This window comes from Commensalibacter intestini A911 (assembly GCF_000231445.1).
In the GTDB taxonomy this organism is placed as follows: domain Bacteria; phylum Pseudomonadota; class Alphaproteobacteria; order Acetobacterales; family Acetobacteraceae; genus Commensalibacter; species Commensalibacter intestini.
This window is the reverse complement of the sequence record NZ_AGFR01000012.1, coordinates 1-57,671: the sequence shown is the minus strand read 5'-3', so window position 1 is coordinate 57,671 and position 57,671 is coordinate 1. Positions and strand designations below refer to the sequence as shown.

The window sequence follows — 57,671 nt, the reverse complement described above, 5'->3', positions numbered from 1 at the left end:
TAGAAACATATCCAGAGACAAATAATAAACCAGCTTCTTTACCATGTAAGTCTGCAAGCTCAGCTTCTAAAGCAACGTGTAAAGGATGCGTGCCTGCGATATTACGTGTTCCACCAGCCCCAGCGCCATATTCTTTGACGGCATTAATAGCAGCATTCATGACTTCAGGTTCAACACCCATGCCTAAATAGTCATTTGAAGACCATACCACAACAGGTTTTTCTTGCTGCTCTAAGTTACCTTTGTCATAAACAGGATAGCTGGCAGAGCGTCTGCTTAACGAGGTAAATCTGCGATAACGCCCTTGTTGTTCAATTTCTTGTAATGCGTTTTGGCAATATGCATAAAAAGGATGTGCAGATTCTACTTGGTCAGTCACTGAAAGTTGCTCCTAAAAAAACGATAATAAATAGAAAGAAAGCCTAAATCTATATTGACAGAATTTAGGCCTCTTTATTGTTTTTTAAATAGTATTTTATTTTATATTCACTTGAACGACATTTTTTTGAACGGAACCGTCTGCTTTTGCAGACATTAGAATTTGTTCAGGTCTGGCACCAGCCTTGATAATGGCTTGTGCAACATCTTGGCCATTTTCTTGAATTGTTTTTTGCATGGCTTCTTGTTGTGTCGCAGGTGCCTCAGAAATAGGGGTAACAATCGTTACTAAGAACATAGCATCCGGTTTTCTTTTTAATGCGTCTTTGACCAGAGTTGTTAGTGGTTTAGCCCATTGTTCCCCTGGTGTGCCTTGAACAATTTCAATTGGAGGTGCAGGAGGTGGTGGTGCAGGAGGTGCAGGAGGAACATAAGGAACAGGTCTACGTCCAGCACTAGGATTAAATGTTCTTTGATCGACCAGCTTACAGGCATTTAGTGCCAAAAGGCTGCTTACAACAATAAAAGTCTTAGAGTAACGGGTCATATTTTATACTATTTACAAACGGTCTTTATGAAAGAGCTTCTCTTAAATAAAACAAGTTTTATTTAGGGACGAATTTAGATTTTTCGTTTTTATCATATTCATAAGAATATTGTCTGTAAAATTCAATGAAAATTGAAAATTTTAAAAGGAGTAGGGGAAAATAAACACAGATTTTCCATTATAAGAAACTATAAAAATTTATACAATCTTATATCTATAAAAAATATGATGTAGATATAGAGAATATATTTAATTTTGTTGCTTAATAAAAAAAATATTGACAAGGGCTCGATAACGTTTTCACATTAGCAATATTTAGAAAATCAAACAGATTCTTTTCATAATAGGATACACAGTTTTTTAAAGATATAGTCATCAAAAAATTGTGACTGATTTTCAAAAATCGAGTATGATGTAGAAGGCTTAATAAGTTACGGAACATATTTAAGTTCTGAGTAACGTGATATATCTTAAGGAGATTTAATTATCATGGCTATTAAAGTTGCAATTAACGGTTTTGGTCGTATTGGTCGTTTAGTATTACGTAGTATCATTGAAAAAGGTCGTACAGACGTAGAAGTTGTTTTGATTAACGACCTTGGTAGTGCAGAAGCAAATGCACATCTATTAAAATACGATACCGTTCATGGTCGTCTTCCTGCAGATATTACAGTCGAAAATAACACCATGACCATTAAACATGCAGGTAAAACTTTTGGCCCAATCAAAATTACTGCAGAAAGAGATCCAAGCAAACTACCTTTACAAGGTGTGGATGTTGCTATGGAATGTACAGGTCTATTTACAACCAAAGCTGCTGCTAGTGAACTTTTAAAAGCAGGTGCTCGTAAAGTATTGATTTCTGCACCTGGTAAAGAAGTTGATGCAACTGTTGTTTATGGTGTTAACCAACAAGTTATCACAGGCGATATGACCGTTATTTCTAACGCTTCTTGTACAACAAACTGTCTTGCTCCTATTGCTAAAGTGCTTCAAGACACAGTTGGTATTGAATTCGGTAGCATGATCACCATTCACTCTTATACTGGTGACCAACGTACAGTTGATACATTACACAAAGATTTACATCGTGCACGTGCAGCTGCTCAAAATATTATCCCAACAACAACTGGTGCAGCAAAAGCTGTAGCTCTTGTTATTCCTGAATTAAAAGGAAAATTGGATGGGATTGCTATTCGCGTTCCAACCCCTAACGTTTCTTATGTTGCATTAGAATTCGTTCCAACCAAAATCCCTGGTTCAATCGAAGAATTAAATGCATATTTCAAAAAAGCTGCTGAAGGTGCATTAAAAGGTATTCTTGCTTATAATGATGAACCATTGGTAAGCTCTGATTTTAACCACACATTCGTATCTTCTACATTTGATGCAACTCAAACAGGTTTCATCGATGGTGGTAAAATGATCCGCGTTGCTGGTTGGTATGACAATGAATGGGGTTTCTCAACCCGTATGTCTGATACAGCTGTTATCCTAGGAAGCAAATAATCATGGGTGATCAAAAAGCGTTTAAAACGCTTGATGATCTTGTTGATTGTAAAGGTAAAAAAATCTTGTTACGTGGGGACTTAAATGTTCCCACTCATGATGGCAAGATTTCTGATACAACAAGATTAGAGCGTTTAGTACCAACTATCCAAGAATTAGTGAAAAAAGGTGCTAAGGTTATCGTTTGTAGTCACTTTGCCCGTCCTAAAGGGAAAGTGGTTCCAGAAATGTCTTTACGTCCAGTTGGCGAAGCATTGGCTTCTGTATTGAAGTTACCTGTTGCGTTTGCTGATAACTGCATTGGTCCAGATGCTCAAAAAGCTGTGGATGCAATGAAAGACGGCGATGTTCTTTTACTTGAAAACACCCGCTTCCATGCTGGTGAAGAAAAGAACGATCCAACATTATCTCAAGATCTAGCATCTTTGGCAGATATTTACGTTGATGATGCATTCTCTGCAGCTCACCGTGCACATGCGTCAACAGAAGGCGTTACAAGATATCTTCCTTCTTTTGCTGGTCGTTTAATGGAAAATGAACTGAATGCGCTTGGTCGTGCATTAGAAAATCCAAAACGTCCAGTGGGTGCGATTGTTGGTGGTTCAAAAATTTCTACGAAGCTTGACCTTTTATCCAATATGATTGCTAAAGTTGATGTATTGGTTATTGGTGGGGCAATGGCAAATACTTTCCTTGCGGCTCAGGGCGTTAAGGTTGGTAAGTCATTACAAGAAGCAGAAATGCACGATACAGCTCGTGAAATTATGGCAAAGGCAAAAGAAAAAGGATGTAAAATCCTTCTTCCTGTGGATGTTGTTGTTGCAGCTGAATTGAAAAACGACCCAGCAACTAAAATTGTTGATGTGAACGCAGTTCCTGATGACCAAATGATTTTGGACGTTGGGCCTAAAACTGTTGAAGTGTTAAATAAAGCATTAACCGAACTAAAAACTTTAGTTTGGAACGGTCCTTTGGGTGCATTTGAATTCACTCCGTTTGACAAAGCAACCAACGCTGTGGCTCAAGAAGCTGCTAAATTAACCAAAGCTGGTAAATTAGAAAGCGTTGCTGGTGGTGGTGATACGGTTTCTGCATTGAAACATGCAGGCGTGATCCATGATATGTCTTACGTTTCCACCGCTGGTGGAGCATTTCTAGAATGGCTAGAGGGCAAAGCCCTTCCTGGTATTATTGCTTTGACAACATTAGCGAGAGAGACCATTCCTCTATAGGATATAAAGAAAGGGCTGATTATTCAGTCCTTTTTTGTTGTAAATCATTTGATTAGATATCTTTAAATTTTTATTGAGAGAATAAAAGATTTAATAAAAGATACTCTTGGATGATACTAAAGCCGCTTTTTACTAATTCTTTTCGAAGTGTCATATTATTGAAGAAACTTCTAATCTCTGACATTGAGGTAATAAAAGTAGCTTCTGTAGGTAGTCTTAGCTGAGTTAGGCAGTACCACTCATTTGATATATTAAAAAGGTCGTTTTGCAGTTGCACAATATTATCTACTTTGCGTTGATCAGTAATTTCTTTTGTTATGATATTTTTAGCATCGTTATCAAGTTTATTCCATTTATCCTCTATATTAACTAAAAAAGTAAAATAATAGAATAAACCTACTGTAAATGCAGCGGTGTAACTATCAATGGATAATTTATTTAGCCATAATTTTATTAAATCGTTATGATTGCTCGTTTTATTTTTTTTATTTTCCATTCTACTATATGCAAAAAAATACCACATTGGTGTATCAGTTGTGCTGTCTGATAGATTTTTTACATACATTCTTTTTAATGGAAATGTAAGTAAATCATGTAGTTCTTTCCATCGTTCTGCTTTGGTTAGAGCAACGCCATAAAGAGTGAAAAGTAAATGTGCAGGATAGGATAAATTACTATTATCTTCCCAATAAGCGTTTTTATTAGATGGCATTTCCCAGTAAGCCTCTCCTGATAGCTTGTTCCTAAGCTTATCACATATTAATTGGATAAAATTACATACTAATTTGACTTCTTTATCTCCATTTTTTCCATATATTCCTAATATCCCAACCATTTTAGCTAATGTTTGTGTTTGGGCTTCGCAAATGGAGAATTTATCTTCCCAATCACGAGTTATCCACTTGTTTTTATGAAATTTTTTAAATTCTAATAACTGTGTAGTCAGTACTTCTTTAAACAAATCATCAATTCTGATTCTATTTTTCTCTGGCTCTGATAGATAGTCTTTGAGTGTAGATAAAATCAAAACCTCAGTTCTGGGACGACGTAGGCTCAGTTTTTCGATTTGTTCTACTTTTTCTTGCAGTTTAGTGAAGAATCCATCGGCACCACCTATTTTATTTTTATTTGTGGGAATAACATTGCCTTTACGTTCCTCGACTATTTGGCTCGCATCTTCACCAAGTTCACCATAACTTGCCCAAAATAATGAATAACGTCTGCTGGTCGCTGATCGTATCGTTTGTTTTAATGCGATATCCCATGCAGCAGACCAACCACAGACAACCAGCCCATAATCATTAAAAATGTGCTTTAAAAGCTCTTTATATTCACCAGGATATTCAGATAATTCACCTATTGTATTTTTAATTCGATGATCTTTATAATCGCCATGCACTTTGATGAGATAACAGAGAGAATGATCCAGAGGGTCTTGTCCTAACAAGTCATCTTCTGAATTAATAACCGTCGGCGTAATTCCTACCTGATGAAATGCTTGTTCTAATAAACGATCAAAATTAGTCGTGATAATAACTTTGATAAACCCATCTTTGACCAGTTTCGCAATTGCATGATGTGCTTTTGTTGGGGCTTTTTTGCCTTGTGTGATGTCTTCAGAAGATGGCTCTATATAGGCTTTAATAATGGATTGACGTTCAGTTTCTGTATTTCCTAACTTTTCTAAAAGATCAGAATAATCAGGTTGTTTTTTATATTTGTCTACATACCACTTTGCCCAATATTGATCACGCTCTTGGTCATTTTCAAAATCAGGCTCCTTTTCACCACATCCAACTGCATAGCGTGCAATTAAATCACAGGTAATACCCCAGCCAGTCTTAATACCAGAGGATAAAGATATTCCTGATCCTAATAATAATGCATATACGCCTTTATTTGCTTGTATCGTAAAAGCAAGTTTTGTCAGTGGGTCTTCACCAAATTGATCCATGCTTTATCCTTTCGTTGCACAATATTGTTTTTCAATAATATTCCGAAAAGAAAATAGTTCAAATTTTATACGAAATGTATTTTAACAAATGCTAAAAATTGTAGTCACACTTTAAATATTATTTTGAAAGATTATATTTTACTATTCACATTAAGAGATAGTTTGTTATCATAAACATAGATTTTTTGTAATTATAGTAAAGATAGTAAGATAAAAACGATGGAAATTGAACTGGTTCAACTGGAATGTAAGGATGGAGATAAAGCGTATAATCTAAATAAGGCAGTTGACGCAGTTATTAATTGCTCAGAGTTGACTGATATTTTGGTTTTTCCAGAAACTTATTTAAGTGGTTTTCCAACGAAGGAAAATTTAAAAACGATATCGGAGCCTTTAGATGGTCCCAGTATGACACGTCTGATCTCTTTTGCACAACAAAAGGATGTCGCGATTGCGATTGGTTTTGCAGAAGAGCATCAAGGTAAATATTACAATACGACCGTTTTTATTACGCCAGAAAATGGCGTTTTGGCTTATTATCGTAAAACGCATTTATGGCTGACAGATCAAGGGATTTTTGATGCGGGAGATCGCTATAGCTGTGTTGAATGGCGTGGGGTTAAAATTGGTTTTCTTATTTGCTTTGATATTGAATATCCAGAATCAGCTCGTGCTTTGGGAGAGCTTGGTACGGAACTACTCATCGTTACCAATGGCAATATGGATCCATATGCTCAAACGCATCGCACTGCAATTATGGCTCGTGCTCAAGAAAACCAGCTTTTTGCTGTAATGGTCAATCGTGTTGGTTTAGGAGATGGCAATTTAACCTTTCATGGTGGCAGTTGCGTGGTGAATCCTGCAGGACATTTGCTTTGCGAAGCTGGCAGAGAAGAATGTGTTATGCGCGTAAATATCGATCCCAAACAAGTTAGCCAATATCAAACAGAGTTTCATTATCTTAAAGAACGTAGAGTAAAGTTGAGCAATAAAGTCATTCAACATCAAGATCAGCATTCTCATTGGATGATTGCGTCGGACTAAATTTATTTATCAAGATGTACATGGTATAATTTATAATAGGGAAATAAGCATTGCCTCATTTATCACGAACACTTTCTTTGGCTGCGGTTGTCTTATTCGGCGTGACTTATATGGCGCCGATTATTGTTTTGGGGACTTTTGGTATGTTGGCCGAAGAAACCAAAGGAAACGTGCCAACTGCATATTGAGCAGCGTCAATTGCAATGTTATTTACTGCGCTGAGTTATAGTCATATGGCAAGAGCCTATCCCGTAGCAGGCTCAGCATATACTTACGTTCGTCGATCTATTAATAGTAAGCTAGGATTTTTAGCAGGCTGGTCTATTTTATTAGACTATTTCTTTATTCCTATGGTGATTTGGTTAATTGGTGCTTCCTTTTTGCATTCTGCTTTTCCTCATATATCTCTGAGTTTTTGGTTAATTGTATTTATTGTTTTAACGACGATTATTAATGTGATTGGGCTGGAGTTTGCTAAGAGTATCAATAGCTTATTAATGCTAATTCAATCATTAATTATCGTAGCCTTTATTGTTTTATGTATTCACTATGTAACAACGGATGGCACAACACCTTTGTTTTCTTTAAAACCACTTTGGAATCAGGGGGCTCATCTATCGTATATTTTGGCGGGTGGAGCAGTTGCTTGTTATTCATTCCTTGGGTTTGATGCAGTGACAACGCTTGCCGATGAAACCAAAGAACCGAAGAAAATTATTCCAAAAGCAATTATCTTAGTGACGTTGGTTGGCAGCGCTATTTTTATTATTACGTCTTACTTTGTTCAGTTGGCGCATCCTTCTTTTGTTTTCCATGATGTAGATTCCGCTGCAAGTGAAATTGCTATGAATATTGGTGGTGATATTTTTGCGTCATTCTTTTTGATTGGTTTAATTGTTGGACAGTTCGCCTCTGGCGTGTCAGCACAGACGAGTGCATCCAGACTATTATATGCGATGGGTCGAGATGGCGTAATTTCAAAAAGGTTTTTTGGGAAGTTAAGTCCTAGATTTTCAACGCCAGTGAATAACGTTGTTTTATGTGGCGTTGTTGCATTAATTGGAACTCAGATTGATGTCTTAACAGCAGCATCTTTTATTAATTTTGGTGCTTTTCTGGCATTTATGTTGGTGAATATTTCAGTGATTAATCACTTTTGGATTAGAGAGAAACAACGCGCTGGGTTACAAATTATTTCTTATTTACTTTTTCCAATTATTGGGTTTTTAACAACCTTTTGGTTATTTGTGAGTTTGGATAAACTTGCATTAATCTTAGGGATTATCTGGTTAGCTTTAGGGATTATTTATTTAGCCTTTTTAACGGATTTCTTTAAGAAAGATCCACCAGAAATAACGCTTGATTAAGATGTAAAAAAAAGGACGAGTAGAAGATTTCTATTCGTCCTTTTTTTATAGAAAATATAAAGCTTAATAAAAAAAATTATTTTAACTCAAACCAAGCTTCGACTTCAACACAAGCATCCATTGGTAAAGAAGCAACACCAAAAGCAGAGCGTGCGTGACGTCCTGCGTCACCGAAAACTTCCACAGCAAGGTCAGAGGCACCGTTCATCACAACTGCTTGTTGTGTGAATTCAGGAGTGCTGGCAATAAAGCCTCCTAAACGAACCAGTTTATTGATTTTGTTTAAGTCGCCTAAAGCAGCTTGAGCTTGAGCAAGAATATTAATCATGCAGAAACGTGCAGCTTGAACACCTGTTTGAACTTCGACTTGTTTACCTAATAAGCCTGTTGCGAATAATTTACCATCAACCAAAGGTAGTTGCCCTGAGATAATTAAAGAATTTCCAGTTTGCATGGTTGGTACATAATTTGCCACTGGAGCAGCAGGCGTTGGTAAAACAATGTTTAATGCTTTTAGGCGTTCTTGTATGGTGGACATGATAATTTCCTTTTAACTAACCAATTTAAATTTACGATTGCGAGGATGAGGGGAAGATGGTGGATTTTCATCATCTTCAGGTAACTCTAACGGTAACATAGGAACTGTATCCTCACCAACATGTAAATTATTTGGTGCATCAGGTAAGGATTCATTCAAATAAACATCTGATAAAACCCTGAAACTATAGTCTAAGAAAGACGTTGCATATAAGGCATTTGGATCACCTTCGACGGTCCCAGCAACCCCAAAACGACTATACGCGAAATGAGAGACATAGTCTTTTAAAGGCGCACCATATTGTAATCCAATACTCACGGCTTGGCTCAGACTATCGAGTAATCCTTTGACCATAGCGCTTTCTTTAGTTGGCGTAATAGACACTTCTCCAAGAGAGCCGTCCTCGTATTCTCCAGTTCGTAAGAATAACCCACGTCCTGCAATACTTGCTTTTTGGGTAATGCCTTTGCGACGTGGTGGTAATGGTCTTTTCGTACCACGAGTCAGCATTGCTTTTTGAGATAAAGGATAAGTAATCTGACTTGGTCTTGCAGGCATATGCGTGACAAACCCAGCCAACGCTTGGTGCATGGCATAATGTGCTTGACTGGATGGCGGTGTTAAGATTTGTTCTCCAGCAAGAGAGGCTGCCAAGGCAGATTCTAAAGTTAATCCTTTATGAGCTAATCTTGCAAGCGTGCTGAAATTTAATAGCCCATCTTCTCTTAATGGAGAGAAAATAGGTGCAAGTCCACAAGATTCTGATCCTAATAATAAGTCACTTGGGTTGCCTGGTAATGAAAAGCTGGTATCGATGCGTTCTAAACGAGATTGTGGTTCATCGGATGCTAATGCCCAGATCTCTTTTGCTGTAGAAGCCAACTCTGGTAAGGCATTCCAATCAGGAGATAAAGGTAAAAAGTCAGAGCCACAGCCCGCATTTGCAAGTAAAGTCGCAAAACAAGTGACGCAACAGGCAATATCTCTGCCATCATTGCTGCCATAATCAAACCCTAATTGTGCTAAGCAAGCATCGAGATTAGAAAGATAAATAATCCCAGCACTTGGTTGAGGTGCGAATTCGAGCTGTTTATCGTCATCTTTGCGAGAAATAGATTCGGTTGGCTCTAAAAAAGGCAACTCACCATTCATAAAATTGGCTTGTTGTCTATATAAAATCCGTAATGTTTCAGCAGCGATTTGTAAAACATGACGATAAGATTGGGCATCAAACCCCGTTTCAGCAGATGCGAACGCAGCCAAGTTAATGGTAATACTTAACTTCTGACTTGTATCATGCTTCCAAATACTTTCATTGGGACAAGCTTGCCTATGCAACAAGATGTTTTCCCAATTTTTTACTGTAAATTGATCGGTTTGCTCGCAAAGGGGCAATAACCAATTTGCTGTTAACACTTCAGCTTTAATCGGAGAGACATCCAGTTGATGCTCGGGGCATAGCTGAAGGATCGCCGTCGCTGCGTTACTTTCCCAATCTTCGGGAATTGTTACAGAGTATAAAGGTGCATCGGGGTCAATCGCAGTTTGCAGATTGCGCATCCTGATACCATTCCAGAGATGTTTTGCTTTCATAATACATAAAAGTGTAAGGGGTTTTTAATGGGATTATAAGAGGGATAATTACGTAAAAATTTATACACCCCTATGGATATAGTGGATATTGTGGATAAAATTTATTTTATAAAAATGAATGATGTTTTTGTATTTAAAGATATCATTGAAGAGGTCATATATAAAATTGCTCAAAGATTTATAAAAATAATTTAAAAGTTTTTTGCTCTTTTTTTATGAAAAGGGTATATTTTTATGCAAGAGAATTCTATATAAGAATTTCATATTACTAATTATTAATAGATAAATATACTGAACTAGGATCATGACAACATTAGGAACACGCCTTCATACGATGTTTAAAGGACGCTTGGTCGGCAAAGACGCAGACGGACGTTCTTATTACGAATCTCGTAAACAAAACCGCCTTGGTGGTGGGGAACCGCGTCATGAGCGTTGGGTTATTTATAAAAAAGGTGAGGATCCTTCTGTGGTTCCTCCTGAATGGTGGGTATGGTTGCATCATGGTGCTGATGCAGCGGTTCCTGTTTCTAAACGTCATCCGTGGCAGGTTCCATATAGCCCAAATCAAACAGGTTCTGCAAAAGCATATCACCCGCAAGGCAGCGATTATGCAGGCGGAAAACGTGCAAAGGCAACTGGAGATTATGAAAGCTGGTCTCCAGAAGAATAGGTAAAGTTTATCCATATGTTTGTTACTTCTTTAAGAAAAACACAGCAGATTTTTGAGCTAATTACAGGATTAATTGTTATTGTTGTGTTTGTCACAGCAGTTGTATTTGCAATTGTTGGGCATGGGCAAAGTAAAGATGATGGGTATCCTTTAAAAGCTTCGTTTGAACATATTGATGGGTTAGATGTTGGATCAGATGTGAAATTAGCAGGGGTTACTGTAGGTCAAGTGACGCATGAGCTCGTTAGCCCAAAAGATTTTAAAGCAACGGTTACTTTTTCTGTACGTCCTGATATTCGTTTACCTGTTGATACCGCAGCCATTATTACAAGTGATAGCTTGTTAGGCGGAAAATATATTGATCTTTCTCCTGGTGGTGATGAGGCTGTATTAAAACCAGATCAATTTATTACGCATACTCAAGGTTCTATTAGCTTACAAGAATTGCTCAGTAAGTTTATTTTCTCTGTAACAGATAATATGCCAAAATCTGATAATTCAAAGTCAGACGCTAATAAGCCAGCAAGCAGCGCTCCTTCTTCAGGTTTAGAGTAAAAGGCAGAAAAATGACTGAATATCCTGTTTGGTCTCAGTCAAATCAGCAGCCTGTTCTTTGTAAAGAGAAGATTAAAATCTTGAATGAAAATTATGCAGAATTAGTGCAAGCCATGCAAGATTATTTTGAGGATGCAATGATTATGGGGGTTGATGAACAGGCTATGCGGGATTTATTAAAACAAATAGTGGATCAGTTACGGAGTCCAGTGCTTTGAAAAAGCTTTTTCTTGTTTCTCTCTTTGCTTTATCTGGTATAGTGAGAATCTCTGCTTATGCGGTTACCCCTGATGCTTCTGATACATCCAAGCCATCAGATGCGAATAAACAGCAGGCTGCTTTACCTCCTGTAGATACATGGTATAGCCAACCTAAGGCAGTGGTAAGAGTATTAAATAAATTGGAATCTAGTGTAACGACATTAACGATTCCTGTCGGTGGAAATGCACAATATAAAACACTAACCATCGCGGTAAAAAATTGTGTTGTTCGCCCGACAACTGCTTCTCCAGATAGTGCAGCGTTTGTTACTGTTACCGATAGTCAGCTTTCAACTAATCCATTTTCAGCATGGATTTTTGTTGCAGAACCTGGAGCATCTGTATTTGAGCATCCTCTTTATAATGTTAGTCTTTCTGGATGTGCAGGCGAGATAAGTAGTAAGCCATTAGAAGTGAAACCAACAACCAGTCAGAGTGAACAAAAAGAGCCAGCAAATCAAAATGATTTAGAACAATCTCTGGAGCATTCCATTCAATCTCAACATTAAGAATAAATGATAAATAATTCTATATTTAAGTCTTGAGAAACGAGAATTCTCAGGGCTTTTTTATTAAGTATAAGATAAGCATATGATTTTATGCGTGTTTGATTCTTTATTTTATAGTAAAATATACGTCTATTTTATGTATTAATATTGTAAAGGCTTCCATTGTGTCTTATCAACATCGACAATCTATTAAAAATCTAACAGGGATTCTAATGGTTTTGGCAGGAGGATTTGCGTTAGGATTTGCGTGGATAGCTGAAAATATATGGAATATGGCTCCTTGTGGCTTGTGTTTATTAGAACGCTGGCCTTATCGTATTTTAATTGTTGCAGGCTTCTTTCTATTATTGGTTCGAGGTGCATTAGTAACTTGGGTTAAAGCAATTATTGTGTTGATTTTATTGGTAAGTCTGGGTCTGTCTTTTGTACATATCGGGGTTGAGGAAGGATGGTGGATGAGTCCTTTGCCTGAATGTTATGCAGTGGCTAGTCATACTCAAGATTTAGCAGCACGTTTTATGGAAATGCCAGATCGTCCTCATAAACCTTGTGATTTGCCTTCTTATTTATTTAATTGGTTACCGATATCTCTAACGATGATGAATGGATTTTATTCTTTGGTATTGCTGATCTGGGTAATGATTAGTAACGAACTAGAGAAAAAGTCTTCTCGTAAATTCAGTTAATTATTTTTTTATATCGTGCCTTATAGGAGAGTCTCCTTTGAAAAATTTTTATTCTCTTTATGAACATAATTTATTAAGAGGTGCTACCTGTAATTTTGTTGTTAAATTAGCAGATCCTTTTGAAAATGCTCAGCAAATGATTTCGTTGGCAGAGCAAGCTAACCAACAAGGTGTAGCTTTATGTGTTTTTCCAGAGCTTTCATTGACAGGGTATTCCATTGAAGATCTGAGGTTACAACAGATTTTGTTAGAAACAACGGTGCAAGCGATTGGCAATATTTGCCAAGCTACAAAACACTTAACTTCTATTTTGGTGATAGGTGCGCCGCTTGTTTTTAAGGGAGCCTTATATAATTGTGCAATTGTGCTTCATAAAGGGCAGATTTTAGGTATTGTTCCTAAATCTTTTCTACCGAATTATCGTGAATTTTATGAGGCTCGTCAATTCATTAGCGGACAGCATACCTTACAAGAGGAAATAACACTATTAGGTCAAAAGGTACCTTTTGGTGTTGATTTGCTTTTTGCAGCGATTGATTACCCTGATTTTGTCATGGGTATAGAAATTTGTGAAGATCTATGGGTTCCGATTCCTCCGAGTAGCTATGCTTGTATTGCGGGTGCCACGGTCATTGCGAATTTGTCTGCGAGTAATATTACCATTGGTAAAGCAGAAAAGCGCATTTTGTTATGTCAGTCCCAATCTGCTAGAGGGATTTGTGCGTATTTATATGCTGCTGCGGGGCAAGGGGAATCCTCCACAGATGTTGCATGGGATGGACAATTATCGATTATCGAAAACGGACAAGTTTTAGCACAAAGTGATCGTTTTCCAGAAGGACAGCTTTGTTTGGTAGCAGATATTGATTTAGATATTTTACGTCAAGAGCGCTTGCAAATGGGTAGTTTTCATCAAAATGAATCCGCTCGTTATCAGTATAGAACGGTAGAATTTACGTTAAATCCAACATTAGAAACAATTGGATTAAAAAGACCTCTAGAACGTTTTCCTTTTGTGCCGTCAGATACTCAACGTTTGGAACAAGATTGTTTTGAAGCTTATATGATCCAAGTGTCTGCGTTAAAACAACGGATTCAAGCAATCGGTGCAAAAAAACTAGTAATTGGAATTTCTGGTGGTCTTGATTCAACACAAGCGTTGTTGGTTGCGGTTCAGGTTGTAGATGAGTTGAAGATGGGTAGGGATGCCATTTTAGGCTATACTATGCCAGGCTTTGGAACGAGTTCTGAAACCAAACGAAATGCTGAGGCATTGATGGAGACATTGGGAATCCAATGGGAGTGTTTGGATATCCGTCCTGCGGCAGAGCAAATGTTAATAGATATGAAGCATCCTTATTCCGAAGGGCAAGCTGTTTATGATGTAACCTTTGAAAATGTGCAAGCTGGATTAAGAACGGATTATCTCTTTAGGTTAGCCAATCATCATCATGGGATTGTTATTGGAACTGGAGATTTGTCTGAACTGGCTTTAGGATGGTGTACTTACGGGGTTGGTGATCAAATGTCACATTATAATGTGAATGGTGGTTTGCCTAAAACGTTAATTCAGCATCTTATTCGTTGGGTGATTCACTCTAAACGCTTTTCTGATGAGGCAGGAGAGATCTTACAACGCATTTTAGATACAGAGATTTCACCAGAGTTAATTCCATCACAAGATAATAAAACATTGCAAAGCACAGAGGAAAAAATAGGCCCATATGCATTGCAAGATTTTAACTTATATTATAGTTTGCGTTATGGATTAAAGCCTTCAAAAATTGCCTTTTTATCTTATTCAATTTGGTCGGATACTCAAAAAGGTACTTGGTTAGAAGGGTTTCCAGAAGATAAAAAGAAAGCTTATTCATTATCAGAAATTCGTCATTGGCTAGAAGTATTTATGAAACGTTTTTTCGCTTTTAGTCAGTTTAAACGTTCTGCGATGCCGAACTCACCGAAAGTTTCTGCAGGAGGCGGATTATCTCCTCGTGGAGACTGGCGTGCACCTTCAGATGGCAATGCGACGATTTGGATGAATGAGTTGTTGGAGAATGTGCCAGAGAAGTAAAATTCTGGCTTCTATACAGTAAGATTGAGATTGTTTTACTGTATAGAGATAAAATATATTGTTATTTTTTTGTGTCTTGTTTTTCGAATTTTTTGTAGTTTTCACAGCCTTGATGGCTATCATTTAGGCAAGCTTGTTTGAAATTATCGAGTGCGGCACTTTTTGTTTTATGAACGCCAAGTCCATCTTGATACAATATTCCAATATTATTATAAGCATTGCCATATCCTTGAGCAGCAGCTTTTTGATAATATTCCATTGCTTTTGGATAATCTTTTTTAATACCTTTACCATCTTGATACATTACGCCAAGATTATACTCGGCTATAGGATTGTCTTTACTAGCAGCTTGTTCAAATAATGCTTTTGCTTTTGCATAGTCTTGAGGAATAGCATCCCCTTTTTGATACATATTACCAAGATTAATCATCGCAACTACACCGCCTTTGGCAGCAGCTTTTTCATACCAATCTCTAGCTGTAAATAAATTCTTTTTAACGCCAAATTTTCCAAATTGATAGATTTGACCAAGGTTTTCTTGTGAAGCAACGTCACCTTGTGTAGCAGCTTGTTTAAGAGTTTCTAATTGTTGAGATGTATATTCTTGTTGTTGTGCAAAAGAAGCGTTGGAACCTAAACATGTTAGGCCAATAGCAGCTAAAAATACATATGCTTTTTTCATCTAAAATCTCCTTAATAAAATGTATTAATAGTTACTATACGCCTATTTTTCATTTCACTCGTTCACTTTTTTCGTGAGGTTGGATTGATGAGCTATTAAAGAATGTACCGAAATATTAGAAAGAAATAGGTTGATTATGCTGTGATACATTAATTGTTTCTAAATAATCACGAATTAATGACGATTTGCAGTGTGTTGCTGAAATATTATTTATAAAGCAATCTGGATTATCTCTCATGATATTTATGATTTGTTGGGCAAGTATTTCATCAGTGATATTGTAAATTAATTGATTACAGGTATTCATGGCTGCATATCGATGCATATATTGTGCAAAGTGGATAGAAAGTTCTAATGCTTTGATTTTGTGTGGAGTGGTTACATCTTTGGCATCGACTAAGACAGCCATAATATTTGCTACAGTCTCTGCAAAGGAGAATGGATGATGTGAATCATATAAAAATGTAGAGTATAGTGAAAGTAGGAGTTGAAGTGTTTCTTGTAACTGAAGATTTGTAAAATATAAAAAGAAGTTAGTAGTAGATATCTGATAAAGGAATGATTCTTTATCGTTTGTATAATGTAAGTTCCTGATAAACTGTTTAATATCTTCTATGTTGTTAGGGGAATTACTCTGTAGAATAGCTTCTAATTGTTTATCAAGCTTTGTGGATATACTCTTTCTTTGTAATATTACATCGTAACTCGTTGTTACATCTTGTTTCATATCAAGAATATTTTGGTATCTGTCTTGCTTATTCTGTGAACAAGCTTTACTTAAAATATAACTTACGTGATTGTGAATATATTGATTATCAATGAAGTAAGTAGGATTAGTTCGTGTAAATAAGGCATATATAGTCTTGCCTAACATAAAAATATCAGAAGTGGTGTCTGCATATTTAAAACCACTAGATGTAAACTCAGGAGGATAATATCCTTCCGTCATCCAATATTGTGAGGTATCTGTACAACGAGTCGAAGAATCAGGTTCTAGACCTAAACCAAGATCAGATATAATGAGATACCCATTATCATTAATTAAAAAATTTTGAGGTTTAATGTCTCTATGGAATATATTAAGTGAATGTAGATTGTAAATACAATCTATCATTTGATAAATTATATTTTCTTGATTTTCATAATTATGTAGCCATTCAAAAGGAATACGAGTTAAATCACCTTGCTTATAAAACGGCATGATGAAGTAAGGTTGATTACAATCTAAGTTTGAATACAATATTGGAACAACCGTTGGTGTGGTGTCTAATTTCTCTAATAATCGAACTTCACGTTTAAAACGCCTCATATATTCTTCATTCTGAGGAAATTTACAATATTTTAGAGCTCAAACTCCTTGTAATTCTCTAGTTACATCTTCGACAAGGAGTATTTGTCCCATTCCTCCAGCATTGTAATTATCGTTAACTATTTTAAATCTATTATCGAACAACATTATTATTTAACCTTATAATTATATATTTAGTAACTATAGTGTAACATAAAAATGTTTTAAGTTTAGGAGATGAAATATTTTATTATAGTTATAATGTTCAGTATTAGAATTTATAATTTTGAATTAATAAAAGCTAATACTGAAATGATATTAGCCTTATATAATTAGTCTTTTTTCTTATTAATCCAAGGAGAATCCTCAGGCAGAACCAGTTTGATCCAAGGATGTCGATTAGCAAGGTAAGACGTTACTTTTGGTTTGTGGTAGGTTTGTTCTGTCACGGTGCTGGTCATAGAGGAAAAATGTGCACGATATTCTGCAATAGCTTCTTTTACCTGTGTACCTTGAATGCCGAGTTCTGCTAGACGGCACCAAATATCATAATCTTCCCAGCCCATCGCATCACGTTGCACATAATAACCTCCTGCTGCTGCCCATGCCCATTTTGCCAACATCACCATAGCATCGATGTAATTTCCAACGGTTAAGCGTAATGGGTGGAAAGGCACATGCCCACCTGTGGCTTCCCCAGCACCAAAGTGACGTAAATGAGGGTAAGCATACCCAATAGCAGTATCTTTCATTCTTGCTAATAATTTTTCACAACTATCAGGAAGTAAACGATTATCAGCGTCTAGTTGCATAGAATAAAGGGTTTCACTTGCAGCGATACCAATATTACGTGCACCTCCCAATCCTGCATTTTTTAAAGAGCGGTGAAGTTGAAGGCGATTAAAGCGATTCTTGTGATCTTTTGCCCATGCTATAATGAGTTCTATAGAATCGTCAGAAGAGCCATCATCCACAATAATCATATCAATATGTTTCAACGTTTGTGCTTTAACAGATTCCATCGCTTCGATAATAAACTTGCTGTAATTATATGAGGTAATGACCACGGTAACTTCAGATTCTTGTAAAGAATCATGATCAAATAAAAGTTCACTTTCTGGAACGATAGGCATGCCAAGATTTTTATAGTCTTTGCGTGCAATCATTGTTTCCATTGCTTGAGCCGCCCCTTTTTCACTCGTGAGGCTTAATAGCATTGTATCGCATAGATAGGATTGGCGTTGAGTGCTGAAATTCCACAAGACATCATGATAAGCATCTTGAGCCATTTTTTGTCGTAAAGAAGAGTCATCAATAAGTTGTAGTAAATATTGTTCCCATTCTTCTGTATTATGAGCAAGAAATCCGGTGACTCCATGTTGAATACAACGCGTTAATGGCCCTGTTGGAGAAACAACAGAGCAAACATTTGCTAATGCTGCTTCGAAGAATTTGAGCTCACTTTTTGCATTACAAAACACATTATCAGCCTCCAATGGTGCAATTGAAATATCAAATCTGGCTAACTCTTGTGGGAGTTGTTTTAACGGGACGGTATCTCGCCATTCTATACGATCTTGGAAATCTTTCAGTTTAGGGAACTCATTCATATGTAAAATAGGACGATGATTTTCTGGTTCTCTGAATAGAACTAATCTCACATCAGGGCGCTTTTTGAAAATAGATAATAAGGCAGGAATGACTAATGCGAAATCTCGTTGATGTGTGCGTGTTCCTGAAGCATATCCGATTCTAATATAGTTATCGTTCTTGTTGGCTTTATGAATACGACTAAAGAAGCGAGAGACACGAACACAGTCATCATCAAAGATATTAGGTAAGGTAAATACTAACGGGCCAGCGTGTTTTGGAATAAGCTCTTGAGCCATATGCTCACGCATTTCTTGAGTTGTAGCGACTGCAAAGTCAGTACGCATCAAGGTTTGTTTCATATTTCCAAAAGTGCGAGAGGTTTCAGCCTCTGTCGTGCCAATAGTACGAATCCCATCAATAATCTCTATATAAGCAAAATGCGGTTTAAAGACAATATCATCTGCATCAAAGGCAGTTAGTGTGTTGTATTCTTTTGCTACATCGACAATCCCCAGGATATGTCCACTAAATTCTACACGCCAGAAAATTAGGATATCTGCCCATTCAATATCTTGAGGGGAAACATTTGCCGCATTAATGACTTTGGCTTTGTGTCCAGCCATATTACAGGCTTCAGCATTACGGTAACAACGATAAATTACACCAGGAGTATTAGGTTCTCCAGCAACAAAAATAATATGGCGTGATGTGTCTTGTGTTGAAGGTGTTAGGTTTAACTCCCTAGGGACAACAGGAGTAATATCAGGATAGTATTCGGCAGGGATATGAGGTGCAGGAACGGGAAGGAATGTAAGAAGATTTTTGAGTTTTTTAGGCAAAAAGAATGTAAAGAAACGATATTTTTTTAATAAATAATGAATACTGTTAATTTTCTCTTCTGTATTATGTCTCCATAATGAAAATTCATGAAGAGCATTGTGAGACGCTCTTAGTTGATCCGCATATGTGTTGGAAATAGAAATAGATGTATTTAACTCTTTCGAGGTGTGGGTAAGAGCATTGTGTAGTGATTCTATTTCTTTATGTAATTTTTCTCTTTCTAAAGAGGTGCTTTCTTTGATCGCACTTATCGCGTGTTGATTTGCTTTTTCACGGTAATATATATCTTGTTCTAATAGGTAAGTTTCAGTTTTTGCTTCGATGATTTGTTTTTTGTTATTGATGTTTTTGTGTTGAATGGCATTTGTTTTTAAAAGCCAATATTCATCTTGTAATGCGCAGTGTGTTTTAAAAGAATGTTCTAATTTTGGCGTGTTTTTTAACGTAAAGAGTTCATTTAATACGCTTGGCGTTGCATCCCCTGTATATAAAAGTAGTAATCCATGATGATGTGTGAATTCAAAGAAAGGATATTGTTTTTTCCATTTCTGAATAAGATTGCGATTTTCTTTAGCGATAGAATTTTGATGATATAATGCATTGAAAATAAAAATTGTATCTTTGGGAAGGCTCTTTTCTAATACAGATAAAATGGGATCACTCTTGATTGTTTGATTACTAATATCCATATAAATCAAAGAGAAAGAAGAAAGAGGCGTTTCTGTTGTTAAAGGAATAAGTGTTTCAGGAAGGAGGTTGTTACAGTTTGTATTTCCGTAGCATTGGCCTGTGAGGTTGAGAATATGTGTTAAAATACAAAAAATATTTTGTGTATTTTGTTCTATAGTATCGAAAATAGCTATTTTGTTTGGTGTGGCAATTTTTAGAAGCCACGTTAAAAAAGTTTGATGAGGGTGCGGTTTTTGTTGTGATAAAAAGGCAGATGATAAGAACCATTCATCATAATAACTGAGTATATCTTGTAAAGAAATGAGGTTAGAAGATGAAAGTTTTTGTGCCATAATTACAATAGTCCCTGTAGTTTTACGTTAATTGACAGATACCTTATTTTCTTTGAATAGCAAGTAATAGTATGGATTTAATGCATAAAATTATTAAATAATTTTCGTTATGATCTTAATCAATCTTTTGTTTAAAAATATTATTGCTTTTTCTAATGTTTTTTTTCATATTGCTTATGATTATATATATGTATAATTTATAAGAATAGATAATAAAAGAGTTATTACTTCGGATTTATGGTGAAGTGACCTCAGGTCTAGTGTGTTATAGTAGCCATAATATTAACAAAAGATGTAACAAACATTTTAAATTAGTAAGAAGATGTTTGATCAGTAAGTTGTCTATGACGTTAATATAAGATATATTGATGCTGTTTGTAAGGATTTCATTATTAAAATAATGGAGAAAAATAGGCAAAATATACTATTTTAAGCCACATTTTTATGTGAAATTCTTATAAGAAAAAATCTGAAACTATTTAATTTTCATCGTGAGGAATAGAATAAATGGCGATTACAATTACAGGCGCTAATGGAGATACAGTCAGTGTAGGTGCAGCGACAGGTCGTGCAAGAGCTCCTGCAGCAGCACTTCAATCAGAAATCAATAGTGGTATTGCTGATGGGTCAATTGTTGCATATGATATTTATCCTTCATCTGGTAACCCTGATAATACAACAAATGCAAAAGAAGCAGCTATTGTGCAAGAGTCTGGTACTTATGCAGTGCCAAATACTTATCGTTATATTGTAGTAGCTGATGATGATGGCACAAATAGCGGTGCTGTAACATTAAATAGTCCTGATTTTCTTCTTGGTACTGTAAGTATTTTGGCAGGCAGAACATCTGGAACAACATATAATGCTGGCAATGAAGCTGGTACTTTAATCAACACTGTTGGTAATTTGACTTTTGATGGTTCTGGTAAAACAGGTGCTTGGACAATTTATACAGGTGATGGTGAATCTACAGTTACAACCACTAATGCAAATAATAAGATTAATACAGGTACTGGTAAGACCTCTATTGCATTAGGCTCTGGAAATAATACTATTTATTCTCAAGGTCAAGATACGATTACTGGTGGTGCAGGCGGATATAATACTGTGACTTTGACGGGTGCAAAATCACAAGTAACTATGGATGATAATACATTAATTCTTGATACAGGCACAACCAATGCTATTTCTGTAGGTAAAAATTCAACTGTTACAGGTGGAAGTAGTGGGACTGTTACGTTTGCGAATGGTGGAACACAAAACATTTACCAAGGTGGAAGTGGAGAAACTGTAAGTGCAACAACTAGTGGTACTGAGTTAAAAGTAATCCACGGTGCAGATACTTCTTATGATATTAATGGTAAAATTAATTTCTTGAATGGTACAGGTACAACCACATTGACAGCAACGGATCAGTTAACTGCATTTGGTGCATCTGATTCTAACTATACTATGAATGCTAGTGGTAGTAACACAGGTTTATTTGTTGCTGATAAAGGGAATGAAACTTTAAATGCTTCAGGTTCAACTATAGGTATACAAATCTACGCAAACACAGTTTCTGGTGCAACAGCTAATTTTGTAGCAACTGGTGGTTCTGGTAATGATACTCTAGCTGCAGGTATTGGAAATACCACATTTACTGGTGGTGCTGGTGACAATTTATTTATGTTCACTAAAGGTGCTACAGGTAATGGAAATACAGTCATTACAGACTTTGGCACCAGTGGTAATAATAAAATTGGCTTATTTAATTATGGCTTAGATGAAAGCAGTTTAGCAACATTACTACAAAATTCTAAGAATGATGCTAGTGGTAATGCTGTTCTAAGTCTTGATGATAGTCAGACAGTAACTCTTCAAGGTGTTTCTGTTTCTGATTTAAATGCGAGCCGTTTTGAAGTTTTGAATGCAACAGCTAAAACAGCTTAGTATTCTTGTTTAATTATTACGTAAATATACTTAGCAATTCAAATCGCTAAGTATATTGCTTGCTGAATGTTAATTATTTGTTTGTTTGTTAAAGTCATTGATTTTTTTACAAAGTTATTGTATTTAAATAAATCGAACATATATTATGTTTAAAAGTTGTAATAATAAATATTGTTTTAATAACTAAAAATAAAGATTAAGAGTGAAGTAGAATGGGTGAAAGAATAACAGTTGTCGGGGGTACCGATAGTGCTATTGCTGTGACATTAGATGGTACACAAGCAATTAGCTTAGCGAAGCAATTCGGAAGTGAATTGCAAGATTATTATGCAAGTAACAAACTAAACTATATGAATGTTACTGATTCACCAACTAGTGTTGATGATCAAATTGGGTACGGTATGATTACTCAAGGTGGTGGATATAGTGCTGGTAACGGATATGATTATATCGTCGTTGGTGGATTTAATGCAGATGTTAGTCCAAATGTAGGGATGACAGCAACTCAAATCAGTAATGCAACTCTTTTGGATCAAGCTGTAACAATTGATTCTGCAATGAATGCAAGTCAAAATGTTAAAGTGTTAGCTGGTAATACAGGTGGCTTCGTTTATAATGCGAGCTTAGAAAGCGGTCAATTTGTTGGCGGCAATGCACAAAATAACATTGTTTTTACCGGTAATACACTTAATGGTGGTAACTGGAATATCGTCGTTGGTGATGGTAATAATGTCATCGTAGCAGGATCTGGTAACAACACTATTGATGCTGGTGATGGTAATAATACAATTAAATCAGGGACTGGTAACAATACTATTACCGCTGGTGAAGGTAATAACATTATTACGCTTACAGATGGTAATATTAACCAAGTTAATTCTAATGGTAATGATACTATTGTTGCATCATCAGATAGCACAGCTAAAAATAGTGTTACTTTAAATGGTGGATATTCGGCTGACTATAATGCAACAGTTAACCTTAATGCTGGTGCTTCAGTATCAGATTTGAGTTTCTATAATACTGTGACTGTGGGTGGTGGTAGTACAATTAACGGTGGTACTTCTGGTACATATACGTTTAATGGCGTAGGTAACTCTGATCAAAGTACACTAAACGATGGTAATAACAGTACTATTACTGCATCTGGTGACCTAAAAGTTGTTCATGGTGATTCAAATACGATTACTGCATCTGGTGATTTGAGTTTCTTAAACGGTGTTGGTACAACAGAAAACAACGTAACAGGATCTGTTAATGCGTTTGGTGCTGCTGGATTAGATTATACCTTAAATATTACTGACAGTGGTAGCGGTTATTTCGTTGCTGACGTTGGCAATGAAACATTGAACGCTTCTGGTTCTACACAAGCGCTTCAGGTTTATGCAAACACAGTTGTTGGCGGAACTTCAGATTTTGTTGCAACAGGTGGTAGTGGCAACGATACACTAGTAGCAGGAACAGGTGATTCAACATTCACTGGTGGTGCTGGTGATAACTTGTTCATGTTTAATAAAAACACTGCTGATAATGGTAATACTGTTATTACTGACTTCTCTAAAGAAGGTAGCGATAACAAAATTGGTTTATTTAACTATGGCTTAGATAGCAGTAGCTTACAATCATTGTTAGATAACTCTAAGAATGATGCTAGCGGTAATGCTGTTCTAAATCTTGATGGTCATACCATTACTATTGAAGGTGTTTCTGTTTCAGATCTTACAGTTAATCAGTTTGAAGTAGCGAACGCTTCTGCAGCTAAATCATAAGATTTTTGTAGTTTCTTTAAAAGCCAGTTACATTTGTAGCTGGCTTTTTTTGTTTTTATACAATCAGTTCATATCGTTTAAGTAGTCAGATACATGAGTAATAAAGATCATCATACGAATCATAAACTTGATCAAAATAGTATAGAAACACAGCGTAGATTATTAGATACATATCGTCATAGTCTAAAATTGTTGGCTTTGCAGGCTTCATCTTTTAAAGAGGAAGTTGATGAGCAAAAGGCTTTAATTGAACGGATTAGATCATCTCTTTCATGGAGACTTACGCTTCCTGTTCGAATTTTGGGATATATTGTAAAAGGAAAACTCTTTCAAAAATATCCGTTAAAAATTGTTAAAAAGCGTTTTATCGAAATTTATAAAGTAGATGGATATCAGGGTGTTTATGATAAGTTAACGCTTCGTTTTCCTGTTATAGATCGTATATCTCAAAGAATTCTTTTTGCGAACAAACAAACGAAGAATAGCAAAGGGCCTCAGAAAGATATATTCCTAGATAAACTTGATATTATCTATGATTATCAATTTGCTAAAAATATTGTAGATAGTGATTCTTTATTAATATTGATTATTGCTGAGGTAACTCTACCTCAATGTTATAAATATCGTGTACAGCAAAAAGCAGAACATTTAGAGCGTCTAGGATGGGTCGTTAAAATTGTTGATTGGCGAGAGCAAAAAACGGCTTTATCTTTATTGCAAATTTGTAGAGATGTAATTTTTTATAGAGTTCCAGCCTTCCCCAATGTAGTTGAGCAAATTATAGAAGCAAAAAGATTAGGGTTGAGTCCTTGGTGGGAAGTGGATGATCTAATTGTTGATAAAGAGCGTTATGCAGAATGTGGCTTTATGGAGGAGCTTTCAGTAGAAGAAAAAGACCTGCTTTTTTTTGGTGCAGATTTATTTAGAAAAACAATGCTTTCTTGTGATCGAGCTATTGCATCAACAACAGCCTTAGCAGAGGTGATGCAACAAGCAGGTTTGTCTGTTGTACATGTCATTGAAAATGCATTAGATAGAGATACGTTACGAATTGCTGAACGTTTGAATCTTTCTAAAAAGAATAATGATTTTCCTATACAACGAAAAACAGGGGAAATTGTTATTGTATATGGTTCAGGTACTAATACACATAATGCAGATTTTTTAATCGTATCTCAAGGTATATTGCAGGCACTAAAACAAGAACCGATGTTGCGTTTATGGATTGTTGGTGAGTTAGATTTATCACTAGAGTTTCAAGCTGTTATTCATCAGATTCGTTATATTCCTCCACAATCTTATGAGCGATATTTAGAAATATTATCAGAAGCAGATATTGCGATTGCACCTTTGGAAGCGATTCTTTTTAATGATGCGAAAAGCAATATTAAATATTTAGAAGCATCAATTTTAAAAATTGCTTCTGTTTGTTCGCCAAGACAAGCTTTTAGAGAGACAATACAAGACTATCAGAATGGGTTGTTGGCAGACACAACTGAAGCATGGACAGAAAAATTATTATTATTAGCCAGAGATGCTGAGCTACGAACCTCTATTGGGCAGCAGGCTTATGAAAATGTGACAGCGTATTACGCGCCAGAATCTATTACGACACGACAAGTAAAACCTGTTTTTGGTCAGCCAGAGCAGGATGTGATAGTTTCAAAGAAGTTAAAAATACTTGTGGTTAATATTTATTATGATCCATATTCTTTTGGTGGCGCGACATTTGTTGCAGAAGAAATGGCTAGACGTCTTCATCAAAAAGAAGATGTAGAAGTTACTATTTTTACTTCCAGACCAGTTAAAGATACGCAACGAGGATTGTGTAAATATGAGCGTCATGGATCTATTATTTATTCGGTTGATTTGGCGCCTCAGGTGCACGCAGCTCAGAAATTTGATAATATCGAAGTAATAGAACCTTTTGAGATGGTGTTAGACACGGTAAAACCAGATGTCGTACATTTTCATGCCATTCAAAATATGGGTTTACAGATGTTATTTGCTTGTCAAAGTAAACAAATCCCTTATGTAATTACATTGCATGATTCTTGGTGGTTATGTAACCGGCAATTTATGGTTCGCTCAAATGGTAAATATTGTTTTCAAAACAAAATAGATTTAAAAATTTGTCAAGGCTGTGAGCCTCAAGAACGCTATTTGACTGAGCGGATGATTATGATGCAACAAGGGTTACAAGGTGCTTCGTTGTTGCTGAGTCCAAGTGAAACGCATCGACAATTATATATTATGAATGATGCTAATCCTTTACAGATCAAAGTCAATCGTAATGGGATTATGCGCCCTAAAAAAACACGCCCAATGCGTCCAGAAAATACTCCTATTAGATTTGGTTTTGTGGCTGGAGATGAAGTAATTAAAGGGGCATTGTTGATTCAAAACACTTTTAAATCTTTATCTCGATCTGATTGGGAACTGAAAATTATCGATAGCAAAGTGCATATGGGATATGAGCCAATTAATGTTCAAAGTTGGAAAGCAAAAGGAAAAATTGTAACAATTCCTCCTTATGATGACGAAGGTAAAGATGATTTCTTTTATGGGATTGATGTGCTTTTATTCCCATCACAATGGAAAGAGAGCTATGGTATGACCGTTCGTGAGGCATTATTGAGGGATGTTTGGGTGATTTGTAGTCATCCTGGCGGTCAATCCGAAGATGTCGTTGATGGAGTGAATGGAAACTATATTTCTTTAACTGGAGATCAGGTTGAACTTCAAAACGTGATCGAAAAATTGCTGGATAATGCTTCTCTATTTGATCACTATAAAAATCCTCATAAAGAGCACATTGCGACTTTAGAAGAACAAGCGGATGAGTTGTTGGGGTATTACCGTCAAGTGAGTGAGGCGGCGGAATAGGTCAAAGGTATTGAGTGACAAAGAAATCTTTAAATTATTTTAATTTATTTCTTGTGTTCGATGTCTTTATATATTTAGGAAGATAGTAATATGCAGCAAAAGATACATGTAGGTTTAATTTGTTCTTTTGCTATTTTCTTTTTTAATGACCCTAGTTTAGGGGCTGAAAAGAATCCTTCTGCATCGACTATGTCTACTCAGTTTCCTCGCTGTATTAAGTTTGCAGATTTATGGAAGAATGCAGAAACAGGCAATCCTGCACCTGAGTATTTTTATCAATGCGCCATTCGGTTAAGTGTGACCTTGCATCGTGTGGGAATAACCATGAAATCTTTTTCTCAGACAACTGTAAAGCCTGCTACTGGACGGCAAACATTAGGGAGGATTATTCTTGAAGGGTTACCTGTTGCAACGCGTGCCGATGAAATGGCAACGTGGTTAACGCAATATCCTTTTTGTGGTCTCGGTAAACCAGAAAATATTACGGGTAGAGATTGGAAAAATAAAGTTTATGGTCGAACAGGGATTATTGCTTTTTCTAGCTATTGGGGAAAAAATCAAAATGGCGGGCATATTGATTTATGGAACAAAAGTCGTTTTCCCTATCCATCACCGAGCTTTAGTATTGATGGCACTTTCGGTATTTTAGCTAATTTTTCCCGTTTTGCTTTTGGAGGGTGGGGAATTTATAATGGTGGAACTTATTATGGTATTGGTGTTTTGCCCAATTTAGCAGATTCAAAGAAAATTATCTTTTTTGAAGTTAAATAATTCTCTTTGTATTTTTAATTATTTTTCAGGTGGTTCAATGATTGGGCATGAGATTCCATGTCTGATGAAATATTGCCAAGCGAGTTTTGTGTCATATGTGCTGAATAAGTATAAAAAGCGTTTCCACTTTGGTACGACAGGTAAAGGGCGATGAGGAAACTGCTTTAAATAGTCATCAATATATTCCAAAGAAAAATAGACGTTATTTTTTAGTAGTTTACGGTAGTAATTCAGCCAAAATAACCCATAGTAATTATCACGGATGACTTCTTTTTTAATAAAAGGCACTTTCCCAGATGCGATAACACTATGCCAATCCAGATGCATAGGATTGGTTTGTCGAGGATCTCTCAATGGATATTTTTGAAGCTTTGACCATTGTCCAGCACATTTGAAGTTAGGGATTTGTTGTAATAACCTTCCCAGTCCTAACTCTCCTTTTTGGATGATTTCTGGTTTTGGCATTTCTTTAAATGGCAGATTAAGGAGATCTTGGATTTTTTCATGATGGAACGCGTTGTTTGTAAAGCAAAGAAACCAAGACTGTAGATGCCAGTTGACTTCTAACGTTTCAGCCATGCCCCATACATCAATGGATTTGCTAAGTCTTTCTGCAAAAATAGAATCCATGGGGTATAAAGGGCCAAAAACGCTATCATTGGTTAGTAAAATATGATCTGCGTTTTGAGTGACTCCTTTATGCATTAACTCTTGCCATGCTCCAAAGTCTAATCCCTCATTCGAACGCAGATGTGGAGTGATGTTATGTTGTTTACAAAAATTGTCTGTATCCAGAGATAAACTCTTTTGCCCAGATAAAGCTAGGTGTGTTTCCCACCCACAATCGTATAAAGCTTTTAAGTAATGCTGAACGTCGTTGGGTAATGTATCTGAGTGGGTATAATGTGCAAAAAGACATATCTTTTTAGGCATCGGTCATGGGTTCCATAGGTGGATGGGATAAGTTGGTTATTTCTTCTAGTGCAATTTCGACAGAGTCATAGATTTTTCTACCAGCAATTTTGTTAATTAACGCACTTTTATGGATAATATTTCTAAACTCATAATGACCATCGGCAATGACGAGTTGTATATTTTGACTTTGTAGGGCCTCATAGAGTTGATTTAATGAATATAAAGTACTGGCATCTCCTCTGGTCATTACAGAGGCATCTAAAATAAACCAGTGAATTGGCTGATCTTTATATTGCCTGAGAATCGTTTCACAACGATTGCAGAAATAATTTTCATTGAAAAAGACAATGGAAGCTTCAAATAAGTAAATAATACAGTGAGGGACAGGAACGGCTGTAGGTTCCATATGTAAGTTGACTAACTCCTTGGTATTAGGAAGCATGCCTAATTGAGAATCTCTTGGTTTTGCAGAAAGAGCCAAACCATGAAGCAAGGTGATGAAAACAGCAATAATAATTCCTTGTAAAACGCCAACCCATAACACACCAATAATCGTTAATAAGACGAAGAAAGCTTCTTGGCGACTGACTTTTAAAAGAAATTTAAAGGTTTTAAAGTCGATCAGATTAATTGCAGTCGAGATTAAGATAACGCTAAGGATTGCTGAAGGTAGGAAGCTAAGCGGTTGTGCGAAAAAGGTAATGATTAAGGCAATGGTTACGGCTGAGCTAATCCCGACTAAGGATGTTTTTCCTCCAGAATTAATCGCAACAGCGGTTCTTGAATCAGCCCCAGTAACGGTAAAGCTGTGAAATAATCCTGAGAATATATTCGCAATTCCAAAACCGACCAGTTCTTTATTGCCATCGACTTGTTTACCAATGGTGGCAGCAAAACTTCGTGCAGTAATAATCCCACTTGAGAAACTGATAAGGGTGATTGCAATAACCGCTTCAATAAATTGGGTAATAGGATAGTTAAATGAAGGCACTTGAAAGCTTGGCAATCCAGAAGGAAGTTTACCTAGTGTCACAACACCATGTTGTTGGAGGTCAAATCCCCAAGAGAGTAAGATAGAGGCAATAACGGTAATAACGGGTGCAGGAATAGAAGGTTTATAATAAATACAAGCTCTGATGAAGATAAAGAAAACAATCGCTAGGCTAAACGTAATCCAGTGGATCGCGTACAAATGATGGAAGAAAAAGAGTGCTTGTTCAAAGAAATTACCAGGAGGTGTATAAATCCGTGTCACAATAGTAATTTGTGACAGCATCAGTTGGATACCAATTCCAGCGAGATATCCTGTTAAAATAGGACGAGATAAGAAATTAGCAATAAAACCTAGTTTTAATTTGCCAGCAATAATGCTGACAACACCGACCCCGATGGCAATGGCGGCGGCTCCTTGAATACGTTGGTCAGGAGAAGCTAATCCAAACGCGGTGAGGCTGACACCTACGATATTACTGACCGCGGTGTCTGGGCCAACCATTAAAAAAGGAGAAGAGCCAAAGAGTGCGTAAATGAATACAGGAATAATACAGGCATATAACCCGATAATTACTGGTACGCCCATTAAATTTGCATAAGCCAACCCTACAGGAATGGCCACACTGGAAACCAAGATTCCTGCAGAAATATCACTCAGTGCGATTGAGGGAGTTAGAAGGCGTAAAGAACGAATTCCTGCGGGGAGTTGAAATATATTTTTAAATTTCAAATTAACTTTCATGGGCTCATTTACACCACTAATAAAATAAATAATTCCGTTAAGACATAGTAACTAAATCTTTGTTTAACCGAATAAGACGTTGATTACTAGAGCCTCTCCACGGTAAAGTCGTTGTTAACTCTTTGATATAAGGGCCATCGATTAGCACATCTACGTAGTTTAGCAATTCCAGATGTTGAATATCCTCATATAAATACCCCGTCCACATCCAAATATCTTTTTCAGGATAACGTTGTTTGAATAAAAAACAAAGTTCTCTTATTTCCTCACGATTAGCAGGAAGTAACGGATCGCCACCACTCAGACTTAATCCATCATGATTTTTACATAACTCAATGAGTTGTTCTCGAACTTCAGAAGTGAAGGCTTTACCAGATAATCGCTTCCAACAAGAGATATTATAACATCCTGGGCATGCATGCGCACAACCTGTCACGAATAATGTCACACGCAGCCCTTCGCCATTGACAACATCACAAGTATAGTAGCGATCATAATTCATTCTTGGGTCTCAAGATGTTTGGTACGACGGATGACTTCTTTTTGTTTTCCTGCATTAAATGGGCGCGCATTGGGGCTGCCAAGATAACCACAGACACGTCTGGTAACAGAAAGGCTTGCACTGTCATTATTTCCACAGTCTGGGCAGGTAAATCCTTCAGGCGTTGCTTTTGTCTCTCCCATGAAGCCACATTTTCCACAGGAATCAACAGGCGTATTGGTTCCAAAATAAGGAACATTCTCGATCGCATAATCCCATATACGTTCTAGTGCTTTTAAATTATGACGCATATTGGGGAGTTCGACATAAGTAATATGTCCACCAGAGGCAGATTGAGCAAAACCTTTTTCGAATTCGATTTTTTCAAATGGATTAACTTTTCTAGCCACATCTAAGTGAAATGAGTTGGTATAATATCCTTTGTCTGTCACTTGTTTAATTTGACCATATTTCTCAATATCGAGTTTACAAAACCGATTACAAAGAGATTCACTTGGTGTAGAATACAGCGAGAACCCCCAACCAGTTTCCGCTTTCCAACGAGAAGTCGCAGCAGCAAGATAATCGACAACGCGATGTAAAAAATTTTGAGCTTCTTTGTTTCCAAAAGGATGTGTTCCATCAAACATTAAGATGCCCACTTCATGTAAGCCGATATATCCTAATGAGATAGAGGCTCTGCCATTTTTAAAAAGCTCGGTAATTTCATCATCAGTTTGAAGACGAACACCAAAAGCACCTTCTGTATATAAAATCGGAGCAATATTTGCTTTGACTCCCTTTAGGCGATCAATGCGAGTCATGAGTGCTCTCAAGGATAGTTCTAGACGTTCATCTAAAATCTTGAAAAAACGATTTTCATCTTGCATTGCTTCAATGGCGATACGAGGCAAATTAATACTCACAACACCTAGATTATTACGACCAGCCAGTTGTTCTTGACCATCATGATCTTTCCAAACAGCAAGGAAACTGCGGCAGCCCATTGGTGAAACAGGTTCCGAAGATCCCGTCAATTCGCGGTTTAATTTGGCTGAAATAATATCTGGATACATCCGTTTGGAAGCACATTCGAGGGCGAGTTGTTTTATATCGTAGTTTGGATCGCTTGCTTTTAAATTTAATCCATCTTCAATGAAAAAAACAAGCTTAGGAAAAACAGGCGTAATTCCTTCTTTCCCAATACCTTTAATACGAACTTGTAAGATCGAACGTTGAACTGCTTTTTCTTGCCAACTCGTTCCCATCCCGAATGAGAAAGTAACAAAAGGTTGTTGACCATTGGAGCTAAAAAGGGTGTTGATTTCATACTCGCATGCTTGAATACCATCATAGGTTTCTTTTTCTGTGCGTTCACGTGCATAACGCTCAGCTTCTGGAATAGAATATTCATGAGCGATCTTTAAATTCTTTTGATAGCTTTTGTCTACATAAGGTGCCAATGTTTGATCAATATTGGGGATGGTAGTTCCGCCATATTGATGGCTGGCGACTTGTGCGATGATTTGTGAGGTAACAGCACAGGCTACCCCAATAGAGCGAGGACTTTCAATGCCAGCATTTCCTAAATGGAATCCCTGTTCTAACATTCCTTTTAAATCAACCAAGCAACAATTGGTAAAAGGTAGGAAAGGGGAGTAATCCAAGTCATGATAGTGGATGTCGCCGTTCAGATGAGCTTGTAAAATATCTTTTGAAAGAAAATTACTGGCAAATTGTTTTGAGATTATCCCAGCCATTAGGTCACGCATGACAGGAAAAACATTCGCATCTTTATTGGCGTTTTCTGTAACAATATCTTCGTTTGTTTTGTCTACTAACCCCATGAGTTGTGAGTGTAGAATAGACCCTTTGACACGGATGCTATCACGATCATGGCGGTATTCAATATAATGACGTGCAACTTCTGGATATGAACGCATTAAAGCATTTTCAACAAAAAGTTGAATTTTAGGAATATTTAGGAGTGTATCCTCAAATTTTTTGCATTCTTCTTCCACCTCTGTTGCTACAGTAAGGGCGAGTGTCTGAGGATTTTCAATGGCTGCCGCAATGGCTGCTTTTTGACAAGCAGTGATGATTTTCTGAATGTCGAATGGTGCGATCGTGCCATCACGTTTAAAAACTTGCAAGATATACTCCCTCAAATATCAAATAACGTTTTATATATTCTGATATAAATATGATAATAACACTATATATAGTATAAATTTAAAATTACATAACTAAATAATGTATCAAATTGATATTTTTATGATTGCAGCCATTTTGTCATAGCATTAGTAAAATCGGTTTGAATTTACTGTGCTTTAATTATTTTATGATTGAGAAGAGTTTTCTGTAGGTGTTGGAGTGTGAAGGAGTGCCCCATATTGTTGCTGAAGTTGTGATTGATGGCTTTTCCAATGTGGCATAATTGGCGCGATGAGTGCATAAAATCGTTTACTATGATTTGGCTCTTTTGCGTGGCATAATTCATGTAAAATGACATAATTAATGCAATGTAAAGGGGCTTTGATTAGATGCTGATTCAGAGTAACAATACCTGTATCACGATGCATATAGCTCCCCCATCGGCTGGTCATCTTTTTAATGCGGAGGAGTGGAGGGCAATTTTCCCAATCTATCCAAGGTATAACAGAGTGCATTTGCATAATACGCTTTGAAAAAAGTTCTAATGCTTGGAAACGATACCAACTATCTAAAAGAGCAAAGACCTTCAAAGGGGGGGTATGGTGAAGCGTTATGTGTAATTTTTGATTGATAATTTGGATATTTTGTTTTTTATGGATATTTTCTTCAATCTCTAAAGGATAAGAGTGTCCAATAAAGAGATGCTCTTCACCTTGTGTATATTGAAGAGGTTTAGAGTGTGTTTGTTTCGCGTGTCTTTTATCGATCTGCTGACTAATCCAACTCCCATGCTTTTCCAAAATAGTCATAATATCTTTATGAGCAGTTTGCTTTGGCGCTCGGATTTTTAAAATCATATCATGAGTTAGTGAGATTGAAATTTTACGCTTTTTCGTCAAATGATGTGGAGGATAGAGCTCACATGGGATTTGATGATTTTGATAGATAAAATTAAATTTTTTAGGAAATGAATGCAATATTATCTATGAAAGCTGCTAAAGTTAAAAATATATTACTTTTATAACAGAAAATGCCCACAATACAGCATTAAATAAATAATGTATTTTTAATGATGACGAGTAATAGTTATTAAATTACAATGGGAAAATATGGCTGGGGTGGGAGGATTCGAACCTCCGCATGGCGGAATCAAAATCCGCTGCCTTACCGCTTGGCTACACCCCAACGTTGGTTATGAAGCATCTTTTAGACAACTTCTTTGGTTTCGTAAAGAGGAAAAATACATTTTTTTTAATTTTTTTTAGAAATGAAAGATTCATCCTGACTTTCAGAAGTTTCTTCGGATGTATTTTCTTTGTTTCTCACGACAAAATAAGGTGAAAATTTACCAGCCTTTTTAATGGTTTGATCTAAAGATGCCATGGTTTGGGATAAGTCTTGGGTATCATCCTTGATCCATACACGCATATTGAGCGCCCATATGGCGGTTAGACCTTTGATACAGGCGATTCCTCTGATTCCTGAAGTATTAATCTGCGCTGATTCGGCAATCCATCGCATACTATTTTTCGTTGCGATTCCCATTATTAAGGTTAATGATGGGTTAAAAGGGAGTGTATGTAACGCAGAAATAAACCCTGCTCTATATTCTTGAAATACATCAAATCGGCTCATAAAGAGGTCAAATAAGTAATCTGCTATAGGTTGATCTTGATAAGATTGTTCTAAAGCAGCTTCATCAGCTAAGCGGTTAAGATATAATAATAACGAAGATTTACAGGCAAAGTTCTGACGAGCTGTTTGTATAGGAATATCTGCTTGTTGTGCAGCTTCGACAAGAGACATACGGCTCCATCCTTGTTCAGCAGCAAGAGCCATTGCACTATTCAAGAGTTTTAAGTTAATTTCTTCGTTATTCATTATTTATATCCATTATTTAAAAGGCTTATTTATTTATATGAATAAGCCTTTATGATAAAGCCTAGGAAGACATTTCTTTTGAGCGTTCAGCCGCAGCTTGAATTGCTTTTGACAAAGATTCAGGCCAAGCTTTTGAATCAATTAGCACATTAATCGCACGTTCAGTAATCCCATTGGGGGTTGCAACGGCTTTCCGTAATGCTTCTGATTCTTGTTTAGAATGTCCCAATAATGCTGCAGAGCCAATAACGGTTTGTCTTGCTAATAAACGAGCTAAATCTTTAGATAGTCCTTTTTCTTCAGCGATTTTTTGTAGCAGTTCAGCTAAAAGAAAGATATAAGCAGGGCCACATCCAGCAATAGCGGTGGTGATATCCATATCTTTTTCAGAATCTAACCAAGCAACTTCGCCAACAGCATGTAGCAAATCATTGGTAAGTTGTTTTTGAGCCTCGGTCACGGCATCATCAGGAACAACAGAGGTCATTCCTAAGCCTAATTCTGCTGGAGTATTTGGCATAACACGAATAATGGCTTGTTCTTTGCCGAATTGAGCTTTTAACCAATCTAAATTACGTCCACCAAGGATTGATAAAATAACAGCATCTTTTGCAAATGGTGCCAAAGAAGGAATAATTTCTGCTGCTTGGTCGGGTTTGGTTGCAAGAATGATTGCCTTTGGACGAAAGTCTTTTGGAATGTCATTAACAGAAGTGACATCTTTATGAGGGGCAGGGAGGTTTACTGGTACACGATCAAAAACAACAGAAGGTTCTAATCCTTTTTTAAGCCATCCTTGCAACATCGCATTGCCCATATGACCACAGCCAATGAGTAAAATAGAAGGAAGTTTTGTCATCTAAAATGTCCTTTAATATAAATAATTAAATTACTTTGTAATATGAATACAATCATTACTGGGTATAATGTTAATACGAAATAGATGTGGCGTTAAGATATTTTTGTGCCATTTGGCACTGGGCGCTCAATTGTGGAGATCACTATTCCTTGATCGGTTTCAAAACCAGTTAATAAGAATTGCGATCTAAATGGGCCAATTTGTTTTTCTGGGAAATTTATTACGCCAATAATTTGTTTACCAATAAGTTCTTCTTTTGCATAAAGGCTAACAACTTGAGCGCTTGTTTTGCGTTCTCCATAAGCGCCGAAATCTACCCATATTTTATAGGCAGGTTTTCGAGCTTCTGGGAAATCTTCGACTTTGATAATCGTGCCAGCAACCATGACGATTTTTTCAAAGTCTTTCCATTCAATGAGATCCATTGGAAAAGTCCTTTCAAAAAGAAATAGTATGACTGGCTTACCTTTATTTTTCAATAAAATCACAGAAATATAAAGCTAGTTTTATCTATTTTTGTTTACCTTCAAGTGCAGCAAGACGTTCTTCAAGTTTTTCGACTTGTTCTTCTAATTTTTCTTGAGCAGAACGTGTGCGACTAGCAATCTCGGTAATAATCTCGAATTCTTCACGGCGAACAAGGTGTAATGTGGATAACACTTCATCAACGCGACCTTTAACAATGCCAGAGATTTCTTCTTTGATTCCACTAAATACAGAAAACGCACTGCCAGCAGCCTTAGAGGCATCACCAAACATTTTTTTAGGATCGGGCATGATTTATACTCCTGATTAAAAAAGCAAATATATAGACTAGAATAATTTATTATAGCTAGGTATCATGCTTTATGTAAATTTGTCTTTGGTTTTTAACTTAAATCTTTAAATATTCGAAAAACAACATGATTATCATTACGGGTGCGACTGGTTTTATTGGATCTTGCTTACAAGCAAAACTTCATGCGTTAAAAGAAGAAACAGTTATTGTCGATTGGCTAGGCGATCAAGGGAAGTGGCGTAATATTGCTAAACATACCCCTGATGCTGTGATTATGCCAGAAGCGCTCGACGATTTTTTGAAAACGGCGAAGAATGTAACTGCGGTTATTCATCTCGGTGCGATTAGTGAGACGACGGCTCGTGATGGGGACCTAGTTTGGCAAACCAATGTCGATTTATCGATGAAATTATGGCAATGGTGCGCACAGCATCAAGTTCGGTTTATTTATGCTTCTTCTGCGGCGACTTATGGTGGCGCAAATACAGCAGAGGAGTTTATAGATGATCATGCACGTGTTGATCAATTAAAGCCTCTTAATTTATATGGATGGTCTAAACAGGTTTTTGATATGCAAGTATTAAAACAGGTTGAAACCAAACAACCTTGTCCTCCACAATGGGTTGGTTTAAAATTCTTTAATGTTTATGGGCCAAATGAATATCATAAAGGGAAAATGATTTCTGTCGTTAAAGTGAAATTTGACGATATTGTCCAAGGAAATGCACCAAAACTCTTTAAATCCGACCAACCTCATTTGGCTGATGGTGGCCAAGCCCGCGATTTCATCTGGGTCGGGGATGTTGTCGATATGATTTTATGGTTCTTAGAAAATCCTAAGGCAGCCAGTGGGATCTATAACTGTGGAACAGGTCAAGCCAGAACCTATTTAGATTTAGCTTATGCGGTTTGTGCTTCGATGAATGTCAGTAAAAAAGTTGATTTTATTGAAATGCCATCAGCGTTAAGAGGACAATATCAATATTTCACGCAAGCCAATATGAATAAGATTAAACAAGCAGGATATAATAAACCTTTTACGTCATTAGAAGACGGAATAGGTCAATATATTCAAGACTACTTGCTAAAATCAGATTCTTACCTTTAATATAGCCGTTTTTTGATCGTTTCGCTGAAAGATAATTATCCTTATGTTTGGCCCTTTGTATTATCCTCATTTTGATCCTGTGATGTTACAGATCGGTCCATTATCCATTCGTTGGTATGCGATGGCATATATTACCGCGTTGGTTTGTGGATGGTTATTGGTTCGACGTTTGGTTCGTAAAGATCCTATTGTTGCGACTAAAGAGCAAGTTGATGATTTCCTAACTTGGGCGACGCTTGGAGTTGTTTTTGGTGGACGAATAGGCTATTGCCTTTTTTATCAACCAGGATGGTATCTTTCACATCCATTGCAAATTGTTCAAGTGTGGCATGGAGGAATGTCGTTCCATGGTGGGGCGTTGGGTGTGATTATCGCCCTGATTTTATTTACACGTAAATATAAACTGAGTTTCTTAGGCTTCTCTGATCGTGTTACAACAGTTGTGCCTTTGGGTTTAGGGTTGGGACGATTAGCGAACTTTGTGAACGGAGAGTTGGTCGGACGTGTCGCACCAGATTGGTTGCCATGGCGTATGATCTATCCAGATGTTGTGGGCGCAAGGCACCCTTCAGAACTTTATGAAGCCTTTTTAGAAGGGTTTGTTCTGTTTACGATCATGATGATTTTGGCACATCGTAAGTCTATACGTGAACATGCAGGATTTTTGTCTGGTGTGTTCTTATTAGGCTATGCCATTGCACGTAGTTTTTGTGAGCTCTTCCGCCAGCCCGATAGCTTTTTAGGCTTTATTGTTGGTGATATTACGATGGGTCAAATTTTATGTATTCCAATGGCTATTGCGGGATCGTATTTTATTTGGCAGTCTTTTCGCCTTCCTAAACTTAAAGGATTAACAGTCGAGAATGACTAATAGTCACCCGATCAGACTGGATCACTTTATCGCAGCTGCAAATGCCGCTTATTATGGACGAAAAAATCCGTTTGCTGATTTTATTACCGCTCCAGAAATCTCTCAAATGTTCGGCGAGTTAATTGCTATTTGGGTTATTATGGTTATTCGCTCTATGCCAAACGGTACAAAGATCACATTGGCAGAGGCTGGCCCTGGGCAAGGCACATTAATGGCCGATATGTTACGGGTCATTCGTCAAGCTTCGCCAGACATTTATCAAAATTGTTCAGTCATTTTTGTTGAGACTTCTGAACGTTTGCGACAAAAGCAAAAAGAAGCTCTTGCGGATCATACAGATTTATCGATTAGTTGGTATAATACGATTGAAGCAATTCCTTCGCAGCCAATGATTTTAATAGCGAATGAGTTTTTAGATGCGTTGCCTATTCGTCAGTTTGTTAAAATTAGTTCTAACGAATGGGCAGAGCACTATGTGGATCAAGAACAATTAGTTCAAAAGCCAGTCGAACATTTACCTGATGCGCCTATTTTTCAACGCCCCATTAAAAAAGGCGATATTGTTGAAGTCTGTGAAGTTGGGCAAGAGATTATAAAGAATCTTGCGAATAGAATATATAAAGACGGTGGCGCAGCTCTTTTTATTGATTATGGATATGCCAGTGCGGTGTGGGGTGATACGTTGCAAGCAATTGCTGGAGGCGAAAAAGTTTCTCCTTTTGTTAGTCCTGGTGAAGCTGATTTAACGGCGCATATTGATTTTCTAGCATTAAAAGAAATTGTGATGGCTACAGGCGCGCAAGCTTATGGTATCCAAACTCAAGGTGAATTTTTGAAACAACTTGGGTTAATGGTAAGAGCAAAAATATTGTCAGCACGCGCGACAGAAATAGAACAAAAACAAATTTCACAAGCGGTTCATCGCTTAATAGACCCCAGTGAGATGGGCGATTTATTCAAAGTAATGGCGATTACGTCTCCTGATTTGCCGATACCTCCTGCATTTGAATTGAAAAGGGAAGAAAATAATGAGTGCTGAGCTTTTGGTTATTCGCCATTCTTTGCTGAAGGATAAAGTTCGGCATGGTTTTTTCACACGAGTAGGAGGCGTATCCCAAGGGGGATATGCATCTTTAAATTGTGGGATCAAAACAGAAGATAATCTAGAACATATTGCAGAGAATAGACATCGTGTTGCTCAGGATATCGGAGTCGAAGATTCTTATTTGTGGGGTGGACTGCAAGTTCATAGTGCCAAAGTTAAATATGTTACCAAAGAAAATTGCGAGCGCTGTGAGGTCGATGGCGGTGTTACGGACGATCCAGATGTAGCGGTTAGTGTTCTGACTGCTGATTGTGGGCCTGTTTTATTTACCACTTTTGATGGTCGTATTGTTGGGGCTGCACATGCAGGGTGGCGTGGAGCTGCGTTTGGTGTTCTTGACGAAACAATTACTCAAATGGAAGCGCTGGGTGCCAAGACAAACGAGATTATCGCGGTGGTAGGGCCTTGTATTGATGCGTCTCGTTATGAAGTTAAAGATGATATGAGGCTGCAAGTTTTAGAGCAGGATTCTCATGCAGGGGTATTTTTTAAGCAAGTGACCGACGATCAATATTTATTTGATCTTGGGCATTATTGCGTGGATCGGTTAAGAAGACGACATGTTGCAATTGCAGCTTTGTTAGGTCGAGATACGTTGAGTGATGAGACACATTTTTTTAGTCATCGTCGTAGAACATTAGCAGGGGGTGGGGTGTTAGGTCACCAAATCTCTGTCATTGCTTGTAATAAAGGTAAGTAGAGTTATGCGTATTCAAAGATTCTTGTTGTCTAATTTGGGATTAAGTTTATTGGTGATGATCCCGTTGGTTGGGTGCGTTCAGGTTCCTCATCCTTTTGAGAAAAAAGAAGGCACGGCAGGAGGGAAACTGACAGCGCCACCACCTTCACGGTTGATTGTTCCAGTTCCTACAGAATCTTTGTTAACCGATAAAGATTCTGCTTTATTTGCTAAAGATATGGTGCAAGCAATGTTGGATCAAACCGTCCCTGCGGTGGTTGGTCCTGCACAAAAAGGGGATTGGTTGTTGATGATGAAGGCACAATCCCAAGATGGAACGGTGACGCCAGTTTTTAGTATTGTTGATCCAAGTGGTAAGATTTTAGCAACACGTACAGGTATGCCAGCTTCGGTACAAGATTGGTCAAAAGGAGATCAAAATCTTTTGATGCAAGTTGCACAACAATCAGCACCGGTGGTTACAGAAGTATTGCAAGGGCTGCAAGCTCGTGTAATGGCAGCTGATCCTCATAGTTTAAAAAATCGTGCTGCTCAGATTTATTTCGAAGGGGTTACAGGGGCCCCTGGTGATGGTAATATGGTGATTGCTCGTCAATTTGTAATTTCTATTAACGATAAGTCAAACGCGATCCAGTCTAAGAAAGACAAAGCGGATTACATTGTTGATTGTAAAGTCAGTGTGGTTGATGGCGCGGCTGGAACAAGGGGGAATCCAGTGCAACATGTTGATATTGTATGGCGTATTGTAGATAAACATGGCAAAGAGGCAGGTAAAGTTACACAAATAAATGATGTGCCTGCACATAGTTTAGATGTATATTGGGGAGACACAGGTACAGCTGTTGGTCAAGAAGCCGCAGGTGGCATTAAACATGTTATCAGCAATTATTCTGGAAGGGATATTAAGCCGCTGTCTGATAAAAGTGGAGGTGGCAATAGAACATTGTTAGCCCCTCCAGATTTAATTCAAAAATAAGAAATTTAAAATTATATAAGTAAGACCTTACGGATATCGGAGTTGCGTAAATGAAAATTATTTCTGGAAATAGTAATCGACCCCTGGCTGAGGCTGTATCGGCTGAATTAAAAATGCCTCTATGTGATGCTTCGGTTCAGCGTTTTGCTGATAAAGAAATCTTCATAGAAATTTATGAAAATGTGCGTGGTGAAGATATCTTTGCTGTGCAAAGTACGAGCTATCCAACGAATGATAATTTAATGGAATTATTAATTATGTTGGATGCATTACGCAGAGGTTCTGCCCGTCGTATTACTGCGGTGATGCCTTATTTTGGATATGCACGTCAAGATCGTAAATCAGGTCCAAGAACGCCAATTAGTGCAAAATTAGTCGCTAACTTATTGGTTGAAGCAGGGGCTAGTCGTATTCTGACGCTAGACTTGCACGCAGGGCAAATTCAAGGGTTCTTTGATATTCCTGTTGATAATCTTTATGCAGCGCCATTATTTACCAGAGATATTATTAAAAGACATAGCGATAAAAATAACCTGATGGTTGTTTCTCCTGATGTCGGTGGGGTTGTTAGAGCACGTCAACTAGCGAAAAGATTAGATGTTGATTTGGCTATTATTGATAAAAGACGTGAGCGTGCAGGTGTTTCCGAAGTCATGAATGTGATTGGGAATGTTGAAGGGCGTCATTGTATTTTGGTTGATGATATTATTGATAGTGGTGGATCGCTTTGTAATGCAGCTGAGGCATTGATTAATGCAGGAGCTGTGGGAACGGATGCTTATGTAACCCATGGGGTTTTATCAGGCGCTGCTGCGGAAAGAGTTCAGAATTCTGTATTGGGCGAACTTGTAACCACAGATAGTATTCTAAAAAGTGATTCTGTTCGTGCAGCGTCAAAAATTCGTCAAATTTCACTGGATAATTTATTAGGCAGAGCTATTCGTGCGGTCGCGGATGAAAGTTCTGTTTCTTCTTTATTCGATTAATTAAATTATAAAAGGTATTATGTAATGTCTGCTTTACTGAATCGTCCATACTGGTATTTGCGTCATGGTCAAACGGATTGGAATGCTCGTAATTTATCACAGGGCAGAACCGATATTCCTTTAAACACGGTGGGGTTATCTCAAGCAGTGGCTGCGGGAAGCGCGATTGCTAATCATTGGAATGATTTGGAATTACCGATTACTCAGATTATTAGTTCTCCTTTGGGACGTGCACGTAAAACAGCTGAAATGACAGCTGAGATTATTCATAAAAAAGTAGGTGTTAATTTACCGATTGAACTGGATGATGGTTTAAAAGAGGTTTGCTTTGGGGTTGAAGAAGCTCAACCAATGGGGCCATGGTATGACGATTGGATTGCAGGGACGTTTACTCCAGAAGGCGGGGAGCCTTTTGCAGTTTTATCTAACCGTGTTGCAGAGGCTGTTAATCGTTCTATGTGTAAAGCAGAAAGTGGCACTGTATTGATTGTTGCGCATGGCGGTATTTTCCGTGCACTGCGCTACTTGATGGGTTTGAAAGCGAATGTCCGTTTGCCAAATGCACAACCGATGTGTGCCAGACCACCTGAACAAGGTGCAAAAGCATGGGAGTTACATGCACTTCCTTTAGAATAAGCACTGTTTGTATAAAAAGATAATTTAAAGCCATCGATTTATTTCGAAATCGATGGCTTTTTGTATATAATATGTTGTAATATTTTAATAAAATAATGGTATATTTTGCTGAGGAATAAAATAATGACTGAAAAACCACAGATATTTTTAAGCCATATTACCGAAGAGAGGGAGCTCGCATTAATTTTTAAAATAGAAATAGAAAAAAAATTTTTGGGAACATTAGATGTGTTTTTATCTAGTGATTCTGGTAGTGTCTCCTTGGGGAATTATTGGTTAGATAATATTACTGCAGGTTTGCGTGAATGCATTTTAATGATTGTATTTTGCAGTTCTTATAGTATTCAAAGATCTTGGATTAATTTTGAGTGTGGTGCAGGATGGGGAAGAGGAATTGATATTATTCCTATTTGTCACTCAGGTTTGCGTCCTGTAGATTTGCCACTGCCTATAAGTCTCTTACAAGGTTTTAGTATTGATCAAACGGTGAAGTTACAAGAAGTATTCGATGCTATTGCTAAAAAATTAAAATTAAATCCTCCTCAAATGGATACACAGTTAATTTCTGATCAATGTAATCAGTTTCAGACTGAATATTCTAAAAATCAAAAAATAAAATTATATTTAATTCAAATTAAAGAAAAACAACCGTATTTATGGCAAGCATTACAAGAAAATATAAATCAATTTAATCAAGTCAGTCGACATAAGACAATTGTAATTTCGAATTATGCACAAGTAGACTATCAAAAAATTGAGCAATATCTAGAGAATCTACAAGAGAACAAACATTTAGAGTTTTCTTTTGGAAACATAAATCTATTGATTGGTCCAGTAGATTCTAAGGTTACTTATGGTACTTTACAATTGCAATTTTCAGATGATGCAATTGATGTCTTGAAAACACTTGTTTAAGTTATGTTTAGTTTATTTAAGTAAGAATCATAATTAATAGTAAAATGAATAAAAACTTAGTTTTTCTATAAAGATATTTGCTTTTTTATTCCTTTTTCGTTAAAGAATAATTTGCACTAACACCCCTGGAGGTTGGTGCTTATTGTTTTGCCTTTTATATTTAAGGAGCTTTTTAAAGTGGCAGCGAAAAAATTTGTAGAGTTAAATGTTGAAATGCGTGCGAAGGCTGGTAAGGGGGCAGCGCGCGCAACACGTCGTGAAGGTCTAGTTCCTGGCGTTGTTTATGGTGGTAAATCTGAACCAGCAATGATTGCAATTGATCCACGTTTAATCATGCGTGAACTTCATGGTTCATGGCGTTCTCAATTATACCAAATCGTTGTTGATGGTAAAAAAACATCTGTTGCTTTGTTACGTGCGGTGCAAATGCATCCCGTTACAGATCGTCCATTACACGTTGATTTCCAACGCATGGTTGCTGGCCAACATATTCGTGTTGAAATTCCAGTTCACTTTGTTGGTGAAGATGAATGCCCAGGTTTCAAACGTGATGGCGTATTGAATACAGTAATGCATTCTATTGAAATTAATTGTGACGTTGAAAATATTCCAGAAGCATTTATTGCAGATCTTTCTGGTTTGGATATTCATGATACAATCAGTTGGTCTCAATTAAAGGGAACTGAAAACGTTACCCATACTAACCAAAACGAAGAAGATTTTGTTGTTGCTTCTATTTCTGCGCCAACAATTGCTGTTGAAATCGAAGAAGAAGATGCAGCCGAAGCTGAAGCAGCTGCTGCAGAATCTGCAGAAGAAGCAAAAGTTTCTGAAGAATAATTTTCTTTTAATTATTGAAAGAATAGATCATGTTACTGTGGACTGGGCTTGGTAATCCTGAGTCTGGAATGCAGGCAAACCGCCATAATATTGGTTTTATGGCGGTCGATCGAATTGCGCAATGCCATGGTTTTTCACCATGGCGTAAGCGTTTTCGAGGGGAAGTTGCCGAAGGAAATATTAATGGGGAAAAAATCCTCTTATTAAAACCAATGACTTATATGAATCTTTCAGGGGAAAGTATTCAACAAGCAATTGCTTTTTATAAAATCCCTTTAGAAGATTTAGTTGTTTTTCATGATGAGCTTGATTTATCACCTGGCCGTATAAAAATTAAAAAAGGCGGAGGTGCCGCAGGGCATAATGGTCTGCGTTCAACGGATAAAATGCTCAGCAATCAAAATTATTGGCGTGTGCGTCTTGGGATCGGACATTCTGGGGATAAAGCGCAAGTCGCCAGTTATGTATTAAGTAATTTTTCAAAAAAAGATCAGGAATGGCTGGATCCATTTATTGATGCGGTTGCCAAAGCAGCACCGTTATTAGTAGAACAAAAAATGGATGGATTTATGACAAAAGTCTCTTTGTTAACGAAGGAATAAAAATATGGGGTTTAATTGTGGTATTGTTGGATTGCCTAATGTTGGTAAATCAACCTTGTTTAATGCGTTGACGGCAACTGCGGCTGCACAATCAGCAAATTATCCATTTTGTACAATTGAACCGAATGTTGGTCGTGTGGCGGTGCCAGATACACGATTGAATGTATTGTCACAAATTACGAACTCTAAACAAATCATTCCAACAAGCTTAGAATTTGTTGATATTGCGGGATTGGTTAAGGGCGCTTCCAAAGGAGAAGGGCTAGGAAATCAATTTCTTGCTAATATTCGTGAAGTTGATGCGATTATTCACGTGCTTCGTTGCTTTGATAATGATGATATTACACATGTTGAAGGATCAGTAGATCCTATTCGTGATGCAGAAATTATCGAAACAGAGTTGATGATCGCGGATTTAGAAAGTCTTGAAAAACGCACGATCGCTTTGCAAAAAAGAGCACGCGGAAATGATAAAGAAGCACAAGAAACACTTGTTTTAGTTGAGCCATTAATTAAAGCGTTACAAGATGGGAAGCCTGTTCGTGATGTAATTCCAGCAGGTGAAGAAAAAGCAATTTCTCGCCTTCAACTCCTAACCAGCAAACCAGTTTTATATGTTTGTAATGTCGAGGAAGAATCTGCAGCAACTGGGAATGCTTATTCTGAAAAAGTTTTGGCAATGGCTAAAGCGCAAGGCGCTGAAGCTGTCATTGTTTCTGCTGATATTGAAGCAGAAGTTAGTCAGTTAGGCAAAGAAGACCAAATGGAATTCCTTTCTGGCTTAGGGTTAGAAAATAGTGGTTTGGATCGTGTGATTGCAGCAGGTTATCATTTGCTAAGCTTGATTACCTATTTTACTTGTGGGCCAAAAGAAACCAGAGCATGGACGATTGTTAGAGGTACTAAAGCACCACAAGCAGCAGCAGTTATTCATAATGACTTTGAGCGTGGCTTTATTGCTTGTGAAACCGTTGCTTATGATGACTATGTGCAATTTAAAGGCGAGAGTGGCGCTAAAGAAGCTGGTAAAGCCCGCATTGAAGGCAAAGAATATATTGTTAAAGATGGTGACGTTTTACTCTTCCGTTTCAATGTATAATTTGCTTTACTAAGAAAACGATTATTTGTTTTTTAGATATATTGCTGGTCAAGGAAAGGTATGGCGATGGTCTCTGTCAGTTCAAATTCGACATTAACGATTACAGAACTTGCACAAAAAGTCAGAGATGCTGCATATCAGCTATCCCGTACCGATATTCAACAGCGTAATCAAGCATTACGCTGTGCAGCCAAAGCATTGCGTGCTGCTGAAGCTGAGATTTTGGCAGTCAATGCCGATGAAGTTGCAAAGGCCGATGTTTCTTCAGCGTTTAAGGATCGTATGACGCTAAATCATGATCGTTTAGAAGCAATGGCTAAAGGGTTAGAAGATATTGCTGGGCTGCCAGATCCTTTGGGAAAAGAGTTAGCCAGTTGGGATAGGCCGAACGGATTAAAGTTTAAACGTGTGTCTGTGCCTTTAGGTGTTGTGGGAATGATCTATGAAAGTCGTCCTAACGTAGGTGCAGATGCTGTTGGAATTTGTATTAAGTCAGGAAATGGCATTGTTCTACGTGGTGGATCCGAAACGCATTTAACTTCTATGGCGATTCACAAGGCGATGCAGCAAGGAATGAGTGATGCTGGATTAAATCCAGATTCGATCGCGATGCCTTCTGATAGTGATCGCCGACATGTTATGGAGATGTTGCATGCAGTGGGAATTATTGATGTCATTATCCCACGTGGTGGTTATTCCTTGATTAGATTTGTGCAGCAGGAAGCAAGAGTGCCAGTGTTGGCTCACGCCGCTGGATTATGTCATACTTATATTCATCAAACAGCAGATTTTGAGAAAGCTCGTAAAGTTTTAGCGAATGCAAAGATGCGTCGCACTGGGATTTGCGGTGCTACTGAGACTTTATTAATAGACGAGTCTATTGCAAAAGAATTATTGCCTATTTTAGTTTCAGATTTACAAAAGCTTGGTTGTCGTTTTGTTGGGAATGCAAAGGCAAGTCAGATTGCTTCTGAAATAGAACTTGCTTCTGATGAGGATTTTGCAACAGAATGGTTAGATGCTGTATTATCCGTTGCAGTTGTTAAGGATATCGAAGAAGTCATTCAGCATATCGTTAAGTATGGCAGCGGTCATACAGAAGCAATTATAGCTGAAGATGAAAAAGCAGTTCGATATTTTATGGATTCTGTGCCAAGTGCTGTGGTGATGTGGAATACATCAACGCAGTTCTGTGATGGTGGCGAGTTTGGATTTGGTGCAGAAATTGGCATTGCAACAGGTCGGTTACATGCCAGAGGGCCAGTTGGAATCGAACAATTGACCAGTTATCGCTATGAAGTTTATGGTAATGGTCAGGTGCGTTCTTAAATGATATCGATACCGACTTGGGGAGATCGCAGAAATATACGAGTCGGATTGTTCGGGGGATCTTTTAATCCGATTCATGAAGGGCATTTGGAGCTTGCTAATCGTGCATTGAAATTTTTGCGATTAGATCAAGTCTGGCTGATGGTTTCTCCTGGAAATCCTTTGAAAGTTGGCACAGAGATGGCGCCGTTTCAAGAGCGTTTGGAATTAGTTCAACAACGCGTATCAGGCAGGCGCTTAATTCCAACTGATATCGAATGTCGATTAAATACACGATATAGTTGTGATACGATTCAGCTATTACAGCAACGTTTTCCATATTGTAAATTCGTATGGTTGATGGGAGCAGATGGATTGGCTCAGATGGCTTTATGGTCGCATTGGCAAGAAATATTAAAGGTCGTGCCTATGGCGGTTTTTCCAAGACCATCTTATATATATAGTGCGTTAAATGGTCAGGCAGCACAGTGGGCCAGAAGAACGCGGTTACCTTCTCGTTATGCGACGATATTAGCTGATTTTCAGCCTCCGGCATGGGTTTTTGTTCCTGCGCCAGAGAATAGTATTTCAGCAACGGCGTTAAGACAACAACGCAAACAGTTACTAGAACAGTAAGTTCAGATTAAAATAAGGAATAGATTTATATGAACGAACAGATTTCACGCAAAGAAGTCGTGCAAACAGGGCCACAACACACCGTTAAAAGAGCATCTATTTTAGATGATGCAAAATTAAAGCAAGTTGTTGACTTGATGGTTGAGTCTTTGGATGAAGATAAAGCTGAAGATATCATTGTGATTGATTTGGTTGGAAAGGCTTCTTTTGCAGATCGTATGATTATCGCGACAGGGCAAGTTGATCGTCAAATTCTTGCAATGGCAACACATTTGGATAAAATACTTTTCGAAAATGGTATTAAAAAATCAACCATGGAAAAAAGTCCTGATTGGGTTTTGTTGGATGCAGGTGATATCATCGTGCATTTGTTCCGTGGAGAAGCACGTGAATATTATAATATTGAAAAAATCTGGAATGTAGATATTTCAGAAGCTTCAGAAGTATCAACTGAAGCACCTCAAGAATAATGTTTTCGATTATTGCCGTAGGAAAAATGCGGCATAAAGCAGAATTAGAGCTTGTCGATCGTTATGCTAAGCGGATTCGCCCTAGATTATCAATCATTGAGGTGAGCGAAGCAAAGGGTAGTCCAGAAGAGGCAAAGATTAAAGAAACACAAGCTTTATTAAATGCTTTGCCAGATCGGTCTGTTGTCATTAGCCTTGATGAAGGTGGAAAAAACTACAGCAGTCTTGTGTTTGCAGGTAAAATGCAAAAATGGATTGAAGAATCCAGACCTATTTCTTTTTTAATCGGAGGAGCAGAGGGATTGCATCAAGCAGCAATTCAACGCTCTGATTTGGTTTTGTCTTTGGGGAGTTTAACTTGGCCCCATATGTTGGTTCGGATTTTATTAGCTGAACAGATTTATAGAGCTCAAAGTATTTTACAAGGACATCCTTATCATCGTCAAGGACGTCCTTAATATCTTATAGTTAGTTATTGAATTGAACGATCTGGTGCGTCAGCAAAGAAATCATCAGATACGTTCGGGCTTAAAGCCACTTGTGTATTAACTTTTGAGTATCCAGGTGACGTTGCAGCATCTGCAGACCATGTTTTAACATTTTGTCTTGGTGCTTGACGTTTCGCAGCAACATTTTGTGTTTCTGCGCTTCTACCATTGTTGGGGTAGATAAATCCATGGGTTGGATAAATACTACCGAAATTGCTTTTATCTCCATTAGTTGCAACACGAACAGCCGTCCAGTCATTATTCGGAGAAACGTCAATGACTGGTGTATTGCGACTGATTCCTCTTTGTGCCCAATGGGATTGATCGATAATAACTGTTCTAGAATCGACAACTTTTGTCACTACAGCAACATGTCCATAAGGCATTTTACGTGTAGAACGGAAGCTTAGAACGCTGTTTGGTTCTGGGGTATTTCCACGATCATAAACGCCTGCGGCATTGCTCCACCAATTTCCAGCATTTCCTGATAATTGAACGTCAGATGCTGAGCGAGCAAATGCAACACATTGAATAACGCGGCCACCACCATGAGAGTAACCTCTGTGTCTGTAGCTTACTTTGCGTGTTTTAAAGCTGCTTTTTTTTGTGCCATGGATGGTTTTTTTTGCAGACACTTTTGTTATGTGCGCGCTTTTACTGGCGTGATGTGTTGTTTTTTTTGTCGCATGATGTGGTGTGCGAGCATTTGCATAAGATGTTGAAACAACCATGCATGAAAACATTAAAAGAAATGAGGTAAATTTCATTTTAGTATTATGATGCATACAGACGTTTTTCATCGGCGACCCTATTGTTAATATTATCGAATTTATGGAAATGTGAATTATCACTAACGGATTCAAGTGATTAGGGTCAAGGAAAATATATATGTATTTTTACTTTTTATTTTTTTTTTATTTTTTTCTATAAAATTGTGTCTTGTTTTGATGTAATCAGGTCACAAAAAATTGTATTTAATCTGTACAATTATTTTGGACGTTGCTTCATTGATTTCTTTACATAAATTTTTACATTATTTTTATACAGAATAAAATATTATTGGTATGATACGCTCTGAATAATGATTTATACGAAAATGGAGTATTTCCTTGTTTCTTGAAATTGAGTCTCTAAAAATAGAGATTATACCCGTTACGATGCTGCGTCAAAATTGTATGTTGGTATGGGATCAGAAGATTAAAAAAGGGATCGTTAGCGATCCAGGTGGGGATTTACCTTTTATTATTCAAGCCATTGAAGCGGATGATATAGAGATACAAGCCATCTTATTAACGCATGGTCATTTTGATCATGTGGGTGTCACCATGGCATTACAACAATATTTAGAGAATAAGTATCAAAGAGAAGTTCCTATTTTAGGTCCTAGTATTGAAGACCAATTTTTATTGGATAAAGTTGCAGAGGATGTGAGAAATTTTGGAACGCAAATGGCCAATATTCAAAATGTTAAGCCAACACGTTTTTTAAAAGATCAAGAGATTATTTCTTTTGAGGGGATAACTTTTGAGGTTTTACATGTTCCGGGGCATACGCCTGGTCATGTGGTGTTTTATGAACCCAAAGGGCGTTTTATGATTACTGGGGATGTCTTATTTAAAGGGACAATTGGTCGAGCTGATTTACCTTATGGGGATGGGGAGTTATTAATACGAACCATTAAGGAAAAATTATTGCCGTTAGGTGATGATATTTATGTATTGCCGGGTCATGGTATTGGTAGCACGATTGGTTATGAAAAATTAAATAATCCGTTTTTGATTTAAAGAAAGAATATTAAAAGTGAAAAAGCATTTTATTCATTTAGCTTTAGCGTCTGTTGTTTTTGCGGGTATTGGGAGTGTAGCTGCTGCTAAAGCTGAAAATATTGAGCACGATATTACACAAGCGCAGGCTGAGTTAAGTAAGCAGCCTTTGACGATTACGACCAAAGATGGTCAAAAGCACGAATTCTCTGTTGAGATTGCTAAAACACCTATGGAACAAGAAGTGGGTGAAATGTTTAGACCAAGTATTCCTGATAATGGAGGAATGTTGTTCGTATGGCCAGCACCGCAAGTGAGCGATATGTGGATGAAAAATACGATGGTGCCTTTGGATATGGTTTTCATCGACGCGAATCATCGTATTAAAGCAATTGCAGAAAATGCAGTGCCATATAGTTTAGCGCCGATTAGTAGTCATGGGGCTGTTATTGCTACTTTAGAGCTTAAAGGTGGGATTACTGAAAAACTAGGGATTGTTGTTGGGGATACCGTTAATAGTCCAGTATTTGATGCTCCTCAAGCAGCTCCTGCCGTAAAGTCTGTTGTTAAGCAAGAGAATAAAAAGAAATAACGCTGGTTAAATTTAAAAAGGGATCTTTGCTATTTAACAAAGATCCCTTTTTGATGCGTTTAAGTAGAGACTAACGCTTATTTAACAGCTTTATGAGCTTCTAAGAACCATAGTTGTTTATCAAGTGCTCTAGAAATTCCTGTGAATATATCAGCAGTATCAGCATCACCGGCTTCATCGGACTCATCAATTGCTTTACGAACAGCATTTGCGAATACGCCATAGCGTGCAATGAGTGCATCAATATGGTCTTCAATACTGAAAATATCGGTTGGGTAAGGAGAAATTTTTGAAGTTTTGGCAATGTCTTGTGTTGTGCCAAAAGCTGTCCCACCAAGAGCTGTAATACGTTCAGCCATATCATCATTAAATGTATCTAATTCACCACGGAAGCCATCGACCATTGTATGAACTGCAATGAACTGTGGGCCTTTCATATTCCAATGGGCTTGTTTGGTTAAAAGCGCTAGATCTAAGCCATCAGCAAGACGCTCATTTAATAACTGAATAACAACTGTTTTTGTATTAGAAGGAAGGTTGTTTAGGGTAGGATGTAATTTAGACATAAAATAAATCTCCTTTGAAATAGCGTTAAGTAGAAGATAAGTCAGATCATTGATAAAATCAATAGAAAAATATAAAATAAACTAAAAAGTGAAGTTTTTTACGTAATAATTCATAATTAAAATTGTAAAAAACGATCATTATTTAATCATAATAAATTTATTTTCTACTGGCTTTGGAAAATTATTGGCTCTATAAATCCAGCAATAGAGCCAATAATAATGTTATGAATAGGTTGGGTTGTATAAAAGACTTTCAATCCAGCTGCGAATGTTAGCTGGTCGTTTAACCGTTGCCATATGATGGTCAAACATATATTCCGCAATACGGGTTGCGGTTGTGACCTCCATTTCTAAAATATTCTTTGTTTCTGGGAATAGCATTCCGCGGTTTCTTGCATCTTGATCCACTTGATCTGCAAGTGCAAAGGCAGCTTCAACAAAAAGATCATCTGTGATGCGTTTAGGCTTGGTTGCATAGACTGCTAATCCAACAGCAGGGAAAATTAGAAAGTTATTGGCTTGACCAGGGTGTAATGGTTTTCCTTTAAAGTTTACATCTGGAAATTGAACACCGGCGGCAAAGAGTGCTTGTCCATTGCTCCAGTTATAAGCCTGTTCAGCGGTGCATTCTGCATGATCAGTTGGATTGGAGAGTGCGAAAATAATGGGTCGTTCATTTAAACTTGCCATTTCTTTCACAACTTCTTTGGTAAAAGCACCACCTTGAGTGCTAACGCCAATTAAAGTTGTGGGTTTTAATTCCTTAATGATTGTTAAAAGATTGTTTTCTATCTTTTCATCGTGAGCATAAGGTTTTTGCCACTTATTTAAGTCTTTTCTATTTTTTCCAATTAACCCATCAATATCAATTAAATGAATGGCTTTATAAGAATCGGCTTCAGAGATTCCTTCCATCTTAATTGCTGAACGGATCATATTTGCGATTCCAATGCCTGCAGAGCCTGCCCCTAAAATGAGAATGCGTTGCTCATTAAATTTTTCTTTTTTGATTTGCATTGCTGTGGCAAGGCCAGCGGTGACGATAGAAGCAGTTCCTTGGATATCATCGTTATAACACAGATATTGATCGCGATAGCGATCTAGCAACCGCATGGCATCGGTGCCTTTCCAATCTTCAAAATGAATGCAAACGCCTGGAAAAACTTCATTCGCGGCAATCATAAAAGCGTCTGCGATGTTATTGACGGTTTCTTCTGATGGCGGTGTAGATCTTGTTCCTAAATAAAGGGGATCTGCTCTTAGTGCGTCATTGGTTGTTCCGATATCCAGTAAAATAGGGAGGAGATGTTGAGGAGGGACTGCTGCGCAAGCAGTATAGAGTTGTAGTTTGCCGATGGGAATGCCCATTCCATTTGCACCAATATCCCCTAAGCCTAAAATACGACCTCCTGTAGAAATACAGATAAAGCGAATATCTTTGATTGGCCAATTACGTAAGGTTTCTACAAATTGGTCTTTCATATCTTTTGTTAAGTAAATGCCATTGGCTCGACGAAAAATATGACCAAAATTTAAACAGGCATCGGCAACGGTAGGATCATATACAATAGGCATGAACCGAACAGGATCAGACATAATGACTTTATAAAACAAGGTTTCATTGGTGTCGGATAAGCCGATAAGATAGATATAACGTTCTAAATCATTTGGTTTTCTATCTAGGTGAGATAAAACACGTTCAACTTGTCGATCTAACGTCTCGACAGTAGGGGGAAGTAATCCTTCCAATCCTAAAGTTTTTCTTTCTTCTTCAGTAAAGGCGGTGCCTTTATTTAATCTTGGATTATCAAGAATAGCATAGCCTTTTAAATGAGACTTAGAAGATGAGTCTGACATCATTTTACTCCTATATAGTGTAAATAATAGCATTCATCGAGGGGTGTCTTTGTATTAATGATTGTATTGTAAAATACATCATTGCATAGTTAATATAGACGATTGAATTTTATAACGTTAAAGAAAGTAAAAACTATTTTTGTATAAAAATAAATAGTTTTATAAAGTTATATATAAGTGCTCTAGAGTTAAATTACATTGAATATAGGTGTTTGTCGAGAATATGAGCTTTTCAAAAGTGGTCTAAACTCAATGTGTGTAATTATAATAACGTTAAAAATAATAATAGAATGAGTTGATATTTTTACAGTGACAATTTTGGATATTTTGTTACAACAAAGAAGGTTGATATAAAGTAAAACTATAATTTTTTAAAAGGTGCTTAAGTGGTTTTTTTGGTAACAGGTGCAGGTGGATTTATAGGATTTCATCTTTCAAAAGCCCTGTTGGCGCGTGGGGAAAAAGTCATTGGTCTTGATAACCTGAATGATTACTATTCTCCTTCATTAAAACAAGCTCGTTGTGAGCAATTGAAACAATCTCAGCATTTTTCTTTTTATCATGCGGATATTACAGATCAGACAGCAATGGAACAAATCGTTCAGCAGCATTCTGATATTCAGTTTATTTTTAATCTAGCCGCTCAAGCAGGGGTTCGATATTCGCTAGACAATCCCTTTGCTTATATTCAAACAAATGTCATGGGACAGGTCTCTATTTTAGAGATGGCTCGTCGGTTACCTAAATTACAACGTATCTTTTATGCGTCTTCATCATCTGTTTACGGATTAAACAAGAAACTGCCGTTCAGTGAGACTGATAGAGTAGATCGTCCGAGTTCTGTTTACGCGGCGTCTAAACAGTCTGCAGAGTTACTTTCTTTTACCTACAACCATTTATACGGATTAAAGCAAACAGGGTTACGCTTTTTTACGGTTTATGGTCCATGGGGTAGGCCTGATATGGCATATTACTTATTTGCTAAAGCAATTATAGCAGATAAACCTATTACTTTATATACAGGTCAAAACCTTTCGAGAGACTTTACGTATATTAGTGATGTGATCGATGCATTGTTGAGTTTGTTAGACAGTGCTACTCTAGAAGATTATGGTATCTTTAATATTGGTAATAGTTGCCAAGAAAAAGTTGAAAGTCTTGTGATTTGTTTAGAGGAAAATCTCGGTAAAAAAGCGGTGATCAATTATGTGGAGCGTCCAGAGACCGATATTGAGGCAACATTATCAGATATTAACGCAATATATAAAGCAACAGGTTGGACGCCAAAAACGAAATTATCGGATGGCATTCGTCAGTTTGTAGATTGGTTTCAGAATTTGGGGGGGGATTGCTCTTATAGATAGTATGATTATAGATTGAAAATAAATTGTTTCAATAATAAAAAAAGTCTATATATTTTTTGCAATGTATTATTATTATTATTATTATTATTATTATTATTATTATTATTATTTCGTAGGATGAGATTTCGAATGCAATTTTTCTATTTAAAGAACTCAGAAGGTCAATATTTATCTGTAATGAGTAGTGGAGAGCATCGTGGTGAGCTTTGTATTTCACTTGATGGTGTTAGAGGTCAAGAAAGTTGTAGGGTTATTGGGATCGTTTTGCGTAATAAAAATAGCAAATTACTCTTTTTACATGCAGAATCTGATAATATCACCCTTAAATTACGGGATAGACCATTTGCTTCTGTAATATTACCTTTTGGCATGGAATCTGGGAAAAGGTTGCATACTATTTCTTTATATGATTTGCAAGATCACTCTTGGGTTTGTGCTCCTCCAGTGGGGCAACAGACAGGAGATGGGCGAGTTAGTGATGGTAGTAATTTATGTAAGTTTGTTGATGCCGCATGTGATTGGGAAGCGTTTCACTTAGAAGATATTAGTGATAATAATGTTTTTTTATTTATTAAAAAATTTCTTGTTACTTTTAGCAATTTTTACACAGATAAACCTACATTTGAGATTGTTCAAAAAATTCTTGTTTCAAATATAAATAATAATTTAAAGCAAGTGGTGTTGAATGCGTTATATCCCTCTATGGGAGTGAAGCTTTTAGACAGAATTTCTCATGAGCTTAAAAGTTCTAATAATTTTCAAAGATTGTTTACAGAAGTATTTAAAGATGATTTTTGGGTTAAGAATGCTTTATCTCCATTGATGGCGTGGGAGAAGGAGAGGCAAAATAGGTCATTTTTATTGTGTGATCAACAATATGATATGTTGCAACAATATTATAAAGAACATGACTTTGCATCAATTACCCATGCTATTAATTGTGTATATAGAAGATCTGTCGAGCCAACTAAAAAAATATGTATTGTTACAACGATAAGAAATGAAGGTATATATTTATTAGAATGGATTGCGTGGTATAAAAAGCTCGGAGTTGAGCATTTCTTTATTTTTAGTAACAATAATGATGATGGTTCAGATGATCTCCTAAAAGCTTTGGCTAATGCTGGTATTATTACATGGATCTCTAATGAAATGGGAGCAAATGCTAAGCCTCAAGCAAAAATTTGTAATTATGCGTTCTCAACATTGCCAGAAATTTTGGATTACGAGTGGAGTTTAGTTGTAGATGTTGATGAGTTCTTGTCAATTAATACAACTTTATTCACGGATATTTATGGTTTGTTAGGTTGGATTGAAAGAAAAGAAGTGGATGCTGTTGGGTTTAATTGGCAGTATACAACATCTAACCAAACGTCAAGTGATGTAGCACAATGTATTAAAAGTTTGGTATTAGAAAGAGTCCAATATTTTATTAAAGATTCAGTTATTGGTTTAGTTAATAATATCATAAAAAGTATGTGTAAACCAAGGTATATGATCAGTTGTAGTGCGCATTATCCTGTATGGAGTGAAAAGTATCATGCGACCTATCGATTGATCCAAGGTGATATACACCGCTACTCTCATAATAATTCGCATTACTATTCAGATAATCCTATGTGGGCGGATCATAATCATCGAGGTATAGCAAATATTGTGCATTGTCGTTTTAAAACGCCGTTGGAATTCTTATTAAAGTTGTACAGGGGGGATGTATTAACTGATTTTCATGAGCATAGTAATAAGTCAGTTTCATTAGAAATTTTAGATGAAGGGCAAATTTATCATTTTAATCAACAGCATATGCAGTTTGGAGATGAAATACCTTCTCATTATCTTGTAAGTAAAGCAAATGTTTTGTCTATAATTGATCAGATGCGTGCTTTACCAGGTGTTGATGATGCTTATAATAATATTCTAGCAATCACCGAATTTAGAATAAAAGAAATTTTACATTTTATGAGAGAAAATAAAGAAAGATTAGGAAGTAATTCGCTGAAACTACTACATAGTATTGATGGGGAATAAGATTAAGTATTATATTTAATAGGGTCTTTTTGTATGTGGGCATCAAGCGAATTGAGTAAACCACTTTTACCATTAATATAATTATAAAAAAAGCTTATCTAGAATATATTCTAGATAAGCTTTTTTATAGGACTCGCTCTTTCTTTCCTATTAGACCTCAAATTATTCTAACCTATTGAAAGTATTGGATTTCCAAAAACTTTCCAAAAAATCTGATATTTTTTATAGAAAGTTATTGACGGTTTGGTTTGGTTTG

53 protein-coding genes, 1 tRNA gene and 1 pseudogene (1 of these 55 running past the window's edge) are annotated in these 57,671 nt (G+C 37.0%); 34 read left to right on the top strand and 21 right to left on the bottom strand.

Going from position 1 to position 57,671, the window contains the following annotated elements; all coding sequences use genetic code 11:
- Together hemA and CIN_RS10210 are read right to left on the bottom strand one after the other, a co-directional pair.
- On the bottom strand, positions 1-379 hold the beginning of the coding sequence (gene hemA / locus CIN_RS10215) for a 5-aminolevulinate synthase (RefSeq protein WP_008855022.1). The gene continues 839 nt to the left of window position 1, outside the view; the window shows 379 of its 1,218 coding nt (coding positions 1-379); it begins with the start codon at positions 377-379; the stop codon falls past the left edge of the window.
- Positions 380-475: 96 nt separating this feature from the next.
- Entirely contained in the window at positions 476-925 is a 450-nt protein-coding gene (locus tag CIN_RS10210) for a hypothetical protein (RefSeq protein ID WP_008855021.1), read from the bottom strand.
- A gap of 489 nt (positions 926-1,414) precedes the next feature.
- On the opposite strand from CIN_RS10210, the gene gap reads away from it, so the two are divergent.
- A complete protein-coding gene (gene gap, locus CIN_RS10205) occupies positions 1,415-2,434 on the top strand; it encodes a type I glyceraldehyde-3-phosphate dehydrogenase (RefSeq protein WP_008855020.1) in 1,020 nt (339 codons plus the stop codon).
- A gap of 2 nt (positions 2,435-2,436) precedes the next feature.
- Entirely contained in the window at positions 2,437-3,666 is a 1,230-nt protein-coding gene (locus CIN_RS10200) for a phosphoglycerate kinase (protein WP_008855019.1), read from the top strand.
- 70 nt (positions 3,667-3,736) lie between these two features.
- On the opposite strand, the gene CIN_RS10195 is transcribed toward CIN_RS10200, so the two are convergent.
- Positions 3,737-5,620: an SIR2 family protein gene (locus CIN_RS10195; protein ID WP_008855018.1), complete on the bottom strand. Its 1,884-nt coding sequence runs from the start codon at positions 5,618-5,620 to the stop codon at positions 3,737-3,739.
- 219 nt (positions 5,621-5,839) lie between these two features.
- Between CIN_RS10195 and CIN_RS10190 the strand changes: the two genes are divergently transcribed.
- The 3 genes from CIN_RS10190 to CIN_RS10185 are packed head-to-tail and all read left to right on the top strand — an operon-like array spanning position 5,840 to position 8,031.
- On the top strand, positions 5,840-6,664 hold the full coding sequence (locus CIN_RS10190) for a carbon-nitrogen hydrolase family protein (RefSeq protein ID WP_008855017.1): 825 nt from the start codon (positions 5,840-5,842) through the stop codon (positions 6,662-6,664).
- A gap of 50 nt (positions 6,665-6,714) precedes the next feature.
- Positions 6,715-6,852 (top strand): hypothetical protein, encoded by a 138-nt coding sequence (locus CIN_RS12040; protein ID WP_008855016.1) that lies wholly within the window; start codon positions 6,715-6,717, stop codon positions 6,850-6,852.
- Positions 6,853-6,867: 15 nt separating this feature from the next.
- Complete coding sequence (locus tag CIN_RS10185; protein WP_211475723.1) at positions 6,868-8,031, top strand: APC family permease; 1,164 nt, start codon at positions 6,868-6,870, stop codon at positions 8,029-8,031.
- A gap of 76 nt (positions 8,032-8,107) precedes the next feature.
- Here CIN_RS10185 and CIN_RS10180 read toward each other — a convergent pair whose 3' ends face one another.
- A complete protein-coding gene (locus CIN_RS10180; protein ID WP_008855014.1) occupies positions 8,108-8,569 on the bottom strand; it encodes a RidA family protein in 462 nt (153 codons plus the stop codon).
- 12 nt (positions 8,570-8,581) lie between these two features.
- Entirely contained in the window at positions 8,582-10,129 is a 1,548-nt protein-coding gene (locus CIN_RS10175) for a TSCPD domain-containing protein (protein WP_050798427.1), read from the bottom strand.
- A gap of 337 nt (positions 10,130-10,466) precedes the next feature.
- Between CIN_RS10175 and CIN_RS10170 the strand changes: the two genes are divergently transcribed.
- From CIN_RS10170 to CIN_RS10145, 6 genes are all read left to right on the top strand, one after another.
- Positions 10,467-10,835, top strand: a complete 369-nt coding sequence (locus CIN_RS10170) for an NADH-ubiquinone oxidoreductase subunit NDUFA12 family protein (protein WP_008855012.1) — start codon at positions 10,467-10,469, stop codon at positions 10,833-10,835.
- A 15-nt stretch (positions 10,836-10,850) separates the two neighbouring features.
- On the top strand, positions 10,851-11,390 hold the full coding sequence (mlaD, locus tag CIN_RS10165; protein WP_008855011.1) for an outer membrane lipid asymmetry maintenance protein MlaD: 540 nt from the start codon (positions 10,851-10,853) through the stop codon (positions 11,388-11,390).
- A gap of 11 nt (positions 11,391-11,401) precedes the next feature.
- On the top strand, positions 11,402-11,608 hold the full coding sequence (locus CIN_RS10160) for a hypothetical protein (protein ID WP_008855010.1): 207 nt from the start codon (positions 11,402-11,404) through the stop codon (positions 11,606-11,608).
- Positions 11,605-12,159, top strand: coding sequence for a DUF2155 domain-containing protein (locus CIN_RS11585; RefSeq protein WP_050798426.1), 555 nt, complete (start codon positions 11,605-11,607; stop codon positions 12,157-12,159). The genes CIN_RS10160 and CIN_RS11585 overlap by 4 nt, the downstream gene beginning before the upstream one ends.
- Before the next feature lie 164 nt (positions 12,160-12,323).
- Entirely contained in the window at positions 12,324-12,845 is a 522-nt protein-coding gene (locus CIN_RS10150) for a disulfide bond formation protein B (RefSeq protein ID WP_008855008.1), read from the top strand.
- Positions 12,846-12,882: 37 nt separating this feature from the next.
- A complete protein-coding gene (locus CIN_RS10145; protein ID WP_008855007.1) occupies positions 12,883-14,919 on the top strand; it encodes an NAD(+) synthase in 2,037 nt (678 codons plus the stop codon).
- 61 nt (positions 14,920-14,980) lie between these two features.
- Here CIN_RS10145 and CIN_RS10140 read toward each other — a convergent pair whose 3' ends face one another.
- From CIN_RS10140 to CIN_RS11580, 3 genes and pseudogenes are all read right to left on the bottom strand, one after another.
- Positions 14,981-15,601, bottom strand: a complete 621-nt coding sequence (locus CIN_RS10140; RefSeq protein WP_008855006.1) for a tetratricopeptide repeat protein — start codon at positions 15,599-15,601, stop codon at positions 14,981-14,983.
- 115 nt (positions 15,602-15,716) lie between these two features.
- A pseudogene (locus tag CIN_RS10135) lies at positions 15,717-16,937 on the bottom strand (protein kinase domain-containing protein); the annotation flags it as partial.
- 284 nt (positions 16,938-17,221) lie between these two features.
- Positions 17,222-20,344 carry a glycosyltransferase gene (locus tag CIN_RS11580; RefSeq protein ID WP_008855004.1) on the bottom strand — a complete coding sequence of 1,041 codons (3,123 nt, stop codon included), beginning with the start codon at positions 20,342-20,344 and terminating at the stop codon, positions 17,222-17,224.
- Positions 20,345-20,851: 507 nt separating this feature from the next.
- Here CIN_RS11580 and CIN_RS10125 point away from each other — a divergent pair.
- The 4 genes from CIN_RS10125 to CIN_RS10110 all read left to right on the top strand — a co-directional run bounded on the left by CIN_RS10125 (position 20,852) and on the right by CIN_RS10110 (position 27,702).
- On the top strand, positions 20,852-22,276 hold the full coding sequence (locus CIN_RS10125; protein WP_008855003.1) for a beta strand repeat-containing protein: 1,425 nt from the start codon (positions 20,852-20,854) through the stop codon (positions 22,274-22,276).
- A 212-nt stretch (positions 22,277-22,488) separates the two neighbouring features.
- Entirely contained in the window at positions 22,489-24,045 is a 1,557-nt protein-coding gene (locus CIN_RS10120; RefSeq protein ID WP_008855002.1) for a beta strand repeat-containing protein, read from the top strand.
- A 93-nt stretch (positions 24,046-24,138) separates the two neighbouring features.
- Positions 24,139-26,931 carry a glycosyltransferase gene (locus tag CIN_RS10115; protein WP_008855001.1) on the top strand — a complete coding sequence of 931 codons (2,793 nt, stop codon included), beginning with the start codon at positions 24,139-24,141 and terminating at the stop codon, positions 26,929-26,931.
- A 90-nt stretch (positions 26,932-27,021) separates the two neighbouring features.
- Positions 27,022-27,702 (top strand): type VI secretion system amidase effector protein Tae4, encoded by a 681-nt coding sequence (locus CIN_RS10110; RefSeq protein ID WP_008855000.1) that lies wholly within the window; start codon positions 27,022-27,024, stop codon positions 27,700-27,702.
- Positions 27,703-27,720: 18 nt separating this feature from the next.
- Here CIN_RS10110 and CIN_RS10105 read toward each other — a convergent pair whose 3' ends face one another.
- The 10 genes from CIN_RS10105 to CIN_RS10060 all read right to left on the bottom strand — a co-directional run bounded on the left by CIN_RS10105 (position 27,721) and on the right by CIN_RS10060 (position 36,504).
- Complete coding sequence (locus CIN_RS10105) at positions 27,721-28,635, bottom strand: rhamnan synthesis F family protein (RefSeq protein WP_008854999.1); 915 nt, start codon at positions 28,633-28,635, stop codon at positions 27,721-27,723.
- Positions 28,628-30,352, bottom strand: a complete 1,725-nt coding sequence (locus CIN_RS10100) for a SulP family inorganic anion transporter (protein WP_050798425.1) — start codon at positions 30,350-30,352, stop codon at positions 28,628-28,630. The genes CIN_RS10105 and CIN_RS10100 overlap by 8 nt, the downstream gene beginning before the upstream one ends.
- Positions 30,353-30,389: 37 nt before the next feature.
- Positions 30,390-30,854: an anaerobic ribonucleoside-triphosphate reductase activating protein gene (gene nrdG, locus CIN_RS10095; RefSeq protein ID WP_008854997.1), complete on the bottom strand. Its 465-nt coding sequence runs from the start codon at positions 30,852-30,854 to the stop codon at positions 30,390-30,392.
- Positions 30,851-32,986 (bottom strand): anaerobic ribonucleoside-triphosphate reductase, encoded by a 2,136-nt coding sequence (gene nrdD, locus CIN_RS10090; protein WP_008854996.1) that lies wholly within the window; start codon positions 32,984-32,986, stop codon positions 30,851-30,853. Before nrdD ends, nrdG begins: the two co-directional genes overlap by 4 nt.
- A 186-nt stretch (positions 32,987-33,172) precedes the next feature.
- Positions 33,173-33,964 (bottom strand): M48 family metallopeptidase, encoded by a 792-nt coding sequence (locus CIN_RS10085; protein WP_008854995.1) that lies wholly within the window; start codon positions 33,962-33,964, stop codon positions 33,173-33,175.
- 133 nt (positions 33,965-34,097) lie between these two features.
- A tRNA-Gln gene (locus tag CIN_RS10080) sits at positions 34,098-34,172 on the bottom strand.
- Between the two features lie 66 nt (positions 34,173-34,238).
- Positions 34,239-34,868, bottom strand: a complete 630-nt coding sequence (locus CIN_RS10075) for a hypothetical protein (protein WP_008854994.1) — start codon at positions 34,866-34,868, stop codon at positions 34,239-34,241.
- A gap of 61 nt (positions 34,869-34,929) precedes the next feature.
- Entirely contained in the window at positions 34,930-35,727 is a 798-nt protein-coding gene (proC, locus tag CIN_RS10070) for a pyrroline-5-carboxylate reductase (protein ID WP_008854993.1), read from the bottom strand.
- A gap of 92 nt (positions 35,728-35,819) precedes the next feature.
- Positions 35,820-36,152, bottom strand: a complete 333-nt coding sequence (locus CIN_RS10065; protein ID WP_008854992.1) for a tRNA-binding protein — start codon at positions 36,150-36,152, stop codon at positions 35,820-35,822.
- An 85-nt stretch (positions 36,153-36,237) separates the two neighbouring features.
- A complete protein-coding gene (locus CIN_RS10060) occupies positions 36,238-36,504 on the bottom strand; it encodes an accessory factor UbiK family protein (protein WP_008854991.1) in 267 nt (88 codons plus the stop codon).
- A gap of 125 nt (positions 36,505-36,629) precedes the next feature.
- Between CIN_RS10060 and rfaD the strand changes: the two genes are divergently transcribed.
- The 15 genes from rfaD to CIN_RS09985 all read left to right on the top strand — a co-directional run bounded on the left by rfaD (position 36,630) and on the right by CIN_RS09985 (position 49,215).
- Positions 36,630-37,613 (top strand): ADP-glyceromanno-heptose 6-epimerase, encoded by a 984-nt coding sequence (gene rfaD / locus CIN_RS10055; protein ID WP_008854990.1) that lies wholly within the window; start codon positions 36,630-36,632, stop codon positions 37,611-37,613.
- 43 nt (positions 37,614-37,656) lie between these two features.
- On the top strand, positions 37,657-38,484 hold the full coding sequence (gene lgt, locus CIN_RS10050; protein ID WP_008854989.1) for a prolipoprotein diacylglyceryl transferase: 828 nt from the start codon (positions 37,657-37,659) through the stop codon (positions 38,482-38,484).
- Entirely contained in the window at positions 38,477-39,523 is a 1,047-nt protein-coding gene (locus tag CIN_RS10045; protein WP_008854988.1) for a class I SAM-dependent methyltransferase, read from the top strand. Before lgt ends, CIN_RS10045 begins: the two co-directional genes overlap by 8 nt.
- Positions 39,513-40,289, top strand: coding sequence for a peptidoglycan editing factor PgeF (gene pgeF / locus CIN_RS10040; RefSeq protein WP_008854987.1), 777 nt, complete (start codon positions 39,513-39,515; stop codon positions 40,287-40,289). The genes CIN_RS10045 and pgeF overlap by 11 nt, the downstream gene beginning before the upstream one ends.
- A gap of 4 nt (positions 40,290-40,293) precedes the next feature.
- A complete protein-coding gene (locus CIN_RS10035; protein WP_008854986.1) occupies positions 40,294-41,265 on the top strand; it encodes a hypothetical protein in 972 nt (323 codons plus the stop codon).
- A gap of 50 nt (positions 41,266-41,315) precedes the next feature.
- Complete coding sequence (locus tag CIN_RS10030) at positions 41,316-42,251, top strand: ribose-phosphate pyrophosphokinase (protein ID WP_008854985.1); 936 nt, start codon at positions 41,316-41,318, stop codon at positions 42,249-42,251.
- Between the two features lie 24 nt (positions 42,252-42,275).
- The gene (locus CIN_RS10025) at positions 42,276-42,887 is read left to right on the top strand and encodes a histidine phosphatase family protein (protein WP_008854984.1); all 612 of its coding nucleotides are present in this window, start codon (positions 42,276-42,278) and stop codon (positions 42,885-42,887) included.
- A 123-nt stretch (positions 42,888-43,010) separates the two neighbouring features.
- The gene (locus CIN_RS10020) at positions 43,011-43,802 is read left to right on the top strand and encodes a TIR domain-containing protein (RefSeq protein ID WP_008854983.1); all 792 of its coding nucleotides are present in this window, start codon (positions 43,011-43,013) and stop codon (positions 43,800-43,802) included.
- Positions 43,803-43,979: 177 nt separating this feature from the next.
- The gene (locus CIN_RS10015; RefSeq protein ID WP_008854982.1) at positions 43,980-44,642 is read left to right on the top strand and encodes a 50S ribosomal protein L25/general stress protein Ctc; all 663 of its coding nucleotides are present in this window, start codon (positions 43,980-43,982) and stop codon (positions 44,640-44,642) included.
- Between the two features lie 29 nt (positions 44,643-44,671).
- Complete coding sequence (pth, locus tag CIN_RS10010) at positions 44,672-45,244, top strand: aminoacyl-tRNA hydrolase (RefSeq protein WP_008854981.1); 573 nt, start codon at positions 44,672-44,674, stop codon at positions 45,242-45,244.
- Positions 45,245-45,248: 4 nt separating this feature from the next.
- Entirely contained in the window at positions 45,249-46,343 is a 1,095-nt protein-coding gene (gene ychF / locus CIN_RS10005) for a redox-regulated ATPase YchF (protein ID WP_008854980.1), read from the top strand.
- Positions 46,344-46,403: 60 nt separating this feature from the next.
- Positions 46,404-47,672: a glutamate-5-semialdehyde dehydrogenase gene (locus tag CIN_RS10000; protein WP_008854979.1), complete on the top strand. Its 1,269-nt coding sequence runs from the start codon at positions 46,404-46,406 to the stop codon at positions 47,670-47,672.
- Positions 47,673-48,287 (top strand): nicotinate-nucleotide adenylyltransferase, encoded by a 615-nt coding sequence (locus CIN_RS09995; protein ID WP_040364400.1) that lies wholly within the window; start codon positions 47,673-47,675, stop codon positions 48,285-48,287.
- Between the two features lie 29 nt (positions 48,288-48,316).
- Positions 48,317-48,757, top strand: coding sequence for a ribosome silencing factor (gene rsfS / locus CIN_RS09990; protein WP_008854977.1), 441 nt, complete (start codon positions 48,317-48,319; stop codon positions 48,755-48,757).
- The gene (locus CIN_RS09985; RefSeq protein WP_008854976.1) at positions 48,757-49,215 is read left to right on the top strand and encodes a 23S rRNA (pseudouridine(1915)-N(3))-methyltransferase RlmH; all 459 of its coding nucleotides are present in this window, start codon (positions 48,757-48,759) and stop codon (positions 49,213-49,215) included. Before rsfS ends, CIN_RS09985 begins: the two co-directional genes overlap by 1 nt.
- Positions 49,216-49,229: 14 nt before the next feature.
- Here CIN_RS09985 and CIN_RS09980 read toward each other — a convergent pair whose 3' ends face one another.
- Positions 49,230-49,976: a CHAP domain-containing protein gene (locus CIN_RS09980; RefSeq protein ID WP_008854975.1), complete on the bottom strand. Its 747-nt coding sequence runs from the start codon at positions 49,974-49,976 to the stop codon at positions 49,230-49,232.
- A gap of 378 nt (positions 49,977-50,354) precedes the next feature.
- Here CIN_RS09980 and CIN_RS09975 point away from each other — a divergent pair, with 378 nt between their 5' ends.
- Both CIN_RS09975 and CIN_RS09970 read left to right on the top strand, forming a co-directional pair.
- On the top strand, positions 50,355-51,029 hold the full coding sequence (locus CIN_RS09975; protein ID WP_040364399.1) for an MBL fold metallo-hydrolase: 675 nt from the start codon (positions 50,355-50,357) through the stop codon (positions 51,027-51,029).
- 16 nt (positions 51,030-51,045) lie between these two features.
- On the top strand, positions 51,046-51,600 hold the full coding sequence (locus tag CIN_RS09970) for a DUF192 domain-containing protein (RefSeq protein WP_008854973.1): 555 nt from the start codon (positions 51,046-51,048) through the stop codon (positions 51,598-51,600).
- A gap of 77 nt (positions 51,601-51,677) precedes the next feature.
- Here the strand turns inward: CIN_RS09970 and dps are convergent, their stop codons facing one another.
- On the bottom strand, positions 51,678-52,166 hold the full coding sequence (gene dps, locus CIN_RS09965; RefSeq protein WP_008854972.1) for a DNA starvation/stationary phase protection protein Dps: 489 nt from the start codon (positions 52,164-52,166) through the stop codon (positions 51,678-51,680).
- Between the two features lie 222 nt (positions 52,167-52,388).
- On the bottom strand, positions 52,389-54,023 hold the full coding sequence (locus CIN_RS09960; protein ID WP_008854971.1) for an NAD-dependent malic enzyme: 1,635 nt from the start codon (positions 54,021-54,023) through the stop codon (positions 52,389-52,391).
- 386 nt (positions 54,024-54,409) lie between these two features.
- On the opposite strand from CIN_RS09960, the gene CIN_RS09955 reads away from it, so the two are divergent.
- Together CIN_RS09955 and CIN_RS09950 are read left to right on the top strand one after the other, a co-directional pair.
- Complete coding sequence (locus tag CIN_RS09955; protein WP_008854970.1) at positions 54,410-55,387, top strand: SDR family NAD(P)-dependent oxidoreductase; 978 nt, start codon at positions 54,410-54,412, stop codon at positions 55,385-55,387.
- A gap of 129 nt (positions 55,388-55,516) precedes the next feature.
- On the top strand, positions 55,517-57,415 hold the full coding sequence (locus CIN_RS09950; RefSeq protein ID WP_040364397.1) for a glycosyltransferase family 2 protein: 1,899 nt from the start codon (positions 55,517-55,519) through the stop codon (positions 57,413-57,415).
- Positions 57,416-57,671: the final 256 nt, after the last annotated feature.

Bases quoted from the DNA above. Each gene is read 5' to 3' on its own strand.
- CIN_RS10210 (WP_008855021.1), bottom strand. From the start codon at position 925: ATGACCCGTTACTCTAAGACTTTTATTGTTGTAAGCAGCCTTTTGGCA.
- gap (WP_008855020.1), top strand. From the start codon at position 1,415: ATGGCTATTAAAGTTGCAATTAACGGTTTTGGTCGTATTGGTCGTTTA.
- CIN_RS10200 (WP_008855019.1), top strand. From the start codon at position 2,437: ATGGGTGATCAAAAAGCGTTTAAAACGCTTGATGATCTTGTTGATTGT.
- CIN_RS10195 (WP_008855018.1), bottom strand. From the start codon at position 5,620: ATGGATCAATTTGGTGAAGACCCACTGACAAAACTTGCTTTTACGATA.
- CIN_RS10190 (WP_008855017.1), top strand. From the start codon at position 5,840: ATGGAAATTGAACTGGTTCAACTGGAATGTAAGGATGGAGATAAAGCG.
- CIN_RS10185 (WP_211475723.1), top strand. From the start codon at position 6,868: ATGTTATTTACTGCGCTGAGTTATAGTCATATGGCAAGAGCCTATCCC.
- CIN_RS10180 (WP_008855014.1), bottom strand. From the start codon at position 8,569: ATGTCCACCATACAAGAACGCCTAAAAGCATTAAACATTGTTTTACCA.
- CIN_RS10175 (WP_050798427.1), bottom strand. From the start codon at position 10,129: ATGCGCAATCTGCAAACTGCGATTGACCCCGATGCACCTTTATACTCT.
- CIN_RS10170 (WP_008855012.1), top strand. From the start codon at position 10,467: ATGACAACATTAGGAACACGCCTTCATACGATGTTTAAAGGACGCTTG.
- mlaD (WP_008855011.1), top strand. From the start codon at position 10,851: ATGTTTGTTACTTCTTTAAGAAAAACACAGCAGATTTTTGAGCTAATT.
- CIN_RS10160 (WP_008855010.1), top strand. From the start codon at position 11,402: ATGACTGAATATCCTGTTTGGTCTCAGTCAAATCAGCAGCCTGTTCTT.
- CIN_RS10140 (WP_008855006.1), bottom strand. From the start codon at position 15,601: ATGAAAAAAGCATATGTATTTTTAGCTGCTATTGGCCTAACATGTTTA.
- CIN_RS11580 (WP_008855004.1), bottom strand. From the start codon at position 20,344: ATGGCACAAAAACTTTCATCTTCTAACCTCATTTCTTTACAAGATATA.
- CIN_RS10125 (WP_008855003.1), top strand. From the start codon at position 20,852: ATGGCGATTACAATTACAGGCGCTAATGGAGATACAGTCAGTGTAGGT.
- CIN_RS10120 (WP_008855002.1), top strand. From the start codon at position 22,489: ATGGGTGAAAGAATAACAGTTGTCGGGGGTACCGATAGTGCTATTGCT.
- CIN_RS10115 (WP_008855001.1), top strand. From the start codon at position 24,139: ATGAGTAATAAAGATCATCATACGAATCATAAACTTGATCAAAATAGT.
- CIN_RS10110 (WP_008855000.1), top strand. From the start codon at position 27,022: ATGCAGCAAAAGATACATGTAGGTTTAATTTGTTCTTTTGCTATTTTC.
- CIN_RS10105 (WP_008854999.1), bottom strand. From the start codon at position 28,635: ATGCCTAAAAAGATATGTCTTTTTGCACATTATACCCACTCAGATACA.
- CIN_RS10100 (WP_050798425.1), bottom strand. From the start codon at position 30,352: ATGAAAGTTAATTTGAAATTTAAAAATATATTTCAACTCCCCGCAGGA.
- nrdG (WP_008854997.1), bottom strand. From the start codon at position 30,854: ATGAATTATGATCGCTACTATACTTGTGATGTTGTCAATGGCGAAGGG.
- CIN_RS10075 (WP_008854994.1), bottom strand. From the start codon at position 34,868: ATGAATAACGAAGAAATTAACTTAAAACTCTTGAATAGTGCAATGGCT.
- proC (WP_008854993.1), bottom strand. From the start codon at position 35,727: ATGACAAAACTTCCTTCTATTTTACTCATTGGCTGTGGTCATATGGGC.
- CIN_RS10065 (WP_008854992.1), bottom strand. From the start codon at position 36,152: ATGGATCTCATTGAATGGAAAGACTTTGAAAAAATCGTCATGGTTGCT.
- CIN_RS10060 (WP_008854991.1), bottom strand. From the start codon at position 36,504: ATGCCCGATCCTAAAAAAATGTTTGGTGATGCCTCTAAGGCTGCTGGC.
- rfaD (WP_008854990.1), top strand. From the start codon at position 36,630: ATGATTATCATTACGGGTGCGACTGGTTTTATTGGATCTTGCTTACAA.
- lgt (WP_008854989.1), top strand. From the start codon at position 37,657: ATGTTTGGCCCTTTGTATTATCCTCATTTTGATCCTGTGATGTTACAG.
- CIN_RS10045 (WP_008854988.1), top strand. From the start codon at position 38,477: ATGACTAATAGTCACCCGATCAGACTGGATCACTTTATCGCAGCTGCA.
- pgeF (WP_008854987.1), top strand. From the start codon at position 39,513: ATGAGTGCTGAGCTTTTGGTTATTCGCCATTCTTTGCTGAAGGATAAA.
- CIN_RS10035 (WP_008854986.1), top strand. From the start codon at position 40,294: ATGCGTATTCAAAGATTCTTGTTGTCTAATTTGGGATTAAGTTTATTG.
- CIN_RS10030 (WP_008854985.1), top strand. From the start codon at position 41,316: ATGAAAATTATTTCTGGAAATAGTAATCGACCCCTGGCTGAGGCTGTA.
- CIN_RS10025 (WP_008854984.1), top strand. From the start codon at position 42,276: ATGTCTGCTTTACTGAATCGTCCATACTGGTATTTGCGTCATGGTCAA.
- CIN_RS10020 (WP_008854983.1), top strand. From the start codon at position 43,011: ATGACTGAAAAACCACAGATATTTTTAAGCCATATTACCGAAGAGAGG.
- pth (WP_008854981.1), top strand. From the start codon at position 44,672: ATGTTACTGTGGACTGGGCTTGGTAATCCTGAGTCTGGAATGCAGGCA.
- ychF (WP_008854980.1), top strand. From the start codon at position 45,249: ATGGGGTTTAATTGTGGTATTGTTGGATTGCCTAATGTTGGTAAATCA.
- CIN_RS10000 (WP_008854979.1), top strand. From the start codon at position 46,404: ATGGCGATGGTCTCTGTCAGTTCAAATTCGACATTAACGATTACAGAA.
- CIN_RS09995 (WP_040364400.1), top strand. From the start codon at position 47,673: ATGATATCGATACCGACTTGGGGAGATCGCAGAAATATACGAGTCGGA.
- rsfS (WP_008854977.1), top strand. From the start codon at position 48,317: ATGAACGAACAGATTTCACGCAAAGAAGTCGTGCAAACAGGGCCACAA.
- CIN_RS09985 (WP_008854976.1), top strand. From the start codon at position 48,757: ATGTTTTCGATTATTGCCGTAGGAAAAATGCGGCATAAAGCAGAATTA.
- CIN_RS09980 (WP_008854975.1), bottom strand. From the start codon at position 49,976: ATGGTTGTTTCAACATCTTATGCAAATGCTCGCACACCACATCATGCG.
- dps (WP_008854972.1), bottom strand. From the start codon at position 52,166: ATGTCTAAATTACATCCTACCCTAAACAACCTTCCTTCTAATACAAAA.
- CIN_RS09960 (WP_008854971.1), bottom strand. From the start codon at position 54,023: ATGTCAGACTCATCTTCTAAGTCTCATTTAAAAGGCTATGCTATTCTT.
- CIN_RS09950 (WP_040364397.1), top strand. From the start codon at position 55,517: ATGCAATTTTTCTATTTAAAGAACTCAGAAGGTCAATATTTATCTGTA.